At 68.8% G+C, this 53,025-nt stretch carries 62 protein-coding genes (2 of these 62 running past the window's edge); 29 read left to right on the top strand and 33 right to left on the bottom strand.

The window, feature by feature from the left end; translation table 11 throughout:
• The 3 genes in view from EZ313_RS08780 to lplT are tightly spaced (each overlapping or abutting the next) and all read right to left on the bottom strand, a layout consistent with a single transcriptional unit that may run on beyond the window.
• On the bottom strand, positions 1-217 hold the start of the coding sequence (locus EZ313_RS08780; protein ID WP_135262786.1) for a glutathione peroxidase. Its footprint begins 269 nt before the window's first position; 217 of the gene's 486 nt are visible here — the first part of the coding sequence; the start codon lies at positions 215-217; its stop codon lies off the left edge, out of view.
• Positions 214-1,122 (bottom strand): DMT family transporter, encoded by a 909-nt coding sequence (locus EZ313_RS08775; protein WP_205960347.1) that lies wholly within the window; start codon positions 1,120-1,122, stop codon positions 214-216. The genes EZ313_RS08780 and EZ313_RS08775 overlap by 4 nt, the downstream gene beginning before the upstream one ends.
• A complete protein-coding gene (lplT, locus tag EZ313_RS08770) occupies positions 1,115-2,398 on the bottom strand; it encodes a lysophospholipid transporter LplT (protein WP_135262785.1) in 1,284 nt (427 codons plus the stop codon). The genes EZ313_RS08775 and lplT overlap by 8 nt, the downstream gene beginning before the upstream one ends.
• A gap of 131 nt (positions 2,399-2,529) precedes the next feature.
• On the opposite strand from lplT, the gene alr reads away from it, so the two are divergent.
• Entirely contained in the window at positions 2,530-3,624 is a 1,095-nt protein-coding gene (alr, locus tag EZ313_RS08765) for an alanine racemase (RefSeq protein ID WP_135262784.1), read from the top strand.
• A gap of 1 nt (position 3,625) precedes the next feature.
• On the opposite strand, the gene EZ313_RS08760 is transcribed toward alr, so the two are convergent.
• From EZ313_RS08760 to hpaR, 11 genes are all read right to left on the bottom strand, one after another.
• Positions 3,626-4,546 carry a DMT family transporter gene (locus EZ313_RS08760; protein ID WP_135262783.1) on the bottom strand — a complete coding sequence of 307 codons (921 nt, stop codon included), beginning with the start codon at positions 4,544-4,546 and terminating at the stop codon, positions 3,626-3,628.
• 8 nt (positions 4,547-4,554) lie between these two features.
• On the bottom strand, positions 4,555-4,989 hold the full coding sequence (locus tag EZ313_RS08755) for a type II toxin-antitoxin system VapC family toxin (RefSeq protein WP_167772548.1): 435 nt from the start codon (positions 4,987-4,989) through the stop codon (positions 4,555-4,557).
• Positions 4,986-5,342, bottom strand: a complete 357-nt coding sequence (locus EZ313_RS23265) for a FitA-like ribbon-helix-helix domain-containing protein (protein ID WP_167772547.1) — start codon at positions 5,340-5,342, stop codon at positions 4,986-4,988. Before EZ313_RS23265 ends, EZ313_RS08755 begins: the two co-directional genes overlap by 4 nt.
• A 57-nt stretch (positions 5,343-5,399) precedes the next feature.
• Positions 5,400-6,374, bottom strand: coding sequence for a 2-dehydropantoate 2-reductase (locus EZ313_RS08750; RefSeq protein WP_135262781.1), 975 nt, complete (start codon positions 6,372-6,374; stop codon positions 5,400-5,402).
• Between the two features lie 6 nt (positions 6,375-6,380).
• Entirely contained in the window at positions 6,381-7,160 is a 780-nt protein-coding gene (locus tag EZ313_RS08745; RefSeq protein WP_135262780.1) for a class II aldolase/adducin family protein, read from the bottom strand.
• Between the two features lie 13 nt (positions 7,161-7,173).
• Positions 7,174-7,989 carry an aldolase/citrate lyase family protein gene (locus EZ313_RS08740; protein ID WP_135262779.1) on the bottom strand — a complete coding sequence of 272 codons (816 nt, stop codon included), beginning with the start codon at positions 7,987-7,989 and terminating at the stop codon, positions 7,174-7,176.
• A 26-nt stretch (positions 7,990-8,015) separates the two neighbouring features.
• Positions 8,016-8,816, bottom strand: coding sequence for a 2-oxo-hept-4-ene-1,7-dioate hydratase (gene hpaH / locus EZ313_RS08735; RefSeq protein ID WP_135262778.1), 801 nt, complete (start codon positions 8,814-8,816; stop codon positions 8,016-8,018).
• Between the two features lie 2 nt (positions 8,817-8,818).
• A complete protein-coding gene (locus tag EZ313_RS08730; protein WP_135262777.1) occupies positions 8,819-9,226 on the bottom strand; it encodes a 5-carboxymethyl-2-hydroxymuconate Delta-isomerase in 408 nt (135 codons plus the stop codon).
• Positions 9,227-9,235: 9 nt separating this feature from the next.
• Complete coding sequence (gene hpaD, locus EZ313_RS08725) at positions 9,236-10,099, bottom strand: 3,4-dihydroxyphenylacetate 2,3-dioxygenase (protein ID WP_135262776.1); 864 nt, start codon at positions 10,097-10,099, stop codon at positions 9,236-9,238.
• A 133-nt stretch (positions 10,100-10,232) separates the two neighbouring features.
• Positions 10,233-11,690 carry a 5-carboxymethyl-2-hydroxymuconate semialdehyde dehydrogenase gene (gene hpaE, locus EZ313_RS08720; RefSeq protein ID WP_135262775.1) on the bottom strand — a complete coding sequence of 486 codons (1,458 nt, stop codon included), beginning with the start codon at positions 11,688-11,690 and terminating at the stop codon, positions 10,233-10,235.
• Between the two features lie 101 nt (positions 11,691-11,791).
• Complete coding sequence (gene hpaR / locus EZ313_RS08715) at positions 11,792-12,292, bottom strand: homoprotocatechuate degradation operon regulator HpaR (RefSeq protein ID WP_240788568.1); 501 nt, start codon at positions 12,290-12,292, stop codon at positions 11,792-11,794.
• Positions 12,293-12,431: 139 nt separating this feature from the next.
• Here hpaR and radA point away from each other — a divergent pair, with 139 nt between their 5' ends.
• Genes radA through waaF form a run of 5 tightly spaced genes read left to right on the top strand, consistent with a single transcriptional unit; the run spans position 12,432 to position 16,466 of the window.
• On the top strand, positions 12,432-13,808 hold the full coding sequence (radA, locus tag EZ313_RS08710) for a DNA repair protein RadA (RefSeq protein ID WP_135262774.1): 1,377 nt from the start codon (positions 12,432-12,434) through the stop codon (positions 13,806-13,808).
• Positions 13,809-13,833: 25 nt separating this feature from the next.
• Entirely contained in the window at positions 13,834-14,256 is a 423-nt protein-coding gene (locus EZ313_RS08705; protein ID WP_135262773.1) for a glycerate kinase, read from the top strand.
• Between the two features lie 36 nt (positions 14,257-14,292).
• The gene (locus EZ313_RS08700; protein ID WP_135262772.1) at positions 14,293-15,228 is read left to right on the top strand and encodes a branched-chain amino acid transaminase; all 936 of its coding nucleotides are present in this window, start codon (positions 14,293-14,295) and stop codon (positions 15,226-15,228) included.
• 4 nt (positions 15,229-15,232) lie between these two features.
• On the top strand, positions 15,233-15,454 hold the full coding sequence (locus tag EZ313_RS08695; protein WP_135262771.1) for a zinc-finger domain-containing protein: 222 nt from the start codon (positions 15,233-15,235) through the stop codon (positions 15,452-15,454).
• A 7-nt stretch (positions 15,455-15,461) separates the two neighbouring features.
• Positions 15,462-16,466 carry a lipopolysaccharide heptosyltransferase II gene (gene waaF, locus EZ313_RS08690; RefSeq protein WP_135262770.1) on the top strand — a complete coding sequence of 335 codons (1,005 nt, stop codon included), beginning with the start codon at positions 15,462-15,464 and terminating at the stop codon, positions 16,464-16,466.
• Here waaF and EZ313_RS08685 read toward each other — a convergent pair.
• Positions 16,442-17,305 carry a LysR family transcriptional regulator gene (locus EZ313_RS08685; protein WP_135262769.1) on the bottom strand — a complete coding sequence of 288 codons (864 nt, stop codon included), beginning with the start codon at positions 17,303-17,305 and terminating at the stop codon, positions 16,442-16,444. The two genes, waaF and EZ313_RS08685, sit on opposite strands and share 25 nt — an antisense overlap.
• A gap of 68 nt (positions 17,306-17,373) precedes the next feature.
• On the opposite strand from EZ313_RS08685, the gene EZ313_RS08680 reads away from it, so the two are divergent.
• Complete coding sequence (locus tag EZ313_RS08680) at positions 17,374-18,582, top strand: YbfB/YjiJ family MFS transporter (protein WP_135262768.1); 1,209 nt, start codon at positions 17,374-17,376, stop codon at positions 18,580-18,582.
• Positions 18,572-19,192, top strand: a complete 621-nt coding sequence (locus EZ313_RS08675) for a carboxymuconolactone decarboxylase family protein (protein ID WP_135262767.1) — start codon at positions 18,572-18,574, stop codon at positions 19,190-19,192. Before EZ313_RS08680 ends, EZ313_RS08675 begins: the two co-directional genes overlap by 11 nt.
• Here the strand turns inward: EZ313_RS08675 and EZ313_RS08670 are convergent.
• The 3 genes from EZ313_RS08670 to EZ313_RS08660 all read right to left on the bottom strand — a co-directional run bounded on the left by EZ313_RS08670 (position 19,189) and on the right by EZ313_RS08660 (position 22,659).
• Entirely contained in the window at positions 19,189-20,379 is a 1,191-nt protein-coding gene (locus EZ313_RS08670) for a sensor histidine kinase (protein WP_135262766.1), read from the bottom strand. The genes EZ313_RS08675 and EZ313_RS08670 overlap by 4 nt on opposite strands.
• A 9-nt stretch (positions 20,380-20,388) precedes the next feature.
• A complete protein-coding gene (locus EZ313_RS08665; protein ID WP_135262765.1) occupies positions 20,389-21,102 on the bottom strand; it encodes a response regulator in 714 nt (237 codons plus the stop codon).
• Between the two features lie 186 nt (positions 21,103-21,288).
• Positions 21,289-22,659, bottom strand: coding sequence for an AmpG family muropeptide MFS transporter (locus EZ313_RS08660; RefSeq protein WP_135262764.1), 1,371 nt, complete (start codon positions 22,657-22,659; stop codon positions 21,289-21,291).
• Between the two features lie 31 nt (positions 22,660-22,690).
• Between EZ313_RS08660 and EZ313_RS08655 the strand changes: the two genes are divergently transcribed.
• Positions 22,691-23,560: a M48 family metallopeptidase gene (locus EZ313_RS08655; protein WP_135262763.1), complete on the top strand. Its 870-nt coding sequence runs from the start codon at positions 22,691-22,693 to the stop codon at positions 23,558-23,560.
• Between the two features lie 6 nt (positions 23,561-23,566).
• Here EZ313_RS08655 and EZ313_RS08650 read toward each other — a convergent pair whose 3' ends face one another.
• Positions 23,567-24,451, bottom strand: coding sequence for a DMT family transporter (locus tag EZ313_RS08650; RefSeq protein WP_135262762.1), 885 nt, complete (start codon positions 24,449-24,451; stop codon positions 23,567-23,569).
• A 34-nt stretch (positions 24,452-24,485) separates the two neighbouring features.
• On the opposite strand from EZ313_RS08650, the gene pyrF reads away from it, so the two are divergent.
• On the top strand, positions 24,486-25,310 hold the full coding sequence (gene pyrF / locus EZ313_RS08645; protein WP_135262761.1) for an orotidine-5'-phosphate decarboxylase: 825 nt from the start codon (positions 24,486-24,488) through the stop codon (positions 25,308-25,310).
• A gap of 29 nt (positions 25,311-25,339) precedes the next feature.
• Here the strand turns inward: pyrF and EZ313_RS08640 are convergent, their stop codons facing one another.
• On the bottom strand, positions 25,340-25,558 hold the full coding sequence (locus tag EZ313_RS08640; protein ID WP_135262760.1) for a DUF3606 domain-containing protein: 219 nt from the start codon (positions 25,556-25,558) through the stop codon (positions 25,340-25,342).
• 104 nt (positions 25,559-25,662) lie between these two features.
• Complete coding sequence (locus EZ313_RS08635; RefSeq protein WP_135262759.1) at positions 25,663-26,007, bottom strand: winged helix-turn-helix transcriptional regulator; 345 nt, start codon at positions 26,005-26,007, stop codon at positions 25,663-25,665.
• A 62-nt stretch (positions 26,008-26,069) separates the two neighbouring features.
• On the opposite strand from EZ313_RS08635, the gene EZ313_RS08630 reads away from it, so the two are divergent.
• Both EZ313_RS08630 and EZ313_RS08625 read left to right on the top strand, forming a co-directional pair.
• Positions 26,070-26,651 carry a carboxymuconolactone decarboxylase family protein gene (locus tag EZ313_RS08630; RefSeq protein ID WP_135262758.1) on the top strand — a complete coding sequence of 194 codons (582 nt, stop codon included), beginning with the start codon at positions 26,070-26,072 and terminating at the stop codon, positions 26,649-26,651.
• Between the two features lie 102 nt (positions 26,652-26,753).
• On the top strand, positions 26,754-27,875 hold the full coding sequence (locus EZ313_RS08625) for a lactonase family protein (protein WP_135262757.1): 1,122 nt from the start codon (positions 26,754-26,756) through the stop codon (positions 27,873-27,875).
• 99 nt (positions 27,876-27,974) lie between these two features.
• On the opposite strand, the gene uvrA is transcribed toward EZ313_RS08625, so the two are convergent.
• Positions 27,975-30,878, bottom strand: a complete 2,904-nt coding sequence (gene uvrA / locus EZ313_RS08620; protein ID WP_240788567.1) for an excinuclease ABC subunit UvrA — start codon at positions 30,876-30,878, stop codon at positions 27,975-27,977.
• Between the two features lie 178 nt (positions 30,879-31,056).
• Between uvrA and EZ313_RS08615 the strand changes: the two genes are divergently transcribed.
• The gene (locus EZ313_RS08615) at positions 31,057-32,271 is read left to right on the top strand and encodes an MFS transporter (protein WP_135263618.1); all 1,215 of its coding nucleotides are present in this window, start codon (positions 31,057-31,059) and stop codon (positions 32,269-32,271) included.
• A gap of 37 nt (positions 32,272-32,308) precedes the next feature.
• Positions 32,309-32,806, top strand: coding sequence for a single-stranded DNA-binding protein (gene ssb, locus EZ313_RS08610; RefSeq protein WP_135262756.1), 498 nt, complete (start codon positions 32,309-32,311; stop codon positions 32,804-32,806).
• A gap of 16 nt (positions 32,807-32,822) precedes the next feature.
• Here the strand turns inward: ssb and EZ313_RS08605 are convergent, their stop codons facing one another.
• The 3 genes from EZ313_RS08605 to mnmA form a co-directional block, all read right to left on the bottom strand.
• Positions 32,823-33,521, bottom strand: coding sequence for an RES family NAD+ phosphorylase (locus EZ313_RS08605; RefSeq protein WP_135262755.1), 699 nt, complete (start codon positions 33,519-33,521; stop codon positions 32,823-32,825).
• Complete coding sequence (locus EZ313_RS08600; RefSeq protein ID WP_135262754.1) at positions 33,521-33,901, bottom strand: MbcA/ParS/Xre antitoxin family protein; 381 nt, start codon at positions 33,899-33,901, stop codon at positions 33,521-33,523. The genes EZ313_RS08605 and EZ313_RS08600 overlap by 1 nt, the downstream gene beginning before the upstream one ends.
• A gap of 71 nt (positions 33,902-33,972) precedes the next feature.
• Positions 33,973-35,088, bottom strand: a complete 1,116-nt coding sequence (mnmA, locus tag EZ313_RS08595; RefSeq protein WP_135262753.1) for a tRNA 2-thiouridine(34) synthase MnmA — start codon at positions 35,086-35,088, stop codon at positions 33,973-33,975.
• Positions 35,089-35,152: 64 nt separating this feature from the next.
• Between mnmA and EZ313_RS08590 the strand changes: the two genes are divergently transcribed.
• Positions 35,153-35,908, top strand: a complete 756-nt coding sequence (locus EZ313_RS08590) for an SDR family NAD(P)-dependent oxidoreductase (RefSeq protein WP_135262752.1) — start codon at positions 35,153-35,155, stop codon at positions 35,906-35,908.
• A gap of 35 nt (positions 35,909-35,943) precedes the next feature.
• The gene (locus tag EZ313_RS08585; protein WP_135262751.1) at positions 35,944-36,936 is read left to right on the top strand and encodes a Bug family tripartite tricarboxylate transporter substrate binding protein; all 993 of its coding nucleotides are present in this window, start codon (positions 35,944-35,946) and stop codon (positions 36,934-36,936) included.
• A gap of 19 nt (positions 36,937-36,955) precedes the next feature.
• Here the strand turns inward: EZ313_RS08585 and EZ313_RS08580 are convergent, their stop codons facing one another.
• A complete protein-coding gene (locus tag EZ313_RS08580; RefSeq protein WP_135262750.1) occupies positions 36,956-37,438 on the bottom strand; it encodes an NUDIX hydrolase in 483 nt (160 codons plus the stop codon).
• A gap of 70 nt (positions 37,439-37,508) precedes the next feature.
• Between EZ313_RS08580 and EZ313_RS08575 the strand changes: the two genes are divergently transcribed.
• On the top strand, positions 37,509-38,057 hold the full coding sequence (locus tag EZ313_RS08575; RefSeq protein ID WP_135262749.1) for a diguanylate cyclase: 549 nt from the start codon (positions 37,509-37,511) through the stop codon (positions 38,055-38,057).
• Between the two features lie 5 nt (positions 38,058-38,062).
• Here EZ313_RS08575 and EZ313_RS08570 read toward each other — a convergent pair whose 3' ends face one another.
• Together EZ313_RS08570 and EZ313_RS08565 are read right to left on the bottom strand one after the other, a co-directional pair.
• A complete protein-coding gene (locus tag EZ313_RS08570; protein WP_135262748.1) occupies positions 38,063-38,785 on the bottom strand; it encodes a hypothetical protein in 723 nt (240 codons plus the stop codon).
• A gap of 80 nt (positions 38,786-38,865) precedes the next feature.
• Positions 38,866-39,975, bottom strand: a complete 1,110-nt coding sequence (locus tag EZ313_RS08565; RefSeq protein WP_240788566.1) for a metallophosphoesterase — start codon at positions 39,973-39,975, stop codon at positions 38,866-38,868.
• 121 nt (positions 39,976-40,096) lie between these two features.
• Between EZ313_RS08565 and EZ313_RS08560 the strand changes: the two genes are divergently transcribed.
• Genes EZ313_RS08560 through EZ313_RS08540 form a run of 5 tightly spaced genes read left to right on the top strand, consistent with a single transcriptional unit; the run spans position 40,097 to position 45,433 of the window.
• Complete coding sequence (locus tag EZ313_RS08560; RefSeq protein ID WP_135262746.1) at positions 40,097-41,215, top strand: Re/Si-specific NAD(P)(+) transhydrogenase subunit alpha; 1,119 nt, start codon at positions 40,097-40,099, stop codon at positions 41,213-41,215.
• The gene (locus tag EZ313_RS08555; RefSeq protein ID WP_135262745.1) at positions 41,215-41,535 is read left to right on the top strand and encodes an NAD(P) transhydrogenase subunit alpha part 2; all 321 of its coding nucleotides are present in this window, start codon (positions 41,215-41,217) and stop codon (positions 41,533-41,535) included. Before EZ313_RS08560 ends, EZ313_RS08555 begins: the two co-directional genes overlap by 1 nt.
• Complete coding sequence (locus EZ313_RS08550; protein WP_135262744.1) at positions 41,532-42,956, top strand: NAD(P)(+) transhydrogenase (Re/Si-specific) subunit beta; 1,425 nt, start codon at positions 41,532-41,534, stop codon at positions 42,954-42,956. Before EZ313_RS08555 ends, EZ313_RS08550 begins: the two co-directional genes overlap by 4 nt.
• A 39-nt stretch (positions 42,957-42,995) precedes the next feature.
• On the top strand, positions 42,996-44,687 hold the full coding sequence (locus EZ313_RS08545; RefSeq protein ID WP_135262743.1) for a long-chain-fatty-acid--CoA ligase: 1,692 nt from the start codon (positions 42,996-42,998) through the stop codon (positions 44,685-44,687).
• 53 nt (positions 44,688-44,740) lie between these two features.
• Positions 44,741-45,433, top strand: a complete 693-nt coding sequence (locus EZ313_RS08540) for a 5'-methylthioadenosine/adenosylhomocysteine nucleosidase (RefSeq protein ID WP_135262742.1) — start codon at positions 44,741-44,743, stop codon at positions 45,431-45,433.
• Positions 45,434-45,437: 4 nt separating this feature from the next.
• Here the strand turns inward: EZ313_RS08540 and EZ313_RS08535 are convergent, their stop codons facing one another.
• From EZ313_RS08535 to EZ313_RS08520, 4 genes are all read right to left on the bottom strand, one after another.
• On the bottom strand, positions 45,438-46,007 hold the full coding sequence (locus tag EZ313_RS08535; RefSeq protein WP_135262741.1) for a hypothetical protein: 570 nt from the start codon (positions 46,005-46,007) through the stop codon (positions 45,438-45,440).
• A gap of 18 nt (positions 46,008-46,025) precedes the next feature.
• Entirely contained in the window at positions 46,026-47,012 is a 987-nt protein-coding gene (gene corA / locus EZ313_RS08530) for a magnesium/cobalt transporter CorA (protein ID WP_135262740.1), read from the bottom strand.
• Between the two features lie 130 nt (positions 47,013-47,142).
• Positions 47,143-48,342 (bottom strand): patatin-like phospholipase family protein, encoded by a 1,200-nt coding sequence (locus EZ313_RS08525; RefSeq protein ID WP_135262739.1) that lies wholly within the window; start codon positions 48,340-48,342, stop codon positions 47,143-47,145.
• Between the two features lie 39 nt (positions 48,343-48,381).
• Complete coding sequence (locus EZ313_RS08520; RefSeq protein ID WP_135262738.1) at positions 48,382-48,990, bottom strand: cysteine hydrolase family protein; 609 nt, start codon at positions 48,988-48,990, stop codon at positions 48,382-48,384.
• A 180-nt stretch (positions 48,991-49,170) separates the two neighbouring features.
• Here EZ313_RS08520 and EZ313_RS08515 point away from each other — a divergent pair, with 180 nt between their 5' ends.
• The 5 genes from EZ313_RS08515 to hprK all read left to right on the top strand — a co-directional run bounded on the left by EZ313_RS08515 (position 49,171) and on the right by hprK (position 51,702).
• Positions 49,171-49,362, top strand: a complete 192-nt coding sequence (locus EZ313_RS08515) for a hypothetical protein (protein ID WP_135262737.1) — start codon at positions 49,171-49,173, stop codon at positions 49,360-49,362.
• Between the two features lie 30 nt (positions 49,363-49,392).
• Entirely contained in the window at positions 49,393-49,569 is a 177-nt protein-coding gene (locus EZ313_RS23260; RefSeq protein WP_167772546.1) for a hypothetical protein, read from the top strand.
• A 249-nt stretch (positions 49,570-49,818) separates the two neighbouring features.
• A complete protein-coding gene (gene hpf / locus EZ313_RS08510; RefSeq protein WP_135262736.1) occupies positions 49,819-50,148 on the top strand; it encodes a ribosome hibernation-promoting factor, HPF/YfiA family in 330 nt (109 codons plus the stop codon).
• 129 nt (positions 50,149-50,277) lie between these two features.
• A complete protein-coding gene (locus EZ313_RS08505; RefSeq protein ID WP_135262735.1) occupies positions 50,278-50,745 on the top strand; it encodes a PTS sugar transporter subunit IIA in 468 nt (155 codons plus the stop codon).
• A 6-nt stretch (positions 50,746-50,751) separates the two neighbouring features.
• Positions 50,752-51,702 (top strand): HPr(Ser) kinase/phosphatase, encoded by a 951-nt coding sequence (gene hprK / locus EZ313_RS08500; protein WP_135262734.1) that lies wholly within the window; start codon positions 50,752-50,754, stop codon positions 51,700-51,702.
• Positions 51,703-51,724: 22 nt separating this feature from the next.
• On the opposite strand, the gene fur is transcribed toward hprK, so the two are convergent.
• On the bottom strand, positions 51,725-52,165 hold the full coding sequence (fur, locus tag EZ313_RS08495) for a ferric iron uptake transcriptional regulator (protein ID WP_135262733.1): 441 nt from the start codon (positions 52,163-52,165) through the stop codon (positions 51,725-51,727).
• A 71-nt stretch (positions 52,166-52,236) separates the two neighbouring features.
• Between fur and EZ313_RS08490 the strand changes: the two genes are divergently transcribed.
• Positions 52,237-52,803 (top strand): outer membrane protein assembly factor BamE, encoded by a 567-nt coding sequence (locus EZ313_RS08490; protein WP_135262732.1) that lies wholly within the window; start codon positions 52,237-52,239, stop codon positions 52,801-52,803.
• 5 nt (positions 52,804-52,808) lie between these two features.
• Positions 52,809-53,025, top strand: the 5' end (the start) of a protein-coding gene (dapB, locus tag EZ313_RS08485) for a 4-hydroxy-tetrahydrodipicolinate reductase (RefSeq protein ID WP_135262731.1). It continues 611 nt past the right edge of the window; 217 of the gene's 828 nt are visible here — the first part of the coding sequence; its start codon is at positions 52,809-52,811; its stop codon lies beyond the right edge, outside the window.

Raw genomic sequence — 53,025 nt, 5'->3', positions numbered from 1 at the left:
CGGGGTCCTGTGAGCCGAACTGGTTGCAGGGGAATCCCAGCACGGCCAGTCCGCGCTCGCCATAGCGCTGGTGCAATTCCTGCAGGCCGGCGAACTGCGGCGTGAAGCCGCAGGCGCTGGCGGTGTTCACGATCAGGAGCACCTTGCCCTTGAACTGGTCCAGCGGCACGGTCCGGCCGTCGATGGAGGTCGCCTGGAAGTCGTACGCGGTGGTCATGCGCGCGATTGTGCGGCGGCTTTGACCGGCTCGCCAGGCGACGCCAGCGCCGACCACGCCGCGGCCAGCACCACCAGCGCGCCGCCGGTCCACACCCTCGGCGCCAGCTCGGCCGCGCCGGCGGCCACCGAGCTCACGCTGGCGAACAGCACCTCCGACAGCATCACGAGGGCGGTGGTCTGCGCCGCCAACCGCGTCGCGCCGTACTGCAGCGCCGCGTTGCCCGCCAGGAACCCGAGGCTGAGCACCAGCCCCAGGAGCAGCGCGCCCGCAGGAAGCGCCGCGGGCGGCGCGATCACGCCGTGCGCCATTCCCGCCAGCGCGGCGCCCGCCGCGGCCAACGCGCCGCCGCTGAACATCGCGCCGACACGCGTGACAGCGGGCGCCTGCAGCAGCCGCCGCAGCAGGATGTTGGTCAGCGCGAAGCTGAAACCGCCCAGGAGTGCGAGGACGTCGGCGTGGCTCTCGGGCAGCGGCCAAGGCGCGCCGGGCGCCTTCAGGATCACGGCCAGGCCGGTCATCGCGATCACCAGCCGCAGCAGGGAAGCCGCCGTCGGACGTTCACCGAGCAGGGGCCACGCCAGCAGGGTGCTCCAGGCCGGCATGAGGTAGAACAGCAGCACCACCCGGACCACGTCGCCCACCGTCACGGCCCAGTTGAAGCCGACGTTGGTCAGGCCCGCCGCGAGCATCAGGAGATACAGCTGGGGCTGTCCCGCGAATCCGCGCCACGCCTGCGGGCGCCACGCGAGCAGTGCGGCCAGCGAGAAGAGGTAGACGCCGGCGGTGGCCCACAGTGGATGCAGGCCGTGCGCCTGCAACTCGCGGAACGGCCACCATGACACGCCCCACACGAAGGCGTTGAAGACCAGGGCGAGCGCGGGCAGCGCCCGGCCGTCAGCCATGCGACTTGTCCTGCCGCGCGATGTGGAGGAGGTGGTCGAGCTCTTCGCGGTGGCGCACCGTGTTGTACGCGTGCCAGCGCTGGATCAGCCACATGGTGCCGGCGACCACGATGCCGAACGCCGTGATCGCGCCGAAGGCGGAAAGGCCCAGGCCGGCCGAGAGGCTGTAGAACGCGCCCAGGCCCAGGATGCAGGCCTGCTCGTTGAAGTTCTGCACGGCGATCGAGCGGCCCGCGCCCATCAGGTTGTGGCCGCGGTGCTGCAGCAGCGCGTTCATCGGCACCACCAGGAAGCCGCCCAGCCCGCCCAGCAGGATCAGGAAAGGCGCGGCCACCCACACGTTGCTGATGAAATTCATCAGGATCACGAGCACGCCCATCGCGATGCCCAGCGGCATCACGCTGGTCGCCATGTCCAGGCGCATGCGCACCGAGGCCACGATGGCCCCGACCGCGGTGCCCAGCGCCACCACGCCGCTCAGGGACGATGCCTGCGTGGTGCTGTAGCCCAGGGCGGCGGCGCTCCACGCCAGGATGATGTAGCGCAGGTTGCCCGACACGCCCCAGAACAGCGTCGTGGTCGCCAGCGAGATCTGCCCCAGCTTGTCGCGCCAGAGGCGCGAATTGCACGACCAGAAATCCGGGACCAGCTCCAGCGTGTTCTTCGGGAGCGGCCGCATCTCCACGCCGGTGAGCGGGATGCGCAGGTTGAACCAGGCGGCGATGGCGTAGACGAAGATCAGCAGGAAGATCGCCGCCTCGGGCGCGGTGTCGATGCCGGTGTCGATCACCGGGAACTCCAGCGCCAGCATCTTGCTGGCGATCGCCTGCCCGACCAGCTGGCCGCCCAGCAGGATGCCCAGGATGATGGAAGCGATGGTCAGGCCCTCGATCCAGCCGTTGGCCTTGACCAGCTGCGACGCGGGGAGGAGCTCGGTGAGGATGCCGTACTTGGCGGGCGAATACGCCGCGGCGCCGAGTCCGACGATGGCGTAGGCGAGAAGGGGGTGGCTGCCGAACAGCATCATCAGGCAGCCCACGACCTTGATCGCGTTGCTGATGAACATCACGCGGCCCTTGGGTTGCGCGTCGGCGAAGGCGCCCACGAAGGGGGCGAGGATCACGTAGAAGAGCGCGAACATCGGCACCAGCGCCGCTCGCTGCCACTCCGCCGCGCCGGACGTGCGGAGCAGCTCCACGGCCGCCACGAACAGCGCGTTGTCCGCCAGCGACGAGAAGAACTGCGCCGCCATGATGGTGTAGAAGCCGCGCTTCATGGCGTCGGCTTCTGGGGCCGCATCAACTGGCGCGATGCGTGTGGATTAACAGCTGTCTCCAAAGCGTCGGGGGTTATATCACGCGCAGTAATGACAAAATCTTCAATCCACCTCAGCCGAGCCATTCCGGAATGCCCCGTCCGATCCAGGCCACGATCCACACCGAAGCGCTGCGCCACAACCTCGCCCGCATGCGCCGCGCCGCCCCCGACGCGAGAGTCTGGGCGGTGGTCAAGGCCGATGCCTATGGCCACGGCATCGAGCGCGCCTACGAAGGCCTGCGCGGCGCCGACGGCTTCGCGCTGCTCGACCTGCAGGAAGCCGAACGGGTCCGCGCGCTCGGCTGGCGCGGGCCCATCCTGCTGCTCGAAGGCGCGTTCGAGCCGCGCGACCTGGAGCTGTGCTCGCGCCTGGGCCTGTGGCACGCGGTGCACTGCACCGAGCAGATCGACTGGCTGGCCGCCCACAAGACGCAGCAGCCGCACCGGGTGTTCCTGAAGATGAACTCCGGCATGAACCGGCTGGGCTTCGCGCCGGGCGCCTTTCGCGCGGCCTGGACGCGCCTCGATGCGCTGCCGCAGGTCGACGAGATCTCGCTGATGACGCACTTCAGCGACGCCGACGGCGACCGCGGCATCGCCCACCAGGTGCGCGCCTTCGCGGAGGCGACGCGCGACCTTCCCGGCGAGCGCTCGCTGGCCAACAGCGCGGCCACGCTGCGCCATGCGCAGGACGCGGGCGTGCGGGGCGACTGGGTGCGGCCCGGCATCGCCGTCTACGGCAGCGCGCCGGACCATCCCGAACACGACATCGCGCACTGGGACCTGCAGCCGACGATGACGCTGGCCAGCCGCCTGATCGGCGTCCAGCAGCTGCAGCCCGGCGACACGGTCGGCTATGGCTCCAGCTTCCAGGCCGACGCGCCGCTTCGCATCGGCATCGTCGCCTGCGGCTACGCGGACGGCTACCCGCGCCATTGCACGACGGGGACCCCGCTGCTGGTGGACGGCGTGCGCACGCGCATGGTCGGGCGAGTGAGCATGGACATGATCACCGTGGACCTGTCGCCGGTGCCGAATGCGCGCATCGGCAGCGAGGTCACGCTGTGGGGCCGCGCAAGCAGCGGCGCGGTGCTGCCGATCGACGACGTGGCGCGTGCCGGCTCGACGCTGGGGTATGAGCTGATGTGCGCGGTAGCCCCACGGGTGGCGAAGGCGCTCGATTAGTTCAGCGCTTGCGCATGCCCAGCGCCATCACGGCGCCCACGACGATGAGCGCGCCGACGACCTGCACCGGCGCGATCGCCTGGTCCAGGATCAACCAGCCGAGCACCAGCGCGAACACCGGCTCCACGTTCATGATGGCCGAATTGCCCACCACACCCAGGCGTGGCAGCACGGTAAACATGATGGTGAACGCCGTCCCATAGAGGAACGTCAGCGCCAGCAGGCCGCCCCAGCCCGCGGCGGCCTGCGGCAGGTGAAAGCCGCCCTGCACGACCACGGCGGCGAGCGCCACGAACGCGGCCAGGCCCATGGTGGTGGCGGTGCGCACCCGGCCGTCGACGTCGCCTGCCTCGTGCTGCGTGAGCACCAGGGCCAGCCCGAAGGTGGCCGCGGCCGCGAGCGCGAAAGCGACGCCGGCGCCAATGCGGCGCCACTGGTCCGCGGCGCCCAGGCCGGACGCGGCGCCCAGCACGTCCAGCGCGAGCCCCAAGCCGAGGAGGATCACCGGCATGGCGATCAGCAGGGCCTTTTCGGGCTTGTGCCGGTAGACGATGCCGGACCACACCGCGGTCCAGATCGGATAGGTGTTGAACGCCAGCAGCGCCAGCGCCACCGGCAGCCGCGCGACCGACGAATACAGGCACAGGCTCTGAATGCCCACCAGCAGCCCGATGACCGGCAAGTAGCGCTTGTGGCGCGCGCTGAAGCTCACCCGCACGCGCTGCGAGGCCAGGAGGGCCACGATCACCAGCGCAGTCACGGTGCTGCGGAACACGACCGCCGTCGCGACGTCCGCGCCGTGGTTGAAAGCGATCCTGGCGGCGATGTGGTTGGCGCCCATCATCAGTGCGATCAGCAGCAGCGTGGAGAACGCCGCGCCGGAAAGGGCCCGGGTGGGCGTCGTCCTGGAGGGAGTGGACAAGGAAGGACTCAGGCGAGGCTGGCCAGGTGCGCCCGCGCGGCCGCGGCGAGCTGGTCGTCGAAGGTCGCCAGCGGGCACCTCAGGTCGGCGGCCAGCCACAGGTAGGCGGCGTCGTAGGCGGAGAGCCGGTATTGCTGCGCGAGCGCGGCGACCGCGTCCTCCTCGATGCGGTGGAGTTCGACCGCCATCGACGCCGCATGACGCAGCCCGTCGGTGGCGAGATCGGCCAGGCCGTGGCGCAGCTTCTTCACGGCGACGCTGGTGATTTCGAACTGCAGCAGATAAGGCGCATGCAGCTGGCGACCCGCGATCTGCGCATCGGCGGTGCCGCGCCAGGGCTCGTTGAACACGGTGCCGGCGATCACGCTGCAGTCCACCACCAGCGGGGGTCGCAGCAGGTACTGCGCCGGCGGCTCGGCGATGTGCAGGCGCGCCGGGCTCACCGGCTGTCCCGTTCCTGCCGGAGGATGTCGGCGCCCAGGGGTTGGTCGTGCACCGGCTCGGGGTACTTGCGGCGCAACTCGGCGACCACCTGTTCCGGCGTTTTCCAGCCCTGGCGGACGATGGGCCAGCCGCGCTTGTCGTAGCCGACGATGCGCGGGCGCGCGCGGTCGATCTCTTCGGTCGCAACCCCTTCCGCGACCATGCCTGCGGCGGGCGGGAGGGGGCCGCCGCCGATGGCCTGTTCCACGATGGACATCAGCTCGCCCTGGAGGGAACGGTGGTTGCGCAAGGCGCGCTGGCGCAGCGCTTCAGCCCAGGGTTCGGGAACGTCCTTGATCGAGAGAGTGGGCACGGCAGGCTCCGGGATGGAACTGAGTTGGTTCCATTTTGGAGCCACTCCGTAGCCGAGTCAATAAAGGCCGCGCACGCGCGCGTGCAGCCGCGACAGGCCGAGCAGCACGTCGGTGTAGGGCGTCGGCACGCCGGTGAGTTCACCGAGTTCCCTGACGACCGTCACGAGTGCGTCGATCTCCACCGGCTTGCCGGCTTCGACGTCCTGCAGCATCGACGTCTTGAACGCGCCCAGCCGGCGCGTGACTTGGTGCCGGTCCTCCGGCGACTGGTCGATCGGGATGCCGATCCGCGCGCCGATCTCGCGCGCTTCCAGCATCACGCTGGAAATGAAGCCGCGCACCAGGTCGTCGTTGAGGATCAGATCGGTGGTGGCGCCGGTGAAAGCGCTGACCGGATTGACCGTCATGTTCCCCCACAGCTTGTACCAGGCGTCCTTCTGGATCTGCTCGGAGATGACGACTTCGTGGCCGCCTTTCTCCAGCAGCGCGGCCAGTTCGCGCACGCGCGCCGTCTTCTCGCCCGAGGGTTCGCCCACGATCAGTTTGTTGCCGAAGTGGTGCTGCACCAGGCCGGGCGACTTGACCAGGCAGCTGGCATGGACGACGCAGCCGACGATGTGGCGGGGCGGGATGGCCGCGGCGATCACGCCCTCCGGATCCACCGCCTTCAAGCGCGTGCCGGCGAAGCGGCCGCCGAAGCCTTCGAAGAACCACCAGGGCACGCCGTTCATCGCGGTCAGCACGACGGTTCTCGGTCCGAGCAGCGGGCCGATGGCCAGCGCCACGTCGGGCATGGACGGCGCCTTGACGGCGACCACCACCAGGTCCTGCTCGCCGAGTTCGGCGGGCGTGGCGCTGGCTCGCGCGGGGACCGCGTCGACCTTGCCGTTCTCCTCCAGCCGCAGGCCATGCAACTGCACCGCCTCCAGCGTCGCGCCGCGCGCGACCACGCTCACTTCACAACCGGCGCGCGCGAGCTTGACGCCGATCCAGCCGCCGATGGCGCCGGCGCCGTAGATGCAAACCTTCATGCGGGATCAGTGCTTGTAGGAGGGATCGATGCGGTCGATGCGCCGCACCAGCGCGTCGAACACGTCCTGCCCGGCGCCGAACTTCTGGTCCCACTGGAAAGAGTCGGCCACGGTCTGCGCCGCGACCTTCTCCGGCACGGGGATGGCAGGCCCGAGCGCGGCCTGCGCCACCTGCACGTCGCAGGCGCGCTGCAGGGTCCACAGGCGCACGAACGCGAGCGGCAGCGTGCGGCCCCAGGCCAGCAGGCCATGGTTGCGCAGGATCACCGCCGGCTTGTCGCCGATGTTCTTCAGCAGCCGCGGCGCCTCGTCCGAATGGATCGTGATGCCTTCGAAATCGTGGTACGCCACCAGGCCGTGGAGCTGGGCCGAATAGAAGTTGTTCTGCGCCAGGCCGCCTTGCGTGCACGCCACCGCCAGGCCGGAGGTGGTGTGCGTGTGCATCACGCAGTGCGCGTCGGGGATGCCCTCGTGGATCGCCGAATGCACGGTAAAGCCCGCGGGGTTCACCGGCCACGGGTTGTCGTCGAGCTTGCGGCCCTGCACGTCGATCTTCAGCAGGTTGCTCGCCGTCACCTCGCTGTAGTGCAGCCCGAACGGGTTGATCAGGAAATGCTTCTCGCCGCCGGTGACGCTGTCCGGCAGCCGCACCGTGATGTGGTTGTAGATCATCTCCGTCCAGCCGAGCAGGTCGAACACGCGGTAGCAGGCGGCCAGCTGCACGCGGGCCTGCCACTCGTCGGGGTGCATGGCCGGCGGCGCCGCCGGCTGGAGGATGGCGTTCATGGTCGTTCCGTCTTCAGTAGGGGCTGGCGCCCTTGGCGGCGGGCGCGGGCGCCGTGCCCTTGAACTTGGCCGCCAGTGCGGAAGTGGACTTGGCCAGGATGTTGTTGTCCAGGCCCACCGCAACGAACAGCGCGCCCAGTTCCAGGTAGCGGCGCGCCAGCGCTTCGTCCGGCGTCACGATGCCGGCGGCCTTGCCCGCGCGGTTGATCCGCCCGATGGAGTTCTCGATCGCGGCCTGCACGTCGGGATGCGCCGCATTGCCCACGTGACCCATCGAGGCGGACAGGTCCGCGGGCCCGAGGAAGATGCCGTCCACGCCGTCGATCGCGGCGATCGCGTCCAGGTTGTCCAGCGCCTGCTGGGTCTCGGCCTGCACCAGCAGGCAGACCTGCGCATTCGCTTCCTTCGCGTAGTTGGGATAGCGGCCCCAGCGCGAGGCGCGCGCGCCGCCCATGCCGCGCACGCCCTGCGGCGGGTAGCGCATGCTGCGCACGATCTCGCGCGCCTGCTCCGGCGTGTCGACCATCGGCACCAGCAGCGTCTGGATGCCCAGGTCCAGGTACTGCTTGATCAGCATCTGGCCGACGTTGCCGTGCCCCAGCGGGATGCGGGCGATGGCATGCGTGTCGGGATACGCGGCGATCGCCTGCGCCTGCAGCAGCACGCTGTTCAGGTCGTTGGGCGAGTGCTCGCCGTCGATCAGCAGCCAGTCGAAGCCCGCCCCGGCGCAGATCTCCGCCGAATACGAACTGGCCAGGCCTTGCCACAGGCCGATCTGCGCGCGGCGCTCGGCCAGGGCCTTCTTGAAGCGATTGACGGGCGTCTGCATGGCGGGCTTCCTCTTGTTGCTTCTCTTCAGGTGAACTGGAACTCGAAGCGGCCGAGCGGGCCGTAGTCGGCATCGAAACGGTCGCCTTTCTTGGCGGCGACGGGTCGCGTGAAGGAGCCCGCCAGCACCACTTGGCCGGGCTGCAGGGCTTCGCCCCAGGGCGCCAGCTTCATCGCCAGCCAGGCTACGCCGATGGCGGGATGGCCCTGCACGCCGGCCGCGAGACCCGTTTCCTCGACCACGCCGTTCTGGCGCAGGATGGCGCCGCACCAGGGCAGGTCGACGTCGCGCGGCTTCACACGCTTGCCCGCCATCACGATGCCGGCGTTGGCGGCGTTGTCGCTGATCGTGTCCTGCACCTTGCGCATCACCTTCGTATGGCGGTCGAACTGCTCGATGCGCGAGTCGATGATCTCGATGGCCGGCGTCACGTACTCGGTCGCGTCCAGCACGTCGTCCACGGTGATGCGGTCGCCTTCCAGCTTGCGCTTGAGCACGAAGGCCAGTTCCACCTCGACACGCGGCGCGATGAAGCGCTGCGTGGGAATCTCGCCCGGCTCGAAGAACATGTCGTCCAGCAGCGTGCCGAAGTCGGGCTCGTTGATCTGGCTGGCCTGCTGCATCGCGCGCGAGGTCAGGCCGATCTTGTGGCCGCGCACCTGCCGCCCTTGCGCGAGCTTGAGCTTCATCCAGGCGCGCGAGACGGAGTAGCCGTCCTCGATGGTCATGCCGGGAAAGCGCTTGGAGAAGTGCTCCACCTGCACGCGTGTCTTCTCGCTCTGGTGCAGTTCGGCGGCGAGCTTGTCGATCAGGTCCTTCTCGAGCATGGTCAGGTCTTGTTGAAGTGGGGGTGCAGCGTGCTGTGCTTGCCGTCGTACACCTGTCCTGGGCTTTCGTCGACCTGGACCGTGAGGCCGATCAGGCGTTGTGCGAACAGCGGCGCAAGGTGCGCCTTGGCGCGCTCGAGCACGGTATCGCCGGCGAGCTTCTTCACCGCGTCGCTGCGGCCGCTGGCCATGCGCAGGTTCATGTAGATGAAGGCGTAATCGCCCTGGCCGTCGGCCACCGCGTAGTGCGCGGCCGGGTAGGCCAGCACTCGCGTGCCGCCGGTCGGGAACACCTGCTTGCCGGCTTCGTCCCTGACGCCCAGCATGCCGTCGGCCAGCGTGCGGCACAGCGCGCCCATGTCGGTTTCGTCCTCGATGTTGGGCGTGTAGAGGATGACCAGGTGCGGCATGGCTTTGCCTCAGGCCGCGAGCGGCGTGACGGGGAAGATGGCGTTGATCTGGCCGGTGCCGGAGCTGCCGAAGTAGGGCGTGATCACCTCGACGGGGGCCTCATAGCGGTCCCAGCCCAGCAGGCCCAGCAGCATCGCCGTGTCGTGCATGTCGCCTTCGCCCCAGCACTTGTCGGCGTACATGGGCAGCATGCCGACGAACGTCTTCCAGTCGCCGGCCTTCCAGAGCTCCACCACCCGGTGGTCCACCTGTTCGAGGAAGGGGTCGTACACCTTGTGCATGAACTCCGGCGCGCGGCCGTTGTCGGCGAAGTGGTGCGACAGCGAACCGCTGGCGAACACCGCCACCGTGCCGTCGTACTTCTCCTCGATGGCGCGCCGCACGGCCAGCCCGAACCGGGCCGACTCGTTCAGGTCGTGCCAGTCGCACCAGCCGCTGACGCTGATCACCTTGTAGTGCTGGTCGCCGTTCATGTAGCGCATGGGCACCAGCGTGCCGTATTCCAGCTCGAGCGTGGTGTCCGAATGCGCGCGGCTCTTCACGTCCATGCTGTTGGCCATGTCGGCGATCAGGTGCCCCAGCTGCGGGTTGCCTGGGTACGCGTACGGCATGTTCTTGATGAAGTGGGGCAACTCGTTGCTGGTGTAGACGCCCTCGAACTTCGGCCCGCAGTTGATGTGGTACTCGCTGTTGACCTGCCAGTGCACGTCGAACACCACGATGGTGTCCACGCCCAGCGCGCGGCAGCGGCGGTCGATCTCCTTGTGGCCGTTGATGGCGGCATCGCGGCAACCGAAGTTCGGCCCCGGAAACTCCGACAGGTACATCGACGGAACGTGCGTGATCTTGGCGGCGAGGGCTAATTTGCCCATGACGACTCCTTCAAGGCGGGCTTCCGAACGCAGAAAGCGCAGAAAGAACGCGGAAAACTCAGAGAAAAACCGCCTGAGGAATTTCGCGCTTTCTGCGATCTTTCCGCGTTTTCTGCGTACGGCTGTTCTTGCATCAAGCGCCCCAATGCGGGATGTGATGCGACCCCAGCGACACCGCGATGTTCTTCGGCTCCAGGAACACCTCGTAGCTCCAGGTCCCGCCTTCGCGGCCGATGCCAGACGCCTTGCTGCCGCCGAAGGGCTGGCGCAGGTCGCGCACGTTCTGGCTGTTGACGAAGCACATCCCCGCCTCGACCGCGGCGGCCACGCGGTGCGCGCGGCCGATGTTCTCGGTCCACACGTAGCTGGAAAGGCCGTACTGGATGTCGTTGGCGATGCGGATCGCGTCGGCCTCGTCCTTGAACGGGATCAGGCAGGCCACGGGGCCGAAGATCTCGTCCTGCGCGATCTTCATCCGGTTGTCCACGTCGGCGAACACGGTGGGCGCGACGTAGTTGCCCTTCTTCACGCGGTCGGGCACCAGCGGCGCGTCCAGGCCGCCGCAGAGCAACGAGGCGCCTTCCTTCGGTCCCATCTCGATGTAGCTGCGAACCTTGGCCAGGTGGGCCTGCGAGATCATCGGGCCGACGATCGTCTTCTCATCCAGCGGGTCACCGACGGTGATGCGCCTGGCGCGCTCGACGAACTTCTGCACGAAGTCCGCGTAGATGCTCTGCTGCACCAGGATGCGGCTGCCGGCGGTGCAGCGCTCGCCGTTGTTGGAGAAGATCATGAACACCGCGGCATCGAGCGCGCGGCCCATGTCGGCATCGTCGAAGATCACGAAGGGCGATTTGCCGCCCAGCTCCATGCTGAACTTCTTCAGCCCCGCTTCCTTGACGATGCGGTTGCCCGTCGCGGTGGAGCCGGTGAACGAGACCGCCCGAACGTCGGGATGACGCACCAGCGGCTCGCCGGCCTGCTTGCCGTAGCCGTGCACGAGGTTGAGCACGCCCGGCGGGATGCCCGCTTCGAGCGCAAGTTCGCCCAGGCGCGCGGCCGTCAGCGGCGACAGCTCGCTCATCTTCAGCACCGCGGTGTTGCCGAAGGCCAGGCAGGGCGCGACCTTCCAGGTGGCCGTCATGAACGGCACGTTCCAGGGCGAGACCAGCGCGCAGACGCCGACCGGATGGAACAGCGTGTAGTTCAGGTGCGACTCGGTCGGGTACGTGTGGCCGTCCACCCGCACGCACATCTCGGCGAAGTAATAGAAATTGTCGGCGGCGCGCGGCACCAGCGCCTTGCCCGTCTGGCCGATCACCTGGCCGGTGTCGTTGGTTTCGGTGCGCGAGAGCTCCGGCACGTTGGCGGCGATGAGGTCGCCGAGCTTGCGGATCAGCCTGGCGCGTTGCGGCGCCGGCATCGCGGCCCACGCCGGGAATGCGGCCTTCGCAGCAGCGACAGCGGCGTTGACTTCCGCTTCGCCGCCGCTGGCGACTTCGGCCAGCACTTCCTGGGTGGCGGGGTTGACGGTTTCGAAGTAGTCGCGGCCGGCGACCCGCTTGCCGTCGATCAGGTGGTCGATCTTCATGGTGCCTCTTTACTGCAAGGTGTTGACGAGAGCGCCGATGCGCTCGATCCCGCTGCGCAAGTCCAGCAGCGTGCCGTAATCGGTTCCGAGCGTCGAGTAGCTCATGCGGCCGCCTCTTCCCCGCGGGCCGGGCGGTTGGGTGTCGGCCCGCTGATGCGGCAGCCGCCGGAGCCCGGCTGCTCCAGTTCGATCAGTTCATCCAGCAGGCGGTACAGCTGCTGGAGCTTGTTCTTGCCCAGCGTCTTTTCCATCCACTGGTAGTGGGCCTCGACCGTCTGGGACAGCCGCTCCACCAGCTTGCGGCCTTTCGGCGTGGCCTCGACCACGGTGCGGCGCTGGTCCGCGGGATCGCGCTCGCGGCGAATGAGGCCGTCGCGCTCCATGCGCGCGAGCACGCCCGTGAGGCTGGGCCCGAGGATGTAGGCCTCGCGCGCCACCCGGCCCGTTTCCACCGTTCCATGCTCGCCCAGCACGCGCAGCACCCGCCATTGCTGGTCCGACAGGCCGTGCTCACGCAGGCGGGGGCGGTTATGCGCCATCACGGCTTCGCGCGCCTGCAGCAGCAGGCGCGGGAGATTGCGGTGGGCGAAAGCGGTGCTCATCGGACGATTAGTTAACATGTTAAATGAATGCCGGGCCCGGGCACAAGGGACACCCCTTACGCCATGAGGGCGGGCCTGGCTGATCCATGTTCCCGCCGCTGCGCGGGAAAGCTGCTGCAGGGCTGGCCTACACTGCCGCGTGGCCAAAGACAGAACGACCTACAGCTGCACTGAGTGCGGCGGGACCACGCCGAAGTGGCAGGGCAAGTGCCCGCAGTGCGGCGCCTGGAACACCTTGATCGAAACCGTCGCCGAAACGCCGGCCGCGCAGCGCCATCGCTTCGCCTCGCTGGCGCCCACCGCGGGGGTCGCGGTGCTCGCCGACATCGAGGCCAGCGAGGTGGCGCGCACGCCCACAGGCATTGGCGAGCTCGACCGGGTGCTGGGCGGCGGCATCGTCGAAGGCGGTGTGGTGCTGATCGGCGGCGACCCCGGCATCGGCAAGTCCACGTTGCTGCTGCAGGCGATGGACGCGCTGCAGCACGCGGGCGTGGGCTGCCTCTACGTCACCGGGGAGGAGTCCGGCGCGCAGGTGGCGCTGCGCTCGAGGCGCCTGGGCCTGGACAACTCGCAGGTGCAGGTACTGGCCGAGATCCAGCTGGAGAAGATCCTGGGGACGCTCGCAGGCACCAAGCCCGCAGTGGCCGTCATCGACTCGATCCAGACCGTCTATTCCGACCAGCTCACTTCGGCGCCGGGCTCGGTGGCCCAGGTGCGTGAATGCGCCGCGCACCTGACGCGCGCGGCCAAGGCTTCCGGCACCTGCATCGTCCTGGTCGGGCACGTGACGAAGGAAGGCGCCCTGGCCGGTCCGCGCGTGCTGGAGCACATGGTGGACACCGTGCTCTATTTCGAGGGCGACACGCATTCCAGCTTCCGCCTGGTGCGCGCGATCAAGAACCGCTTCGGCGCCGTGAACGAGATCGGCGTGTTCGCGATGACGGAAAAGGGCCTCAAGGGCGTCGCCAACCCGAGCGCGATCTTCCTCTCGCAGCACGCCGAGCCCGTGCCCGGCAGCTGCGTGCTCGTCACGCTGGAAGGCACGCGGCCGATGCTGGTCGAAGTGCAGGCGCTGGTGGACACCGGCGGCCCCAGCCCGCGGCGGCTGTCTGTGGGCCTGGAACGCGATCGCCTCGCCATGCTGCTGGCCGTGCTGCATCGCCATGCGGGTGTCGCCTGCCTGGACCAGGACGTGTTCGTCAACGCGGTCGGTGGCGTGCGCATCACCGAACCGGCGGCGGACCTCGCGGTGATGCTGTCCATCACCTCGTCGTTGCGGGGCCGGCCGCTGCCCAAGGGCTTCATCGCCTTCGGCGAAGTGGGCCTGGCAGGCGAAGTGCGGCCGGCGCCGCGCGGGCAGGAGCGGCTGCGCGAGGCGGCCAAGCTCGGCTTTTCGGTCGCGGTGGTTCCGAAGGCCAACGCGCCGAAGAAGGGCAGCCGCGAGATCGAGGGCCTCACGATCCATGCGGTGGACCGCATCGAGGAAGCGATGGACGTCGTGCGCGGGCTGGACTGACCAGCGGCGGCGCGACAATCCGCGGATGAACTGGCAACGGATCTTCTTTCCCGTCGCGGGCGTGGCGATGGTCGCCCTGGCCTGGCGCAGCTGGGGCTGGCCGGGCGTGGCGCTGGTGGCGGGCGGCATCGTGATGTGGATGCTGCTGCACTTCAACCAGCTCACGCGGGTCCTGCGGCGCGCGGCCGACCAGCCGATCGGCTACGTGGGCAGCGCGGTGATGCTCCACTCGAAGCTGCGCACCAACCTCACGCTGCTGCACGTGGTCGGACTGTCGCGCTCGCTCGGCGAGCAGCTCTCGCCCAGGGACCAGCAGCCCGAAGTGTTCCGCTGGACGGACGGATCCGGCTCGCACGTCACCTGCGAGTTCGTGAACGGCCGGCTGTCGAAATGGACGCTGGAGCGCCCGTCCGCCGAGCCGCCCGCGCCGGCGCAGGCGCCTCAGTAAAATCGCCTGTTTGCTTCCCACCCTCAAGGACGAGAGATGACTGCACAGCCCTCGATGGCCGACCGCGACGGCAAGATCTGGATGGACGGCGAGCTGGTGGACTGGCGCGACGCGAAGATCCACGTGCTGACCCACACGCTGCACTACGGCTGCGGAGCGTTCGAGGGCGTCCGCGCGTACAACACGGCGGGCGGCACCGCCATCTTCCGGCTGCAGGAGCACACCGAGCGCCTGTTCAACAGCGCCAAGATCCTGCGCATGGCCATCCCGTTCAGCAAGGAGCAGGTCAACGAGGCGCAGAAGCAGGTCGTGCGCGCCAACAAGCTGGAGAGCTGCTACCTGCGCCCGCTCACCTGGATCGGCTCGCAGAAGCTGGGCGTGAGCCCCAAGGGCAACAAGATCCACCTGATGGTGGCGGCCTGGGCCTGGGGCGCCTACCTGGGCGAGGAAGGCCTGAAGAAGGGCATCCGCGTCAAGACGTCGAGCTACACGCGCCACCACGTCAACATCACGATGACGCAGGCCAAGGCGGTCTCCAACTACAGCAACTCCATCCTGGCCAACATGGAAGCGCTGGACGACGGCTATGACGAGGCGCTGCTGCTGGACAGCTCCGGCTTCGTGAGCGAAGGCGCGGGCGAGAACGTGTTCGTGGTCAAGGACGGCGTGGTCTACACGCCGGACCTGTCGGCCGGCGCGCTCAACGGCATCACGCGCAACACCGTGCTCCACATCTGCAAGGACCTGGGCATCGAGCTGGTCCAGAAGCGCATCACCCGCGACGAGATCTACATCGCCGACGAGGCCTTCTTCACCGGCACGGCCGCCGAAGTCACGCCCATCCGCGAGCTGGACCGGGTGGAGATCGGCGCCGGCTCGCGCGGCCCGGTCACCGAAAAGATCCAGAACGCGTTCTTCGACATCGTGAACGGCCGCAATCCCAAGTACGCCCACTGGCTGACCAAGGTCTGAGCCGATGGACGCCCCCGCGAAAAAGCAGACGGTCGTCGAACTGCGCGCCAGCGACCTGAACGGCAACGGCGGCGTGTTCTGCCCGAGCCCGGTGGCCGGCATGAAGCTGTGGAACACGCATCCCCGCATCTTCCTGGACGTGGCGCGCACGGGCGAGGCGCGCTGTGCGTACTGCGGCACGATCTACAAGCTCAAGGAAGGCGAGCACGTCGGCCGCGGCCACTGAAGCGGCCGTGAGCCGGTCGCTGGTCATCGCCCCGCAATGGATCGGCGATGCGGTGATGACGCAGCCGCTGCTGCGCCGCCTGCATGCGCGCGGTGAGCGGCTGACCGTCGGCGCCGTGCCCTGGGTGGCGCCGGTGTATCGCGCCATGCCGCAGGTCGAGCAGGTCCTCGAGTTCCCCTTCCAGCACGGCGGATTGCAATGGGGCGCCCGCCGCCGCCTCGGGCGTGAGCTGCACGGGCGCTTCGACACCGCCTACGTGCTGCCCAATTCGCTCAAGAGCGCGTTGCTGCCGTTCCTGGCCAGCATCCCGCGGCGCGTGGGCTACCTTGGCGAGGCGCGCGTGGGCTTGCTCACGCACCGCCTGAAGAACCCGCAGGACAAGCCGCCGATGGTGGCGTTCTATTCTGCCTTGAGCGGAGAGCGCGAAGGGCTGGAGCAGGACAGGCCGGTGCTTCGGCTGGACGCGCGTGAGATCGATGCGGCGCTCGCGGCGCAAGGCCTGCGGCGCGGCGGCTACCTGGTGTTCGCGCCGGGCGCCGAGTACGGATCGTCCAAGCGCTGGCCGGTCGAGCATTACGCGGCCCTGGCTGCGTCGTTGCAGCAGCCGGTGTTGCTGCTCGGGTCCGGCAAGGACACTCCCGTCTGCGAGGCCATTGCCGCGGCCGCGCCGAACTGCCGCAACCTCGCCGGCCACACGTCGCTCGCGCAAGCCTTCGCGCTGATCGCGGCCGCGCGCGCGGTGGTCAGCAACGACTCCGGCCTGATGCACGTCGCGGCCGCCTTTGGTGTGCCGCAGGTCGCCTTGTTCGGCTCCTCGAGTCCGCTCCACACGCCACCGCTCAACGACGCGGCGCGCGTGGTCTGGTTGAAGGACGACCCGGGCTACCAGCCGCCGCTGGACTGCGCGCCCTGCTTCGCGCGCGAGTGTCCCCTGGGCCACCACCGCTGCCTGCGCGACGTACGACCCGAGCGCGTCGCCGGCCTGGTTCAGGGCGCCGTCAGCAGCGCCTGAAGACGCAGCAGCGCCGTCGACGCGGCGCCGTTCCACACCAGGTGCGTCCGGTTGCGACGCACGCGCGCGGGCAACCCGTGCTGCCGCACGTCACCCGCCGAGCGCAACGCGAGCAGCAGCGATCGCGGCACGACCGCGAATCCGGTGCCCGCGGCCACGCAGGCGATCATGGCCTGGTACGAAGCGAACTCGAGCGTGCGCGCCGGCATCACCGCCGATGCGCCGAGCCACTCCTCCAGCCGCTTGCGGTACGAGCATCCGTTCGCGAAAGCGATCAGCGTCCGGCCTTCCAGATCGGCTGCGCGCCGGACCGCCGGCACGTCCTTGCCGGTGATCAGCACCAGCTCTTCATCGAACACCTTCATCGTCGAAAGGCCCGGCGCGGTGAAGGGCTCGGACACGAACGCCGCTTCCAGCTCGAAATTCGTGACCCGCTGCACCAAGGCGCCAGTGGTGCCGGTGGCCAGTTCCACCACGACGCCCGGATGAAGGCGATGGTATTTCGAGAGCAGCGGCCCGAGGCGGCTGCCGGCCGTGCTCTCCAGCGAACCGATGCGCAGCGCGCCCATGGGTTTGCCGGTTCGCAATTCGCCTTCGGCCTCGTCGGCCAGGCGGAACAGGCGCTGCGCGTACGAGAGCAGCAACTCGCCCTCGGGCGACAGCACGATGGAGCGGCCCTGGCGCCGGAAGAGAGCAAGCCCGAGCCTTTGCTCCAGCTGCTTGATCCGTGTGGTGACGTTGGACTGCACCCGCCCCAGTTTTCCGGCGGCGCGGATGATGCCGCCCTCCTGCGCGACGGTGCGGAAGATCTCCAGCGAGTCCAGGTCGAGTGTTCTCATGGCAAGAACGATCCTTCTCGAAAATTCATTTGTGCGGGTCCGGCCATTCTGGGTGTAATGGGCCCGCCATGGCAAACCCGCAAGCCCCGCATCGCGAGCCGCCGGCCTGGGCCGCCGGTCTGGCGGGGCTGTTGTCGCTGGCCGTCGCGATGGGCATCGGCCGCTTCGCGTTCACGCCGATGCTGCCGCTCATGCTCCAGGCCGGCCAGCTCGACGTGGCGGGCGGCGGCTGGGTGGCCGCGGCCAACTACGCGGGCTACCTGATCGGCGCGCTGACGGCTGCTCGCACCGGTTGGACTGCGCCGCGGCTCGCGGCCACGGCCCTGCTCGGCACCGCTGCGCTCACCGCCGCGATGGCCCTGCAAGGTCCGCTGATGTGGTGGGCGGCGCTGCGGCTGCTCGCCGGCATTGCAAGCGCGTGGGCCTTCGTGGCGACCGCCATCTGGTGCTTGTCGGCGCTCGCGCGGGCCGGTTCACCGTCCTGGAGCAGTGCGGTGTACGCCGGCGTGGGCGGCGGCATCGCGCTGGCGGGGCTTCACTGCCTCGCGGGCGCGGCGGCAGGCGTGGGCCCCGTCGCGCTCTGGCTGCAGCTGGGCGCGCTCGCGCTGGTGCTCTCGATCCCGGTTCTCGGGGTGCTCGCCCGCTTGCCGCGGGCACAAGCCGCCAGCACCGCCGCGTCCAGGCGCGCGGCGATGCCGCGGGGCAGCGCGGGCCTGGTCGTCTGCTACGCAGTCCTCGGTTTCGGCTACATCCTGCCGGCCACCTTCCTGCCGGTGCTCGCCCGCGAGGTGGTGGAGGACCCGCGGATCTTCGGGCTCGCTTGGCCGCTGTTCGGCGCCACGGCGGCTGTCTCCACGCTGGTCGCGGCAAGACTGCTGCGCCGTGCCTCGCGCGTGCAGGTCTGGGCCGCATCGCACCTGTTGATGGGCCTGGGCGTCCTGCTGCCCAGCCTGTGGCGAAACGGCTGGACGATCGCGCTGTCCGCGCTGCTGGTGGGCGGCACCTTCATGGTCGTGACGCTGGCGGGTGTGCAGGAGATCCGCGCGCGGGCCCAGGGCGATGCCACCGCGCTGGTCGGCCGCATGACGGCCGCCTTCGCGCTGGGCCAGATCGCGGGTCCGGTGCTGTCGTCGCTGCTGCTGCGTGCCTCGCCCGGGCACGGCCTGTCGCTGTCCTTGCAGGCCGGCGCGCTGACCCTGTTCGCCAGCGCGATCTGGCTCTGGCGCGCGTCCGCGGCTTCATCCACCCGTTTGCAGGAGACCTCCCATGCCCGATAGCCCACCTGTCCCCGAAGCACTTCGCCAGGGCTCGGCCCAGCCGTGGCGCGAGCGGATGCCCTTGCCGCCGATGGAATCCATGACGCCGCAGCAACGCGCGGCCGCGCAGGCGCTGATCGATGGGCCGCGCAAGGGCGTGTTCGGCCCCTTCCTTCCGCTCATGCGCAGCCCCGTGCTGCTGGAGCGCGTCGGCAAGGTCGGCGAGTACCTGCGCTTCGAGAGCGCGCTGGAGGCGCGCGTCCGCGAGCTGGTCACCTGCGCCGCGGCGCGCCATGTGGGCAATCAGTTCGAGTGGCACGTGCATGCGCCGCTCGCGGTCAAGGCGGGCGTGGACGCGGGCGCGATCGACGTGCTGCGGCAGGGCGCGCGGCCCACGTCCGGCCTGAAGGAAGACGAAGCCCTGGCGCTGGACTTCGCGATGGAACTGCTCCGCACGAACGGCAGCAGCGAACCGACCTACGAGCGTGCCGTGCGCGGCTTCGGTGAGCAGGGCGTGGTGGAGCTCACCACGCTGGTCGGCTACTTCGTCATGGTGAACTGGCTGATGAACGTGGCCCACACGCCCGCCCAAGCCAGCGCCGGCGACGCGCTGACGCCTTTCCCGCTCTAGAGCGGCAGCCGCAGCACGAAGCAGGCGCCGCCGCCGTCGCGTGCCTCGCAATGCACCGTGCCGTGGTGGCGCGACGCGATCGAGCGCACCAGGGCGAGGCCCAGGCCCACGCCGCCTTCGCGCTCGCTGGCGCCGGGCAGGCGGTAGAACGGCTCGAAGATGCGTTCGCACTGCTCCGGCGGCACGCCCGGGCCGCGGTCGCTGACGCGCAGCACGGCGTGCTTGCCCTCGCGCCGAACGTCGACCTCGGCCGGGCCTTCGGCGTAGCGGCGGGCGTTCTCCAGCAGGTTGCGGATGGCGCGGCGCAGCAGCTTGGCCACGCCGTTCACCGTCAGGTTGTCGGTGCCCGGAAGCGCTGACAGCTCGGCGCCGGCGCGCGCGCATTCCTCGGCCGCCAGGCCGGTCAGGTCCACCGGTTCGAAGGTGCCGATATCGGTTTCGCGCGCGTCCAGGCGGCTGGCCAGCAGGATCTCGTCGACCAGCTGGTCCAGTTCACCGATGTTGCGCAGCAGTTCCTGCCTTTGAACCGGCGTGGGCGCGCCGTCGAGCAGTTCGAGCGCCATGCGGATGCGGGCCAGCGGGGAGCGCAGCTCGTGCGACGCGTTCGCCAGCAGCGACTTGTGGCTTTTCAGAAGCGTCTCGACGCGCTCCGCGGCATGGTTGAAGCGCCGCGCCAGGAAGGCCACCTCGTCGCTGCCGCTCTCGTCGACACGCGCGGCCAGGTCGCCGCGGCCCCAGCGTTCCACGCCGGCGCGCAGGTTTTCGAGCCGCAGCGTGAGCCGCCGGATGATCGGGTAGCTGCCGACCACCATCGCCAGCGCCACGATTCCGAGCAGCCAGAACAGCCCGGTCGGGCCGCGAGGCAGGTAGGGCCGCATGCCCGCCGGCCCTTCGCCGGGACGCCGCTGGCGGGGCGGCATCTGCACGGTCAGCTTGCGGCCGTCCTTCAGCGTCACGTCCACCTCGAAGCCCTGGCCGGGCCCGCGGTTGGTCCTCGAGACGGGGCCCTGGCCGAGCACCTGCCCGGCATCGTCGCGGATGATGATCTCGCGCACCGACTGCGCCTGCTCCGAGCGCACCTGGTCGCGGTACAGCTCCCACAGGGCGCCGAACGCGAGCGTGAGCAGGGCGACGGCGACGATCACCGCCAGCCAGATGCGCAGGTAGAGCGGGAAACGCAGCGTCACGGCAGGCGCTCAGTCCTGCTGCTTGGCGAACACGTAGCCGACGCCGCGCACCGTGAGGATGCGCTTGGGATTCTTCACGTCGGCCTCGATCGCCGCGCGGATGCGGCCCATGTGCACGTCGATGGAGCGGTCGAAGGCCTCCAGCTCGCGGCCGCGCACTGCTTCCATGATCTGGTCGCGCGTGAGCACGCGACCGGCCCGCTCGGCCAACGCCACCAACAGGTCGAACTGGTAGGAGGTGAGCTCGCGCAGCTCGCCGCCCACGGTGACCGTGCGCGCGTCGCGATCGATCTCCAGCGAGCCAAAACGCATGCGCTTGGCGCTCGGCGGCGTGGCTTCGCCGCGGCGGCGCAGGATGGCACGGATGCGGGCGAGCAGCTCGCGCGGCTCGAAGGGCTTGGGCAGGTAGTCGTCGGCGCCGATCTCCAGGCCTACGATGCGGTCCATCGGGTCGCCCTTGGCCGTGAGCATCAGCACCGGAACGCGGCCGGTCTCGCCGGGCATGGCGCGGATGCGGCGGCAGACCTCCAGGCCGTCCAGGTCCGGCAGCATCAGGTCCAGCACCACCAGGTCGGGCAGCTGGCCGTTGGGCGGCTCCTGCAGCAGCTCGAGGCCGGCCTTGGCGTCGACCGCCTTGGTCACGCCAAAACCCGAGCGCTCGAGGTATTCGCCGACCATCTGGGCCAGCCGCGCGTCGTCTTCGATCATCAGGAGTTGCTGCATGGGGCAATGTTAGTCACGGGGACCGTGGCTGTGGCCCAGCATCTCCAGTACGGGGAAAGCGGGCTTTTCGCGGCGGTAAAGTTAGGTAAATGGGCGTAGCCACTTTCGACCCGCGGGACCTGGTGCAGGTGCTCGCGTCGATGCCGAAGGCCGCGCGCCGGGTGCTCGCATCCCAGTGAACGCGCTCTAGAGGATCGCTTCTGCGCGCGCGGGCGTCGCAGGCGCCTGGCGCGCGGCTCCGTGCATGCGCGACGCGAACCACACGAGCAGCAACACCGGCACGCCCAGGCAGGCCGTGGCGGTGAAGAAGTTGCCGTAGCCGAAACCCTCGACGAACTTGCCCGAGAAGCCCGCCAGCCACTTGGGCAGCAGCAGCATCATCGAGCTGAAGAGCGCGTATTGCGTGGCCGAGTAGTTCACGTTCGTCAGGCTGGAGAGGTAGGCAATGAAGGCCGCCGAAGCGATGCCCGAGGACAGGTTGTCGGCCGAGATCACCAGCATCAGCGCCGGCACGTCGTGCCCGCGGGAGTTGAGCCAGGCGAACAGCAGGTTGCTGGCGGCGCTGAGCACGGCGCCGAGCATCATCACGCGCATCACGCCCAGCCGCACCGCGAGCAGGCCTCCGATGAAGGTGCCCAGCAGCGTCATGATCACGCCATAGACCTTGGTGATGTTGGCCACCTCGATCTTGGTGAAGCCCATGTCGGCGTAGAACGGATTGGCCATGATGCCCATCACCACGTCGCTGATGCGGTAGACGGCGATGAGGGACAGCACCAGCACGGCCTGCGAGCCGTAGCGGCGCAGGAATTCGGCGAAAGGCTCCACGAGCGTTTCGCGCAGCCACTGTGCGGCGTCGCGCGCGGGCGGCAGCTCTCGCCGCAGCGGCTCGGGCGAAAACAGCACGGTGAGGATGCCCACCGCCATCGATCCGGCCATCACCAGGTAGGCGAAGCGCCAGGCCTCGTGCTGGTAGACGACGCCGCCGGGGACCTCGGCGCGCGCCGCGATCCAGAACACGCCCGCGCCGGCCCAGATCATGGCGAGGCGATAACCGGTCTGGTACGCGGCGGCCAGCGCGCCCTGGCGATTCACGTCGGCCGACTCGATGCGGAAGGCGTCCAGCGCGATGTCCTGCGTGGCCGACGCGAACGCGACGCCGAGAGCGCACAAGGCCACCAGGGTGCGATCGACGCGCGGATCGAACCACGCCATTCCCGCCAGGCCCGCGACGATGCCCAGCTGCGCCAGCAGCAGCCAGCTGCGCCTTCGCCCCAGCGCGCGCGTCAGGAAAGGCAGTGGGACGCGGTCCACCAGCGGCGCCCAGGCCCACTTGAATGCGTAGGCGAGGCCCACCCAGGAGAGATAGCCGATGGTGGCGAGGTCGACGCCCGCTTCGCGCAGCCGGAAGCTCAGCGTGCCCAGCACCAGCAGCAGCGGCAGCCCGGCTGAAAAGCCCAGCGCGAGCACGCGCAGGGTGGCGGGCTCCGTGTAGACCTTCAGGCTGTCGAACCAACCGGGGGGCGTCTGAGGCTGGGTGGGGCTTTTGTCTGACATCTGCTCGGCCGATTGTTTTTATTATTGCCTCATGTGCCAGATGTGCTACGCCAAAGCCTCCGCCTGGATGCCACGCCGTGGATTCCTGGCGCTGGCGGGTGCGGCTGGTGCCGCGGCCGCAACACCGGCGCTGGCGCAAGTCGACGTCGGACCTGCTTCGCGGGCGCGCGGCCTCGTGCCGGCCGAGGAAATCGAAGCCGCATCGCAGCAGCAGTACGCCGAGATGATGGCCAAGGCGCGCCAGCAGGGCGCGCTGGCGCCGGACAACCATCCGCAGCTGCAGCGCATCCGCTACATCGCCTCGCGCCTCATCCCGCACAGCCTGCGCTGGAACGACCGCGCCAAGAGCTGGCGCTGGGAAGTGAACCTGCTGGGCAGCAAGCAGATCAACGCGTTCTGCATGCCGGGAGGCAAGATCGCCATCTTCACCGGCATCCTGGACCAGCTGCAGCTCACCGACGATGAAGCGGCGAATGTGATGGGCCACGAGATCGCGCATGCGGTCCGCGAACACGCCCGTGCCCGCATCGCCAAGCAGGCGGGCACCGGCGCGCTGCTGTCCCTGGGCGCGCAGCTGTTCGGCCTGGGCCAGCTCGGCGACGTGGCGGCAAACATCGGCACGCAGCTGCTGACGCTGCGCTTCTCGCGCGAGGACGAGATCGAATCCGACCTGATCGGCCTGGAGATGGCTGCACGTGCGGCCTACGTGCCGGATGCGTCGGTCTCGCTGTGGGAAAAGATGGGCAAGGCGTCCGGCGGCAACCAGGGTCCGGCTTTCCTGTCCACGCACCCCACCGGCCCGGACCGCCTGCAGCGCCTGCGCGAGAACGTGCCGAAGGTGCGCGGCTTGTACCAGCAGGCCGTGGCCGTGGCGCCGCCGGTCAAGGCGCAGGTGCGGTGACGGCGTTCAGGCCTGCGCAGCGCGGGCGGGCCACAGCACCGACGCGATCGCCACCACCATGAGCGCCATGGCGGCCCAGTCCTGCCAGTGCAGTGACTCCTTCAGCCAGAGCGCGCCGGAGAACACGCCCACGATGGGGATGAACATCACGCTGAGCGTCGAAGCGATCGGCGGCAGGCTGCGCGCCAGGTAGAGCCAGACGGCTTGCGCGAAGCCGAAGATCAGCACGGCGTTGAAGACGATCGCGCCGGTCGCGTCCGGCGGAGGCCAGGCCCAGCGCGAGCGCTCGAACAACGACAGCACCGCCATCACCACCGCGGTCAGCACCGTCATCCAGAACGACAGCGTGAGGGTCGGCCGATCGATGGTCGTGCGCCGCAGCAGCTGCGTTCCCAGCGCCCAAACGGCGGCCGCGAAGAGCGCCAGCATCACGCCCGCGGGTCTTCCGGCCAATTGCGTGAACTCGTGCCAGAGCAGCAGGGTCACGCCCAAGCCCGCCGCGCCCACGCCCAACCAGCCGCGGCCCGTGAGCGGGGCGGAGAAGAAGAGGGCGCCCAGCAACGCCGAGAAGATCGGCATCGTGTAGCCCAGGATGGCCGCCCGCCCGCTGGAGAGCGTGCTCAGCGCGAGGATGATGCAGGCGTTCCAGACGAACATGTTGGTGGCCGCCAGCCCGGTCAGTTGCGCCCAGTCGCGCCGCGCGATCGTGAACGGCACCTTCATCGCGACCAGCACCAGGGCCAGCACCGGCAGCCCGAGCCAGAGCGAGAGCGCGCGGAACGTGAGCGGCGGATAGCCCGTCACGCCCACCTTCATCACCGGCCAGTTCACGCCCCACACCACGGTCAGGAGCACCAGGAGGACGAGTTGCTGCCGGCTGAGTCTGTGCATCGGGCGATTGTGGGTCATCCCTACAATCGCCCGCATGAAGTTCCTGGAGATGCTGCGCGCCGCGCAGGAGCGAAACGGCTCGATGCTGTGCGTGGGGCTGGACCCCGAGCCGAGGCGCTTCCCGGCGGCCCTGCGGGGCGATGCGACGCGCATCGGCGAGTTCTGCGCACGCATCGTGGATGCCACCGCGGACCTGGTGATCGCGTACAAGCCGCAGATCGCGTACTTCGCGGCGCATCGGGCGGAGGATCAGCTGGAGCGGCTGATCGCGCACATCCGCAAAGTGGCGCCGCATGTGCCGGTGATCCTGGATGCCAAGCGAGGCGACATCGGCGCGACGGCGGAGCAGTACGCGATCGAAGCGTTCGAGCGGTATGGCGCGGATGCGGTGACGTTGTCGCCGTTCATGGGCTTCGATTCGGTGGAGCCTTACCTGAAGCACGAAGGAAAGGGTGCGTTCCTGCTCTGTCGCACTTCCAACCCGGGTGGGGATGACCTGCAGAACCAGCGGCTCGCATCGATTGAGGGATCGCCGCTGCTGTACGAGCATGTGGCGCGGCTGGCGCAGGGGCCGTGGAACCTGAACGGGCAACTCGGGCTGGTGGTGGGCGCGACATATCCCAACGAGATCGAGCGCGTGCGCGCGATCGCGCCGACGCTGCCGCTGCTGATCCCGGGCGTGGGTGCTCAGGGCGGCGATGCGGTCGCGACCGTGCGCGCCGGTTGGCGGCCCGATGCGCCGATCGTGGTCAATTCCTCGCGGGCGATCCTGTACGCGTCGAGCGGCGATGACTACGCGCAGGCGGCGCGGCGGGAGGCAGAGAAGACGCGGGCGCTGCTCGCTTCGGCGCGACCCTGACCGGCTCGCGGGGTTGCGGGGGTTTCAGTTCAGCTGTCGCCGACCTCGTCCATGCGATCGGAGTTGGTGGTGCTGTGAACGCCGTGCAGGTGCATCTCCACGTCACTGGCCTGATTGCCCACCGCCTTGACTGCTTCATGAAGCTGCGCTTCGGAGCAGTCCAGCTTGCGCGCCCACTCCTTGCAGGCCTGCGGGTCGTTGATGTCGATCTGATCCGGCTCCTCGCCGCGCCGCTTTCCGGTGTCCATCGCTGCTCCTGGTTCCTGCTAGTGAGGCAACCGTAGCGCGTGCTGCACCCCGACGATGTAGGCGCGGGTCGCATGCGCAGCGCACGAGTGAACGGTTCAGTCGTCTAGGTGCGCTGCCGAGCCTTCGCGACTGCGCGGGCCCACGGCTGCGCCCAGTCGAGCAGAGGCTGGAACGCGATCATCAGGGCTCGGCCGTGCGGCGAAAGGCCGTAGCCCTGGCGGGCGTCGTGCTCCACGAGCAAGGCCTCGCGCAATTCCGTCAGCCGCTGGTTCAGCACCGAAGCGGACAGCTCGCCGCAGGCGACCTGCAGCTGGCGGAAGTTCATCGGCTCGCTGCGGAGCTCCCAGAGGATGCGCAGCGTCCATCGGCGATTGAACAGCTCCAGGGCCGAGTTGATGGCGTCCTTGGCCGAGGGCCGGGCCGCGTGTCGCGCGGGCGTCTTGTCCATGCTTTCATTTTAGAAGCGCGCGGCTAGACTGGCTGCTTCGGATTCAGAAGCAAGGAGCACCCATGCCTTCCACGCCCCGCATCGCCCCAGCGGCGCAGCCGCTCTCTGCCGAACTCGCTGCCGCGATGGAGCGGCTGCTGCCGCCGGGGACCACGCCGCCGCAGCTGTTTCTCACCGTGGCGCGCAACGAGGGCCTGTTCCGCTTCCTGGTCGACAGCGGCCTGCTCGGCCCGGCCGGACTGCTCGATGGCCGGCGCCTGCCCCGTGCCCTGCGCGAGGCCGTGATCCTGCGCACCTGCGTCGCGACCGGGAACGACTACGAGTTCAACCTGCACGTGCAGACGATCTCGGAACGCATGGGACTGAACTGGGTGCAAATCGAGGACGTTCGGCGAGAACAGCCGGAACCGGCTCTGTGGTCGCGCGAGCAGCGCGCGGCGATGGAGCTGGTGGATGCGCTGGTGCCCCGATTGCAGGTGAGCGACGCCACATTCGCGGCCTGCCGCGAGCACCTGGACGAGGTCACGATGATCGAGATTACGCAACTGGCGGGGATGTATGTGGCTGTGGCGATGCAGGTGGCGCTGGCGCGTCCAGCGCTTGATCACTACCGCTATCCGGAGCCGGTGCTGGTGCGCGCCTGACCGCGTCGCTTCTTGTCAGCCAGCGCCGCACAGTGGCGGTCGTCACTTCACGGTCAGCGGCATCCGAAAGAGAGTCATGCGCTCTTTGAAAGGACGCATGACATGCAACGTCGTTCCCTGATTCGATCTCTCCCACCATTGGCCCTGCTGGCCGGGAGTGGTGTTCTTCTGGCGGGTTGCGGCGGTGGAGGGGGAGGGGGATCACCAGCGCCTGCGCCTGTGCCGCCCTCCCCTCCCGCGCCAACTGTTCGTACGTTCGCCTACGTTGCGAATTACGAGTCTGCCGACGTTTCGATCTATCAGGTTGAAGCCGATGGCACGTTGAGCCCCGGCGAGACAGCGGTGGCCGGTGCCGGAGCCGCTTCGATTGCGATTCATCCGTCCGCCCGTTTTGCCTATGTTGCCAACTCCGAGGAGGACAATGTCTCGACGTACACGGTGGATGCCGTGTCGGGCATGCTGAAGCCGGGAACTCCGTTTGCGGCCGGGCATCGGACTAGCAAGATTCGCATCCATCCATCCGGACGCTTCGCTTATGTCATATCGGCTGATGACAACACGTTCCAGGTCTGTTCGATTGCTTCGGATACGGGAGCGCTGGAAGGAATAGAGACCGTGCTTGTGGGAGCAGGAGGCCGTGCAAACGATATCGCGCTGGACGTTTCCGGCCGGGCTTTGTACGTGGCGAGGTCGGACAATCGCATCTCGTGTTATGAGGTCGAAGACACAGGCAACCTGGGAGCTCCAACCACTGTGAATGCGGGCTTCGCGCCGCAGGCTCTCGCCATTGCGCCGTCGGGGCACTTTCTCTACACCGCGAACGCCGATGGAACAGTTTCTAGACACGCAATCGATGCAGTAACACGCGAACCGGGCCCCCCAGTCTTTGAAGCGGACTTCGACTCCTCTTGGTCTATTGCCATTGACCCCTTGGGACGATTTGCCTTTGTCGCTACGTTGGACTTGGAGGGGTACGGCGTGTGGGCCTTCACCATTGACCCCGGCACTGGTGCACTCGGTTCCCCCATCCGTACGGACAGCCCCGATGGAATCTTGTCGATGGCAGTCACTCCGTCGGGTCGGTTCGTTTATGCAACGAACGAGGCGGGCACTGTATCTACGTTCGAGGTCAACGAAGACACGGGCGCGCTTGCCTTGATGGCGGGGTCAACCGCGGCAGGTACCAGCCCCGGCGGAATCAGTATTGTCAACGTGGCTGAGTGAGCCTTAGGCGTCTCCGCGAAAAGAGGCCCGACAAACCGGGCCTCTTTTGTTGTGGAGATCAGGTCGGCAGCGCTTTCCCCTCGGGTGCTCGCGTCCGCCTCAAAGCAGCCGCTTGAGATACCGCCCCGTATGACTCCCCGCATTCCCCGCAATCGCCTCCGGCGTCCCTGCCCCCACCACCGTCCCGCCCCCAGCCCCACCCTCGGGCCCCATATCCACCACCCAATCCGCCGTCTTGATCACATCCAGGTTGTGCTCGATCACGACGATCGTGTTCCCCGCATCGCGCAGCTGGTGCAGCACCTTCAGCAGCAGGTCGATGTCCGCGAAATGCAACCCAGTCGTCGGCTCGTCCAGGATGTAGAGCGTCCGCCCCGTATCCCGCTTCGACAGCTCCAGCGCCAGCTTCACCCGCTGCGCCTCGCCGCCTGACAGCGTCGTCGCCGCCTGCCCCAGCTTGATGTACGACAGCCCCACATCCAGCAGCGTCTGCAACTTGCGCGCGATCGCCGGCACCGGCTTCAAGAATTCGTACGCGTCCTCCACCGTGAGGTCCAGGATCTGCGCGATGTTCCGGCCCTTCCACTGCACCTCCAGCGTCTCGCGGTTGTAGCGGGCGCCCCGGCACACGTCGCATGGCACGTAGACGTCGGGAAGGAAGTGCATCTCCACCTTGACCATCCCGTCGCCCTGGCACGCTTCGCAGCGCCCGCCGGCCACGTTGAAGGAGAAGCGCCCCGGCCCATACCCGCGCTCCTTGGCCGTCGACGTTTCGGCCATCAGCTCGCGGATCGGCGTGAACAGTCCGGTGTAGGTGGCTGGGTTGCTTCGCGGCGTGCGGCCGATCGGCGACTGGTCGACGTTGATCACCTTGTCGAAGTGCTCGATGCCGTCGATCTCCTCGTGCGGCGCAGGCTCCTCGTGCGCGCGGTAGAGCGTGCGCGCGACGGCGGCGTAGAGCGTGTCGTTGACCAGCGTCGACTTGCCCGAGCCGGATACGCCCGTCACGCAGGTGAGCAGCCCGACCGGGAATTCGACCGTGACATCCTTGAGGTTGTTGCCGCGCGCACCCACGATGCGCAGCCGCTGCAGCTCGCCGGGCTTGCCGCCTTCCAGCGGCAGCCAGGCGTTGCGCTTCTTCGGCAGGGGAATGCTCAGCGTGCCGGCCATGTAGCGGCCGGTGAGCGATTTCTCGCTGGCCTGCACGTCGTCCGGCGTGCCCTGAGCCATGACCTGGCCGCCGTGGATGCCGGCACCGGGCCCCATGTCCACCACGTGGTCGGCGGCGCGGATCATGTCCTCGTCGTGCTCGACCACCAGCACGCTGTTGCCGATGTCGCGCAGGTGCTTGAGCGTGCCGATCAGCCGGTCGTTGTCGCGCTGGTGCAGGCCGATGCTGGGCTCGTCCAGCACGTACATCACGCCCGTCAGGCCGGAGCCGATCTGGCTCGCGAGCCGAATACGCTGCGCCTCGCCGCCGGAGAGCGTCTCGGCGCTGCGCTCCAGGCTCAGGTAGTTCAGCCCGACGTCGTTCAGGAACCTGAGCCGGTTCGAGATCTCGCGCACGACCTTGGACGCGATTTCCCCCTTGGCGCCGCGCAGTTGCAGCCCTTCGAAGTACGCCAGCGCTTCACGCAGCGTGACTCGGCTGACGTCGTAGATCGTGCGGGCCTGCCCGTCTTCGCCCACGCGCACATGCCGCGCTTCGGTGCGCAGCCGCGTGCCGGCGCAAACAGGGCAGGGCTGCAGGCTGCGGTAGCGGGCCAGCTCCTCGCGCACCGTGGCCGAGTCGGTCTCGCGATAGCGCCTCACCATGTTCGGAATCACACCCTCCCACGCATGTTTCCTCGTGACTTTCTTTCCGGCGAAGGTGCCCGATTCCATCACGTAGTTGAATCGGATCTCTTCCTCGCCGGAGCCCTGCAGCACCGCCTTCTGCACGGCCGCCTCGAGGTTCTCGAACGGCTCGTCCACGCTGAAGCGGTAGTGCTTCGCCAGGCTCTCGACCATGCTGAAGTAGTACGGGTTGCGCCGGTCCCAGCCCTTGATCGCTCCCGACGCCAGGGACAGCGAGGGAAACGCGACGACGCGCTGCGGGTCGAAGAACTCCATGCTCCCGAGCCCGTCGCACTCGGGGCAGGCACCCACGGGCGAGTTGAACGAGAACAGCCGCGGCTCCAGCTCGGCGATCGAGTAGTGGCAGATCGGGCAGGCGAACTTGGCGTTGAACAGGTGCTCCTTGCCGCTGTCCATCTCGAGCGCGATGGCGCGGCCCTCGGCCAGCCGCAGCGCGGCCTCGAAGCTCTCGGCCAGGCGCTGCTGCACCTCCGGCCGCACCTTCAGCCGGTCGATCACCACGTCGATGTCGTGCTTCTCGGTCTTCTTCAGCTTGGGCAGGTTCTCGGCTTCGAACGGCTTGCCATTGATTCGGAAGCGCACGTAGCCCTGCGCCTGCATGTGCGCAAACACGTCCTCGAATTCGCCCTTGCGTTCGCGCGCGATCGGCGCCAGCACCATCAGCCGCGTGTCGGCCGGCAGTGCGAGCACCGTGTCGACCATCTGTGACACCGTCTGCGACGACAGCGGGATGTCGTGGTTGGGGCAATAGGGCGTCCCGGCGCGCGCGAACAGCAGGCGCAGGTAATCGTGGATCTCGGTCACGGTGCCCACGGTCGAGCGCGGGTTGTGGCTGGTGGCCTTCTGCTCGATGGCGATCGCCGGTGACAGGCCCTCGATCAGGTCCACCTCGGGCTTGTCCATCAGCTGCAGGAATTGCCGGGCATACGCCGACAGGCTCTCGACGTAGCGCCGCTGGCCTTCGGCGTACATCGTGTCGAACGCCAGCGACGACTTGCCCGAGCCCGACAGGCCGGTGATCACCACCAGCTGGTTGCGCGGCAGGTCCAGGTCGATGTTCTTGAGGTTGTGCGTGCGCGCCCCGCGGATCGAGATCCGCTGGTCCTGCAGCGATCGGGCCAGGTACTTGCCTTCGGACGTGTTCAACGGCTGGGCTGTGTCGAGGGAAACCGACCATGATAGACGGATGGCCCCGCGGCGCGCCACGGCCGGCACCGCCCATGCCTGACAATGCGGGGCTCGCCGGCACCGCGCCCGGCCCGTTTTGGCCGCCCCGGCCCGATTCCGTTTCGTGACATCCACCTCGCAACCCGACCGGCACCGCATGACGCCGCTGGAGCGCCGCGCCAGCGGCTCGCTCTCGCTGGTGTTCGCCGCCCGCATGCTCGGCCTTTTCCTGGTGCTGCCCGTGTTCGCGCTCGAGGCGGCGCGCTATCCCGGCGGCCAGGACGCGGCGCTCGTGGGCCTCGCGATGGGCATCTACGGCCTGACCCAGGGCTTGCTGCAGATCCCGTTCGGCATGGCGTCGGACCGGTTCGGCCGCAAGCGCGTGATCCTCATCGGTTTGGCCGTGTTCGCGGGCGGCAGCTTCGTGGCGGCGGTGGCGGACAACCTGCTGTGGCTGATCGTCGGGCGATCGCTGCAGGGCGCCGGCGCGGTGTCGGCCGCGGTCACCGCCTTGCTGGCCGACCAGACGCGCGACGAGGTCCGCACCAAGGCGATGGCGATGGTGGGCGCGAGCATCGGGCTGATGTTCGCGCTGTCCCTCGTGGCCGCCCCCGTGCTTGCCGGAGTAGGTGGACTGCCGATCCTGTTCGCCATCACCGGCGTCCTGGCGATGGCCTGCATGGGCATCGTCACCTGGTGGACGCCGCCGGAACCGGCCGAGCACAAGGCGGACGCCAGGCCGCGAGGCGGACTCCGCGAAGTGCTGCGCCATCCGGGGCTGCTGCGCCTGGACGTCGGCGTCTTCGTGCTGCATGCCGTGCAGCTGGCGATGTGGGTGGCGATTCCCGCCCTGCTGGTGCAGGCGGGGCTGGAAAAGGATCGGCACTGGACGGTCTACCTGCCGACGGTGCTGGGCTCGTTCGCCGTGATGGGGCTGACGCTGTTCCCGCTGGAGCGTCGCGGCTACCTGCGCGCGGTGTTCCTGGCCTCGATCGGTCTGGTGGGGGTCGTGCAGGTGGCGCTGGCGCTGGTGGCCGACCGGCCCTCGATTGCGGCGCTGGCCGCGGTGCTGTTCGTCTTCTTCTGCGGCTTCAACGTGCTCGAGGCCAGCCAGCCCAGCATGGCTTCGCGCGTCGCACCGCCGCATGCCCGCGGCGCCGCGCTGGGCGTCTACAACACCCTCCAATCGCTGGGCTTCTTTGCCGGCGGAGCGGTCGGCGGCTGGCTCACCAAGCACGTTGGGGCGCAGGGGCTGTTCGCGGTCTGTGCCGGATTGACGTTCCTCTGGCTCGTGATCGCCTGGCCCATGGCCGCCCCGGGCCGCTCGCCCTCGCCGGAGGAAGTCCTGGCCGACGAGGCCCAGGCCACATAAGCCACAATTCCCGCAATCCCCTAGGAGGAAGCACCTCATGGCATCGGTAAACAAAGTCATCCTCGTCGGCAACCTCGGCAAGGATCCCGAGATGCGCACGTTCCCGAGCGGCGGCCGCGTCTGCAACGTCACCATCGCCACGTCCGAGCGCTGGAAGGACAAGCAGACCGGCGAGATGAAGGAAGCCACCGAGTGGCACCGGGTCGTCTTCAACGACCGCCTGGCCGAGATCGCGGGCGAGTACCTGCGCAAGGGCTCGCAGGTCTACGTCGAGGGGAGCCTGCGCACCCGCAAGTGGACTGACCAGCAGGGCGTTGAGAAATTCACGACCGAGATCCGCGCCGACGAGATGAAGATGCTCGGCAAGCGCGAGGGCATGGGCGGCGGTGCCCCGGGTGGCGACGACGAGGGCGGCGGCTACGAACGCCGCGCCCCGGCGCCCCGTGCGGCCGCACCCGCGCCCGCTGGCCAGCGCCCGGCCGCGAGCAAGCCGTCGTCGGGCTTCGACGACATGGACGACGACATCCCCTTCTGAGTTTCCTGCCGGCCGCTCAGGCCGGCATCGCGAACTCGATGCTCTCCCGCTCGTGGGAGAGCATCACCAGGTTCCGGGTCGTCTTGCACACCCAGGTCTGCTGCAGGTTCGGACGCGGCAGGCTCAGGGCCGCAGGGTCGAACACCACCTGGCACAGGCCGCCTTCCCGGCGCGCGGACTCGTAGCGGATCCCTTGCACCGCCTCGGGCAGGCTGCGCGCCCGGGCGGCCAGCGCGTGGCAATGCGAGTAGTCGTCGCCATGCCGCCACCGCTCCCGGTGCGCGTTCCAGGGGGGCTGTGTGATGTCCAGCTCGATGCCGCTGAAGCGGGCCTGGAAGAAGGTGTGCTCGGTGACGAGCTGCTCGCCGCGCAGTCCGTCCGAATCCATGAAGAACTTCCAGCGCCAGTGCGCGATCTCGGCCGCGACGGTCAGGCACTCGTCGGCCCCGTACCAGGCTCCGGCTTCCTCGGGGCGGCGAAAGCGCGAGGGCCATTCGGCGACGTAGCGGAATGGCGTGAACAGCAGGTAGTGCGCGGCCGCGGCGCGAGGCGGCAGCCTGGGCTTGCTGGCATCGAGCAGCTGCTCCAGCAGTTCCTGCTCCTGCAGGGTGTCGGCCAGTCGCATCGTCGCCACGCGGTGCTGGGCTTCCACGCCGCGCCACAGGTCGCGCCGCTCGCCCCGGACGAAGGCGAACCAGCCCTCGTCCCAGAGCATCAGATCAGGGCGCGCGCGCCGTCCAGGTAGCGGACGACGCGGACCAGGCCTTCGACGCGCTGGATCGCGTCCTTCGGGGCCTCGTTGAACGCGCGGTTCTGGCTGCTCATCCAGAGCTGCCGGTGCCGGTCGCTGTTGCCCACCAGCGCGTCCAGCGAGCGGTACACCCGGACCAGCAGCGTGGCCAGCTCGGCCGGTTTGGTGCCGATCTCCAGCTGGCGCTGGCCGGCGGCCATGCGGGAGACCTGCGATTCGCTCACGCCCACGGTGCGGGCGAAGGCAGCGTTGCTCAGGCCCAGGAGCTGCGCGGCGCGCAGGGCCGCCTTGGTGAGCACGGCCGCGGCGGCGGCGCTCTCGGCGGCGGTTGCTGTTCCAGCCATGGACACCTCCTGTGAAGCTGCCTGCAGCAACTATATCCAGCTTATCTTTCTAAGGCAAGGCCCTACGCGATTCAGGCGGACGGCTGGGCTGAGGCGATGACGCCTCCGCCGAGGCACAGCTCGGCGTCGTACAGCACAGCCGACTGCCCCGGCGTCACGGCCCACTGCGGCTGGTCGAAGGCGAGCTGGAACGCGCCGTTGGCGCCCGCCGCGAGCCGGCAGGGCGCGTCGGCCTGGCGGTAGCGGGTTTTCGAGCCGTAATCGCCCGCCGGGGGCGCTTCCCCGGCGATCCAGCTCGCGTCGCCGGCCTGAAGCGCCAGCGACTGCAGCCAGGGGTGGTCGTGTCCCTGCACCACCCACAGCGTGTTGCTCTCCACGTCCTTGCGCGCCACGAACCAGGGCGCGTGCTCGCCGCCACCCTTGCGCGCGCCGCGGGCCTTGATCCCGCCGATGCCCAGGCCTTGACGCTGACCGAGCGTGTAGAAGGACAGTCCCTGGTGCTGCCCGATCACCCGGCCGCGCTCGTCCTTGATCGGCCCCGGCTCCTTGGAGATGTAGCGGTTGAGGAACTCGCGGAACGGCCGCTCGCCGATGAAGCAGATGCCGGTCGAGTCCTTCTTGCGCGCATTCGGCAAGCCGATCTCCGCCGCGATCCGGCGCACCTCGGTCTTGCGCAGCTCGCCCACGGGGAACAGCGACTTTCCCAGCTGCGCTTGCGTCAGCCGGTGCAGGAAGTAGCTCTGGTCCTTGGTCTCGTCCAGGCCCTTCAGAAGCTCGAAGCGGCCGTCGTTCTCGCGCACCCGGGCGTAGTGGCCGGTCGCGATCTTCTCGGCGCCCAGCCGCATCGCGTGGTCGAGGAACGCCTTGAACTTGATCTCGGCGTTGCACAGCACGTCGGGGTTGGGCGTGCGGCCCGCCTGGTATTCGCGCAGGAACTCGGCGAAGACGCGGTCACGGTACTCGGCGGCGAAGTTGACGTGCTCGAGCTCGATGCCAATGACGTCGGCGACCGCCGCGGCGTCCAGGAAGTCCTGGCGCGAGGAGCAGTACTCGTCGTCATCATCGTCTTCCCAGTTCTTCATGAAGATGGCGATGACGTCCCAGCCCTGCCGCTTGAGCAGCCAGGCGCTGACGGCGGAGTCCACACCCCCGCTCAAGCCCACGACGACGCGCTTGCCCTTCCCCATGTGTGCGATTATCCCGGGCCCTTCTTCTCCCCATGGCGTCCGGGCCCACCGGGCGCGGCCCCCCATGGACCTGAAACTCGAAGACAAAACCGCGCTGGTGACCGGCGCGAGCGCGGGCATCGGCCGCGCGATCGCGGTGTCGCTGGCCGCCGAAGGCGTGAGGGTGGCGATCGCCGCCCGCCGCACCGACCAGCTGGAAGCGCTCGCGAAAGAGATCGTGGCGGCAGGCGGCAAACCGCCGGTGGTGCTCGGCTGCGATCTCTACGAGGAGGAAGCGTCGCGCAAGCTCGCCGCCTCGGCGCAGCAGGCGCTGGGCCGCGTCGACATCCTGGTGAACAACGCGGGCGGCTCGCGCAGCTTCAAGGACCTGCACGTGAGCGAAGAGGCCTGGCAGGAAGCCATGACGCTGAACTTCCATCGCCCGCGGCAACTGGCCGATGCGCTGATCGACGGCATGATCGCCAGCGGCTGGGGCCGCATCATCAACATCACCGGCAAGAGCGAGCCCGAGCACATCAATGGCGCGTTCTGCGCGAAGGCCGGCATCCATAGCTGGGCGAAGGGCTTGTCGCGCATGGTCGGCAAGCACGGGGTCACCGTGAACTGCATTCCACCGGGCCGCATCCACTCCGAGCAGATCTATCGCAACTACACGCCGGAGTACCGCGAGTGGCAGTCGGAGCACGAGATCCCCGTCGGCCGCTACGGCGAGCCGGAGGAACTCGCCGACCTCGTCACCTTCCTCGCGTCGCCGCGCGCCGGCTACATCACCGGCGCCGTGATCCCGGTCGATGGGGGTTTGCGCAGATACCAATTCTGAGCAGCGCCGCTTACCCTTCGCGGCAGGAGAAGCCCATGCCGCAACAACGATCGTTCTCACTCCGGCGCCGCACCTTCGTGGCCGGCGCCGCCGCTGCGCTCGCCGCGCCCAGCCTGCGCGCGCAGGCGTCCTGGCCGAGCAAGCCGGTCCGCTTCCTGGTGCCCTTCGCTCCGGGCGGCACCTCGGAGATCGTCGCGCGTTCGGTCGCGGCCGAACTGAGCAAGCAGCTGGGCCAGAACGTCTTCGTGGAGAACAAGCCCGGCGGCGCCGGCGTGGTGGCGATGGTCGAGGCGCAGAAGGCTCCGCCCGACGGCCACACCATCATCCTGGGCCACGTCGGCACGCTGGCGGTCAATCCGTACATGCTGGCCAACCAGCCGTACGACGTGAACAAGGACTTCGTCCCGGTCACGCTGCTGGCGAAGGTGCCCAACGTGTTCGTCATCCACCCGGAGGTGCCCGCGCAGAACTTCCGCGAGTTCGTCGCCTTCGTGAAGAAGAACCCGGGGCGCCTGAGCTACGGCTCGGCCGGCAACGCCAGCGCGGGGCATCTGGCGATGGAGTACCTGAAGCTGGTGACCGGGATGTTCATCACCCACATCCCGTACCGCGGCACCGGCCCGCAGCTCACCGACCTGCTGGCCGGCCGCACGCAGGCTTCTTCAGCGGGCATGCCGGCGCTCGGCGCGCATATCCGCAGCGGCAAGCTGCGCGCGATCGCGGTGGGCACGCAGCAGCGCATCGCGGCCATGCCCGACGTGCCGACGGTGCAGGAGATGGGCTACCGGGATTTCGAGACGTCGCAGTGGTACGGCATCCTGGCGCCGGCCGGAACGCCGCCTGACATCGTTCGGCGTCTGCAGGAAGAGTCCTTCAGGGCGCTGCGCTCGAACGCGGTGACGGAGCGATTCGCGACCGACAGCGCGGTGGGCGGCGGCGGCCCGCCCAGCGAGTTCGCGGCGTTCATCGCCCGCGAGCAGAAGATCTGGAGCGATATCGTCAAGCGCGCCCAGATCAAGGCCGACTGAGCCGGGCCGCGGCAACCGGTCAGCGTGTGGTGAACACGCTGTCGTCCGTCGTGATCACCGACAGCGGGTGGCGCACCCCCGCCAGGTAGTCTTCCACGCAGCGCAGCAGCAAGGGGCTGCGATGCCGCGCGGCGCTGGCGCGGATCTCCTGCGGCGTGAGCCACAGCGCCCGCACGATGCCGGTGTCCAGCGAACGACCCGGCTCGCGCTCGCCGAGCCGGCCGCAGAACGCGAAACGCAGGTAGGTGAAGTCCTCGCCCGTCGCGGCCCGCTTGGCCCGCGACAGGTAGACGCCCACCAGCGCTGTCGGCTCGAACCGGTACGCCGTCTCTTCCAGCGTCTCGCGCGCGCAGGCCTGCGCGGGCGATTCGCCCGGGTCGAGATGCCCGGCGGGGTTGTTGAGCTTCAGACCCTCGCTGGTCTCTTCCTCCACCAGCAGGAAGCGCCCTTCGCGCTCGATGATCGCGGCGACGGTGACGCTTGGCTTCCAACGCATGTCCATCGGCGGATTATTGGGGAGCCGCCGAGCTCCGTGGGGCCCGCGCGGCCGAGCGGCCGGACACAATCGGGCCATGCCCGACGCTGCGGCGCTCCTCCTGGTCTTCGTCGTGTTTCCCTTGTGGGTGTTGTCGGGGCTCGCCGACTGGGCCTGCCACCGCGCAACTCGCATCGACGCCACCAGCGGGCTCAAGGAAAACCTGGCGCACTGGGTGCTCTTCGCGCAGGCCGGCGTGGCCGTCGTGGCGATGGCGCTGCTGCAGGTCAACGCGGCCGTGCTGCTGGTCGTGGCGGCGGCCTTCGTGCTTCACGAACTGACGGTGTGGATCGAGCTGCGCTACACCGTGCCTCGCCGGCAGGTGCGGCCCTTCGAGCAGATGGTGCACAGCTTCCAGGAGTTGATGCTGCTGGTGACGCTGCTGCTGCTGGCCGTGCTCGCGTGGGACCAGGCGGTGGCACTCGCCGGCTCCGGCCCCCAGCTGCCGGACCTGTCGCTGCGATGGAAGGCGCAGCCCCTTCCACCGGCGCTGCTGCTCGCGGGCGCCGGGGCGGTGCTGCTCTTCAACGTGCTGCCGCTGGCGCAGGAGACGGGGGCCTGCCTGCGCGCGCGGCGGCGCGGTTGAACGCTTCAGGCGTCGTACTCGTCCGAGCCCTGGACCCAGATGAACGACTGCACGTCGATCATGTCGCGCGCCTTGAAGCCGGGCCGCCGGTCGAGGTCGCGCCGGATGATGGCGCCGAACGTGAGCAGGCCCTGGTAGACGGACCAGGACGGCTCCGAGTGGTAGCCGAAGTCGAAGCCGTAGGCACGCGCGGCCTTGCGGGTCACGCGCGGCTTGAGGAACAGGTGCTTGTCCGGGCGGGCGATGAAGCCGAACACCGTCACCACCGGCCAGGTGAGCACGCGCGCCTGCCGCTGCGGCAGGTCGGCGACGGCCTGGACCCAGTCCTCGAACTTGCGTTGCGGCGAGCCGCGGCCGTACAGGAAGGCATAAAGCTCGTGCGCGAAAAGGCGCGCCCCGGCGGGCGATTTCAGCGCGTCGCGCAGCGCCATCTTCTCGAACGAGAACAAAAGGTTCGTTCGCGACTCGATCCGGATGGCGGCATCGGCGATCTGGCGGAACTCGCCGCGGGCCAGGAGCTTGCGGAATTCGGCGGGTCCCAGTTCGGCCTGCCACTCGAGGTGCGCGCGTTCCTTGTACGCGCGCTCGGCGATCAGGTACGTGTCGTCCAGGAATCCGTCGGGGTAATAGAGCTCGAACTTGCGGCGTGCACGCGCCGCGCCGAGGTAGCAGACGCCGTTGGCGCGGGCGCCCGTGAGGGGGGATGAGAGGAATGCTGGGCGTGGCATTCGGGCAGTTTTTGGTTCCGGCCGAACTCATCCGTGTGGGACACCACCTTGCGTCCTTGTAGGACCGCTGCCAGCCCAGCTTACGCGGCCACCAGCCTCAACCGTGTGATCTCGGACGGGGCGGCCACCCGCTTGGGCGGACCCCAGTAACCTGTTCCGCGGCTGACGTAGACCCAGAGCCCCCCGAGCCGGTGCAGCCCGGCCGTGAAGGGCTGCTGGAAGCGCACGAAAAAGATCCAGGGGAAGAACTGGCCTCCGTGCGTGTGGCCGGAAATCTGCAGGTCGAACCCGGCCTTTTCGGCCGCTGTCGCGCTGCGCGGCTGATGGGCCAGCAGGATGCGCGCGCCCGCATCGGCCGGCGCGCCTTCCAGCGCCGCGGCGGGATCGCTCTGGTGCGTGGGATCGAAGTGGTGGGCCATGAAATCGGTGACGCCGGCGAGCACCAGCGCCGTGTCCTCTCGCCGGATCACCACGTGCTCGTTGAGCAGCACGCGGATGCCCAGCCGCCGCACCTCGGCCAGCCACGGCCCGGCACCCGCGTAGTACTCGTGGTTGCCCGTGACGAAGAAGCTGCCGTGCCGAGCGCGCAGTCCGGCCAGCGGCGCCACGTGCGGCCCGAGTTCCGGCACCGGCCCGTCGACGATGTCGCCGGTGATCGCCACCGCGTCGGCCTCGAGCTGGTTGACGCGGTCGACGATGCGCTGGATGTAGCTCGCCCGGATCGTCGGTCCGACGTGCAGGTCGCTGATCTGGGCGATGGTGAAGCCTTGCAGCGCCGGCGGTAGTCCGGTGATCGGGATGTCGACGTTCTTCACCCGCGCCGTGCGCCGCGTGTTGAGCAGCCCGATCACGCTCAGGCCGAGGGCCAGCAGCGGGACCCATCGCGCCGAGGTCTGCGGCAACGCCGGGCTGCCCGCGTCGGCCAGGAACGCGGCGAACAGCAGCACGTCGCGGCCGAGCGTGAGCACGAACATGGACGAGAACAGGCCGAGCGCGAACAGGCCCGCGGTGGCGAGCTGATCCGCGCGCGGAGGCCGCGCGAACCGGCGGGCCTGCAGGCCCATCGGGATGAGCAGGGCCGACGCGAACAGCCAGGCGCCTAATGCGAAGGCGCCCCACGCGGGCAGCGCAGGCAGCAGGCGCAGGCCGATGAAGGCATGGACGAGGAAGGAGAGGACGAAGAGGGCCACGGGCGAATGCCTGGTGCGCCGTGCAGATGGAGGCGGGTGCGTACGATCCCAGGATGCGCCTCGGAGTTCATGTAAGCTCGAAGTAACTCTTACAACCCCACCAACAAGCGAGGAGACCGCCATGCACATTGGCGTGCCCGCCGAAACGACGGCGGGCGAAACCCGCGTCGCCGTCACCCCCGAGACGGCCAAGAAACTGAAGGCGCAGGGACACACGGTGCGGGTGGCCTCCGGGGCCGGTCTCGCCGCCAGCGCAACCGACGAGGCCTACGTCGCCGCCGGTGCCGAGATCACCGACCAGGCCGGCGCACTGGGCTGCGAACTGGTCCTGAAGGTTCGCGCTCCACAGGAAAACGACCTCGGGGCTATGCGCTCGGGCACCACGCTGGTGGGCATGCTCAATCCCTTCGACGCTGCCGGCCTGCAGCGCCTGGCGGCGGCCGGGCTCACCTCGTTCGCGCTCGAAGCGGCGCCGCGCACGACGCGCGCGCAGAGCATGGACGTGCTGTCCTCGCAGGCCAACATCGCCGGCTACAAGGCCGTGATGATCGCGGCCGACAAGTACCAGCGCTTCTTCCCGATGCTGATGACCGCGGCGGGCACGGTGAAGGCCGCGCGCGTCGTCGTGCTCGGCGTGGGCGTGGCGGGCCTGCAGGCGATCGCCACGGCCAAGCGTCTGGGCGCGGTGATCGAGGCGTCCGACGTGCGGCCGTCGGTGAAGGAGCAAGTGGAATCTCTGGGCGCGAAGTTCATCGACGTGCCCTACGAGACCCAGGAAGAAAAGGAAGCGGCCGAAGGCGTGGGCGGCTACGCGCGGCCGATGCCGCAGAGCTGGCTGGACCGGCAGAAGGCGGAAGTCGCCAAGCGCGTCGCCCAGGCCGACGTGGTGATCACCACCGCGCTAATCCCTGGGCGGCCGGCCCCTGTGCTGGTGAGCGAGGACATGGTGCGCTCCATGAAGCCGGGCTCGGTGATCGTCGATCTCGCGGCGGCGCAGGGCGGCAACTGCCCGCTGACCGAACCCGGGCGCACCGTGTCAAAGCATGGCGTCACGCTCGTGGGCGAGACCAACCTGGCGGCGCTCGTGGCGGCCGACGCTTCCTCGCTCTACGCCCGCAACGTGCTGGACTTCCTCAAGCTCATCCTGACCAAGGAAGGCGGCATGAACATCGACCTGGAAGACGACATCGTGGCCGCCTGCCTCATGACGCAGAACGGCGAAGTGAAGAGGAAGACCTGATCATGGAAGTCAGCCACACCATCATCAACCTCATCATCTTCGTGCTGGCGATCTATGTCGGCTACCACGTCGTGTGGACGGTCACGCCGGCGCTGCACACGCCGCTGATGGCGGTGACCAATGCAATCTCGGCCATCGTGATCGTCGGCGCCATGCTGGCCGCGGCGCTGACCGAAGGCTGGCTGGGCAAGTCGATGGGTGTCCTCGCGGTGGCCTTGGCCGCCGTCAACATCTTCGGCGGCTTCCTGGTCACGCGCCGGATGCTGGAGATGTTCAAGAAGAAAGAGCGCAAGGCGCCCGCCGCGGGAGACAAGCCATGAGCATGAACGTCGTCACGCTGCTCTACCTGGTGGCGTCGGTCTGCTTCATCCAGGCGCTCAAGGGCCTGTCCCATCCCACGACCTCGATCCGCGGCAACGTGTTCGGGATGGCCGGCATGGCCATCGCGATGTTCACGACCGCCGCCTTGATCGTCGAACTGTCGGAGCGGGATGTGCAGGGCATGGGCTGGGTGCTGTTCGGGCTGCTGGTGGGCGGCGGCTATGGCGCCTGGCGCGCCCGCACGGTCGAGATGACCAAGATGCCCGAACTGGTGGCCTTCTTCCACAGCATGATCGGCCTGGCCGCGGTGTTCATCGCGGTGGCTGCGGTCGCCGAACCCAGCGCGTTCGGCATAGCGCCCAAGGACCAGCCCATCCCGGCCGGCAACCGGCTGGAACTGTTCCTGGGGGCGGCCATCGGCGCCATCACCTTCAGCGGCTCGGTGATCGCGTTCGGAAAACTCTCGGGCACCTACAAGTTCCGCCTCTTCAAGGGCGCGCCGGTGGTGTTCCCCGGCCAGCACATGCTCAACCTCGCGCTCGGCCTGCTGACCATCGGGCTCGGCCTGGTGTTCATGTTCACCGAGAACTGGCCGGCGTTCTTCGCGATGCTCGCCCTGTCCTTCGTGCTGGGCGTGCTGATCATCATCCCGATCGGCGGGGCCGACATGCCGGTGGTGGTGTCGATGCTCAATTCCTATTCGGGCTGGGCGGCCGCGGGCATCGGCTTCTCGCTGAACAACAGCATGCTGATCATCGCCGGGTCCCTGGTGGGCAGCTCGGGCGCGATCCTGAGCTACATCATGTGCAAGGCGATGAACCGCTCGTTCTTCAACGTGATCCTGGGCGGATTCGGCGGCGAATCGGGCCAGGCGGCGGCGGGCGACGCGGTGCAACGCAGCGTCAAGAGCGGCAGCGCCGACGACGCGGCCTACATCCTGGGCAACGCCGAGACCGTGATCATCGTCCCCGGCTACGGGCTGGCGGTGGCGCGCGCGCAGCACGCCGTCAACGAGCTGGCCGAGAAGCTCACCCACAAGGGCGTGAACGTCAAATATGCGATCCATCCCGTGGCCGGCCGCATGCCGGGCCACATGAACGTGCTGCTGGCCGAGGCCGAGGTGCCGTATGACCAGGTGTTCGAGATGGAGGACATCAACGGCGAGTTCGGCCAGGCCGACGTGGCCATCATCCTGGGCGCCAACGACGTGGTGAACCCGGCCGCGCTGCAGAAGGGCACCCCGATCTACGGCATGCCGATCCTGGAGGCCTACAAGGCCAAGACGGTGATCGTCAACAAGCGCTCGATGGCCGCGGGTTACGCCGGCCTGGACAACGAGCTGTTCTACATGGACAAGACCATGATGGTTTTCGGCGATGCCAAGAAGGTCGTCGAGGACATGGCCAAGGCGATCGAGTAAGCGGCCCGACGAGGCAGACGAGGAGACAAAAGCATGGACATGAGCCCACCCCCCGACACCCAGCGGCCCTGGCTGAGCGCCTATCCGCCGGGCGTGCCTTCGGAGATCGACGCCTCGCAGTACCACTCGCTGGTGCAGTTGATGGAGGAGAGCTTCCGCAAGTTCGCGGACCGGCCGGCCTACAGCTTCATGGGCAAGGAGGTGAGCTACGGGCAGACCGACTCGATGAGCCAGGCGCTGGCCGCCTACCTGCAGAGCCTGGGACTGGCCAAGGGCGACCGGGTCGCGATCATGATGCCCAACGTGCCGCAGTACCCGGTGGCGGTGGCCGCCATCCTGCGCGCGGGGCTGGTCGTGGTGAACGTCAACCCGCTGTACACGCCGCGCGAGCTGGAGCACCAGCTCAAGGACTCGGGGTCCAAGGCCATCATCATCATCGAGAACTTCGCCAACACGCTGCAGCAGTGCATCGCTGCGACGCCGGTCAGGCACGTGGTGCTGGCCGCAATGGGCGACATGCTCGGCGCGCTCAAGGGCGGCCTCGTCAACTACGTGGTGCGCAAGGTCAAGAAGATGGTGCCGGCGTACAACCTGCCGGGCGCCGTGCGCTTCAACGACGCGGTGTCGCGCGGCAGCCGCGCGACGCTGCGGCCGGTGGAGATCAAGCCCGACGACGTCGCGGTGCTGCAGTACACCGGCGGCACCACGGGTGTATCCAAGGGCGCGGTGCTCCTGCACCGCAACGTCATCGCCAACGTGCTGCAGTCCGAGGCGTGGAACCAGCCGGTGATGGGCAAGGTCCCGGCGGGCGAGCAGCCCACGGGCGTCTGCGCGCTGCCGCTGTATCACATCTTCGCATTCACCGTGGGGATGATGCTGAGCATGCGCACCGGCGGGCGGCTGATCCTCATCCCGAACCCGCGTGACCTGCCGGCGGTGCTCAAGGAACTCTCGCGGCAGACGTTCCACAGTTTCCCGGCGGTGAACACGCTGTTCAACGGCCTGGCCAACCACCCGGACTTCGACAAGGTCAACTGGAAGAACCTGAAGATCTCGGTCGGCGGCGGCATGGCGGTGCAGGGCGCCGTCGCGCAGAAGTGGCTGCAGAAGACCGGCTGCCCGATCTGCGAGGGCTACGGCCTGTCGGAGACCTCGCCGTCGGCCAGCTGCAACCCGGTGACCAGCACCGAATACACCGGCACCATCGGCGTGCCGATCCCCTCGACGCTGATGAAGTGCATCGACGACGAGGGGAGGGACGTGCCCGTCGGGCAGCCGGGCGAGATCGCGATCAAGGGCCCGCAGGTGATGGCGGGCTACTGGCAGCGCCCCGACGAGACCGCGAAGGTCATGACGCCGGACGGCTTCTTCAAGAGCGGCGACATCGGCATCATGGACGAGCGCGGCTACTTCAAGATCGTCGACCGCAAGAAGGACATGGTGCTGGTCTCCGGCTTCAACGTGTACCCGAACGAGGTCGAGGATGTGGTGGCCAAGCTCGACGGTGTGCTCGAGTGCGGCGTGGTCGGCGTCGCGGACGAGAAGACTGGCGAGGCGGTCAAGCTGGTCGTGGTGAAGAAGGATCCCGGTCTCACCGAGGACAAGGTGCGCGAGTACTGCCGCGCCAATCTCACCGGCTACAAGCAGCCCAAGGTGGTGGAGTTCCGAACGGAGCTGCCCAAGACGCCGGTGGGCAAGATCCTGCGGCGGGAATTGCGCGACAAGAAGTGATGGAGCGGGCGTAGCGCGCCGTTTTCGCCGCAGAGGCGGGGCACAGCGTCTCCATGACAACCGCCATCGTCTCCGCGATGCATGAGGAACTGGCGGCCGTCCTGGACCTCATGCCGGACGAATCGCGCCGGCTGGCGGCGGGACGCGAGTTCTGGGTCGGGCACCTGCACGGGCGCGAAGTGGTGGCCGTGCTGTCGCGCATCGGGAAGGTGGCGGCGGCGACCACCGCCGCGGTTCTCATCGAGCGCTTCCAGGTCTCCGAGATCGTCTTCACCGGCGTGGCGGGCGGCCTCGGACCGGGCGTGTCGGTCGGGGACGTGGTGGTCGCCGAGTCCTTCCTGCAGCACGACCTCGACGCGTCCCCGATCTTTCCCCGCTACGAGGTGCCGCTGTACGGCGCGAGCCAGTTCCGCACCGATGCGGCATTGACGGCTCGACTCTCCGCGGCCGTTGCGCGAGCGCTTCCGCAGCAGCGGCTGCACCGGGGCCTGGTCGTCAGCGGCGACAGGTTCGTCTCGACCGACGCCGAATGCCGCGCGCTGCAGGCCGCGCTGCCGCAGGCGCTCGCGGTCGAGATGGAGGGCGCTGCGGTGGCCCAGGTGTGCCACGACTTCGGCGTGCCGTTCGCAGCGGTGCGCACGATTTCGGACCGGGCGGATGACGACGCCCATGTGGACTTCGCGCGGTTTGTCCGTGACGTTGCGAGCCGCCACAGTGCGGCGATCGTGCATGCGCTGCTGGCCTGATCGCTCAGCGGTCGAATTCCCGCATCACGCCGCCTTCCTGCCGGAACCGTTCCGCCGCCAACTGCCAGGCGCCGGCGCCGGGCGACCAGTCGACCGCGATCCCGCCTCGCGTTTCGTCCTGGTCGCGATGGACGAAGTCGCGCCCGAGGTTCGCGTGCAACCGGACGTTTTCCACCGCCGACCAGGTGAGCAGCGCGGCAGCGGTCGTTCCCTGGAAGCGAGGACGCGCATGTGCCCGCCAACGGGGACTGGCCGCGAAGCCGGCGCTCAGACTGGGGGTGAGTTCGGTGGCCCACTTCACCTGCAGCGAATGGCCGGCGCTGGTGGCGCCGGCCTGCCGCTGCCGGTCGGTGGCCGCGGCCAGTTCGACCGCGCCGATGCGGCATCCGGCGCCCAGGTGCAGCAAGTGCGCCGAGCCCGAAGGGCGTTCGTGCCAGCTCTCGAATTCGCATCGGCCTTCTTCCACCAGCAGGGCGTCGTCGACCGCATGGTGACCACCGGCCGCGTGCGCGAGGCTGCAGGCGATGGAAAGAATCGACGAGGCGGCGCCGCGCGGGCCAAAACGTGGACGCATGCGCGCGGCGCGGCTGGTTCAGCGCAGCCAGCCGCGCTTGCGGAAGTACCACATCGGCACGAGCGCGCTGGCGGCCATCAGCGCCAGGGCGAACGGATAGCCCCCGCGCCACTGCAGCTCCGGCATGAACTGGAAGTTCATGCCATAGAGGCTGGCCACCAGTGTCGGCGGCAGCAGCGCCACGCTGGCCACCGAGAAGATCTTGATGATCTTGTTCTGGTTGATGTTGATGAAGCCGACGGTGGCGTCCATCAGGAAGTTGATCTTGTCGAACAGGAACGCCGTGTGGTTGTCCAGCGATTCGATGTCGCGCAGGATCTGCCGCGCGTCCTCGAACTGTTCCTGCGACAGCAGGCGGCTGCGCATCATGAAGGACAGGGCGCGGCGCGTGTCCATCACGTTGCGGCGGATGCGGCCGTTCAGGTCTTCCTGGCGGGCGATGTCGCCCAGCACCTCGCCGGCCAGCGTGTCGGTCACCTCGCCGGCCAGCACCTGCTTGCTCACCTTCTCCAGCTCGTCGTAGATGCCTTCCAGCGCGTCGGCCGAATACTCGGCGTCGGCGTCGAACAGCTTGAGCAGCACGTCCTTCGGGTCCTCGATCAGGCCCGGCGCGCGGCGCGCGCGCAGCCGCAGCAGCCGGAACACGGGGACGTCCTCGTCGTGGATCGAGAACAGCACGCCCTTGCTGCGCAGCGTCTCGTTGGCCTGGTTCAGGATGAAGGCCACGCGCACCGAGCGCGGCTCCTCGTCGTCGGCGATCAGGAAGTCGCTGCGGATGTGCAGCTCGCCGTTGTCCTCTTCGTAGAAGCGCGCCGACTCCTCGATGTCCTCGTCCATCGCGTCCTCGGGGATGGACAGGCCGTAGTACTGCTTGACCCAGCGCTTCTCCTCGATGGTCGGCGATTCCAGGTCGACCCAGATCGGCTTGAAGCGGGACAGCTCCTCGAGCGAGTCGATCTCTTCCTGGAACAGTCGCCCGTTGGCGAGCGTGAAGATGTTGAGCATGGGGCTCACTCCGTGAGGGGGTGGGTGGGTCGGCGCGGGTGCAAGGCTTCCAACGCCGCTCACGGACGTTGAAAGCTACCGACTAGGGTGTGCTTCCAAGGAGCTCTCTCCGGTGCTGGGGAAGGCGCGATTATGCCGCGCGGGCCCCGGTGAAGGCGAGCAGTTCGGCCTTGCGGGCATAGGCATCCTGCTCACCGAGCGCCATCAGCGCCCGCACGAACGAAGGCTCGAAAAGAAGGTAGCTGGCCAGCCCGCCGCCGCCCTTGCGCGCCCCCAGTCCGCCGAGCGCGCGCCGCACCGACGCCGGCAGCAGGTGCGCGTGGTCCTGGGCGATGGCGTCGAGCGACTGCGACGGCTGCAGGGCGAGCACTTCCACGCTGCGATAGGGCAGCAGCGCCGCCACCTCGCGCGGCAGCTGCTGCAGCGTGCGGGTGACGCGCTGGGCCTGCTCCACGTCGGCCTGCAGCGTGTCGTGAAACACGCTGGCCATGGCGTGGCCGGCGATCGCGCCCAGGTTGGGAGCGCCCGCGGCGCCCGTGCCCGCCAGGCCGGCCCGCTCGGGCTGGCCGACGCCCACCACCAGGATGCGGTGCGCGCCCAGGTGCATCGCGGGCGACAGCGGCGAGACCTGCCGCATCGAGCCGTCGCCGAAGTACTCGCGGCGGCCGTCGACCCACAGCGGCGTGGCCGGGAACAGGAAGGGGATGGCGCTGGAGGCCATCAGGTGCTCGATGGTGAGCGGCTGGAACTCGGCGCGGCGCCCAGGGCGGCTCCAGGCTCCGTGCCGGTGGTCCTGCGCCGAGTGGCAGAACGTCCAGTGCACGCCGCTCGTGTAGCTGGAGGCGGTGACCGCCAGCGTTTCGATGGCGCCGGAGGCGAGCGACTGTTCGATGCCGGCGAGCGAGATCGCGCGGTGCAGCGTGTCGACCAGCGGCATGGTGTCCAGCACGGCGCCCGCGCGGCGCGCCTGGCCCCACAGCCGTACCGCCGTCACCAGCCGGCTGAAGCGCACCCACAGCGGAACGCTGAGGTCGTAGACGTCCTCGCTGCGCAGCCGCGACCAGAAGGCGGACAGCCGGTCGAACGCGTGCAGGCCCTCGCCGGCCGCGCTGGCCAGGTACGCCGCGTTGAGCGCGCCAGCCGACGTGCCCACCAGCACCTGGAAAGGGAAGGCGCCCGCCGGGCCGGCCTGCAGCCGCAGCATCGAGGCGAGCGCCTGCAGCACGCCCACCTGGTAGGCGGTGCGGGCGCCGCCGCCCATCAGCACCAGCGCCTGCACCGGCCGGCCGGGCCGCACCAAGCCCGATTCAATCGTCGTTCCAAGGCTCATCGCCGCTCCTCGCGGCGCATGGTAGAGCAGGGCGGGGGGCTACTTCGCCGCGGCTGCCTGGGGCGCCGGCTCGGTCGACGCGTGCACGTCGCACTTGAGCACCGAGGCCATGTAGTCGAGCGCGGTCTTCTTGGCCTTCTCGGTCTCGGCCGCCGTGCAGTCCGAGGGCACCCAGACCCGGTACTCGCGCAGGAAGGCGTCGGCGGCCGTCAGCTGCACGCACATGTCGGCGGCCAGCCCGCAGATCACGAGCTCGCTCGTGTCCATCTCGGCCAGCAGCAACTCGAGCGGCGAGGCGTAGAACGCGGAGTGGCGCGGCTTGAGGACCGTGAGGTCGTCCGCCTGCGGATAGAGCACGCGCGCGATCTCGCCCGGCTCGCCGGGCAGGCCCAGGCAGCCCGCGACCTGGCTGTGGAAATCCGACTGCCAGACGCCGAAGTTGTCGTTGGCGTAGATCGCCGTCACGCCTTCCTCGCGCAGGCGCTGCTTCAGCTCGGCGGTGGCGCGGGCCGCGGCCAGCGCCGGGGCGGCCAGCTTTTCGCCACCCGGGAAGTCGAAGGCGTTGATGAAGTCGACCAGCAGTAGTACGCGCTGACTCTTGGGCAGCCGGGTGGCGCGTGTGCCGGTGCCGCGGATCCGATGGGGCATGCGGCCATTCTGCGGGCGCTCGCGAGCCGGGCCTGACATCCGCCGAGATGCCTCGGCCGCAGGAGGATTCCTACAAAGCAGGGCCGACCTGTCCGACATACCCGATGAGGTCCGCCCCCTACATTGGGCTGTCCACTCGGGGCGGTGCCTCCTCTCCGGGTGTCCAAGGAGCAGTAACGAATGATCCAGCTTGCGAACGACCCGAATGCGAGCCGTACCAGGTGGCGGACAGGCGCCGCCGAGAAGCCCGCTGCGCAGGATTCGCGCCGCGGCCGCTCGGGACACGCCTGGCCATTTCTGAGCCCGCACGCACGCCGTCCTGCCGACCAGCAGAAAGACGTGAAGACCCATCGCAATGACAGCGGCAGCTGAAGGCCGCATCCCCCCACCGAGAGCCCACACATGCTGACCGAATCGAAGAACCCCAACAAGATTTCCGACACGCCGCGCGACAAGCCCCAGGGCGATCGAGTCGAACACGCGAACCTGGAGCGCCCGGGCGCGGCATCGCATCCGCGCATGCGTGCCGCCGCCGACTGGTCGCAGTACATGAAGCGTCCGGCCTGGCGCCTGCACTGAAAACCCGATGCGCGAACCCGCGCAAGCCGACCTCGCGCAAGCGGCCCCTCGTGGGCCGCTTTGCTTTTGTGCGCGCGCGTTGCAGCGCGTCCGTCCTCGCGCGAGGGTTTTAATTTGTGTGCGCCGCTGCGGCGGCGATTGCAATCGAATGAGGCGCGCGGCATAGTGGTCCGCAGGCAGTTCAACCTTTCTCTCGCCCGGCGGGTTCTCCGCCGGGACCTTCAACCGAGTGCACCCAGGAGGCTCTACATGAATTTGACGATCAGCGGTCACCACCTCGCAGTCACCCCCGCACTGAGAAGCTATGTGACGACCAAGCTCGATCGGATCACCCGCCACTTCGACCAGGTGGTGGACATCAAGGTTCTCCTCACGGTTGAGAAGCAGAAGGAGCCGGAACGAAGGCAGCGAGCCGAATGCCGCATCCACGTCAAGGGCAACGACATGTTCGCGGAGAGTTCTCACGAAGACCTGTACGCCGCGCTCGATGAGCTGGTGGACAAGCTCGACCGCCAGGTCGGCCGCCACAAGACGCGCCTGCAGGACCACCACCACCCGGCGCCCAAGCGGATCATGTAAAGACGCGGCTGTCTGCGCACCAGGGCCCTTCGGGGCCCTTGTTGCTGGCGCGCTTCAGGGGTGCCAAACGTGCCGCTGCGGCACCCCGTTGAGCCGGAAGGTGAGGTGCATAATCGCCCATCCCCGACCATGAACCGCCTCGCTGCCATCCTGCCCGCCGCCCAGGTCCTCGTGGGCGTCGACGCCACCAGCAAGAAGCGCGCGTTCGAAGAGGCCGGCCTGCTGTTCGAGAACCTGCACGGCCTGTCGCGCGCGCTGATCACCGACAGCCTGTTTGCCCGCGAAAGGCTGGGCTCCACCGGTCTCGGCCATGGCGTGGCCATCCCGCACGGTCGCATCAAAGGCCTGAAGGCGCCCATGGCGGCGCTGTTCCAGCTGGCCAACCCGATCGGCTTCGACGCGCCGGACGAGCAGCCAGTCAACCTGCTGATCTTCCTGCTGGTGCCCGAGGCGGCGACCCAGAAGCACCTGGAGATCCTCTCGGAAATCGCCGAGCTGCTGTCGGACGCGCCGCTGCGCGAGAAGATCAAGGCCAGCACCGACGCGGCCGAGCTGCACCGGCTGATCGCCACCTGGCAGTCCGCCCAGCCGGCCTAGCCGCGCGTGAAGCCCACCGTCGTCAGCGCCGACGTCCTGTTCGAGGACCACCGCGCGAAGCTGAAATGGGAGTGGGTCGCCGGGCTGGGCGCTTCCGAGCGCCGCTTCGACGAGGTCGCGGTGCGCGCCGCCCGTTCGGGCGCGGACCTGGTGGGTTACCTCAACTACATCCACCCGTACCGCGTCCAGATCCTGGGTGAGCGCGAAATCGCCTACCTCACCAACGCCACCGCCGACGACTGCGCGCGGCGCATCGCGCGCATCGTGACGCTGGAGCCGCCGGTGCTGGTGCTCACCGACGGGCAGACCGCGCCCGACGCGCTGCTGTCCATGTGCGAGCGCGCGCAGATCCCGATGTTCGCCACGGGCGAGCCTTCGGCCTTCGTCATCGACGTGATGCGGGCCTACCTGTCCAAGCACTTCGCCGAGCGCACCTCGATGCACGGCGTGTTCATGGACATCCTCGGCCTGGGCGTGCTCATCACCGGAGAAAGCGGGCTGGGCAAGAGCGAACTGGGCCTGGAACTCATCACGCGCGGCAACGGCCTGGTGGCGGACGACGCGGTCGACCTGTACCGCGTGAACCAGACCACGATCGAGGGCCGCTGCCCCGAGCTGCTGCAGAACCTGCTGGAGGTGCGCGGCATCGGCCTGCTGGACATCCGCGCGATCTTCGGCGAGACGGCGGTGCGGCGGAAGATGAGGCTGCGGCTCATCGTGCACCTGGTGCGCCGCGACACGATGGAGCGCGAGTACGAGCGCCTGCCCTACGAGCCGCTGGTGCAGGACGTGCTGGGCGTGCCCGTGCGCAAGGCGGTGATTCCCGTCGTGGCTGGCCGCAACATCGCCGTGCTGGTGGAAGCGGCGGTGCGCAACACCATCCTTCAGCTGCGCGGCGTTGACACCTACCAGGAGTTCGTCGAGCGGCACCGCCGCGCGATGGAGAAGGGCGGCTGAAGCTTCGCTTCAGCAGAGGGGGCTAGGGATGGCCCCGTTTCGGCCGGTGCGGGCACGCTTCCTTGGTGCAGTGCGCGTAGAGCGACAGCGCATGGTCCGCGATCGCGAACCCCTTGGCCTTGGCCACCGCGTGCTGGCGCTTCTCGATCTCGGCGTCGTAGAACTCCTCGACGCGGCCACAGTCGAGGCATACCATGTGGTCGTGGTGCGTTCCCTCGTTCAGTTCGTACACGGCCTTGCCGCTTTCGAAGTGGCTGCGCGTCAGGATGCCGGCCTGCTCGAACTGGGTGAGCACACGGTAGACGGTGGCCAGGCCGATGTCGGAGCGCTCTTCCAGCAGGACACGGAAGACGTCCTCGGCCGTCATGTGGCGCTGCGATCCTTTCTGGAACACGTCCAGGATCTTCAGCCGCGGCAGGGTCGCCTTCAGGCCGGTGTTCTTCAGTTCGTCGACGTTCGACATGAGGGTCTCGCGGAGAAGGCCACCGAAGGGCTGCCGCTACAATCTTCGCGATCATATCGCCTGCCTCGAAGATGCCCTCCACGTCCCCCCGCCTGCTGCGAACGAGCATCGTGCTCGCGCTGTGCGCGGCCGCGGCCGGCTGCGGCAGCATGGACGGCGTCAGCCGCCGCATCGCAAGCGCCGTCACGCCGTACAAGGTCGAGGTGGTGCAGGGCAACTTCGTGTCTCGCGAGCAGGTCGAGCAGCTCAAGCCGGGCATGTCGCGCCAGCAGGTGCGCGACCTGCTGGGCACGCCGCTGGTCACCAGCCTGTTCCACGACGACCGCTGGGACTACGTGTTCACGCTCAAGCGCGACGGCGTGCAGGAACAGCCCCGCCGATTGACGGTGTTCTTCAGCGGCGAGGCACTGCAGCGCTTCGAGGGCGACACCATGCCGTCCGAGTCCGAGTTCGTCGCCGCCATCGGCTCCAAGCCGCGCGAGGTGCGCCAGCCCGCGCTGCAGGCGAGCGAGGAGCAGTTGCAGCGCGCCACCGCGGCCACGCGCCCGGCTGCTTCGCCGCAAGCGCCCACGACCTCCGGTTCCGCGGCGCCGCCGCCGGCCACTTCCTACCCGCCGCTCGAAACGCCCGCGCGTTGATCCGCATGGCTTCCACTTCCGCGGGCGCTGCCCGGCACCAGGTCGCCGTCGCCGGCGCCACCGGCCGAATGGGCCAGATGCTGATCGAGGCGATCCGCTCCTCGGGCGACTGCCAGCTCGCGGGTGCGATGGACCTGGCTTCGAGCCCGGCGATCGGGAACGACGCGGCTGCATTCCTCGGTGTCGCCAGCGGCGTGCCTGTCGTGGCCGACGTGCGCGCCG

Origin of the sequence: Ramlibacter henchirensis (assembly GCF_004682015.1) — a bacterium.
Taxonomy (GTDB): Bacteria; Pseudomonadota; Gammaproteobacteria; order Burkholderiales; family Burkholderiaceae_C; genus Ramlibacter; species Ramlibacter henchirensis.
The sequence above is the reverse complement of the archived record's forward strand: the minus strand, read 5'-3'. Positions and strand labels throughout refer to the sequence as shown.

What these genes read in the sequence shown, in the direction of transcription:
- EZ313_RS08775 (WP_205960347.1), bottom strand. Translation starts at nt 1,122, where the DNA reads ATGGCTGACGGCCGGGCGCTGCCCGCGCTCGCCCTGGTCTTCAACGCC.
- lplT (WP_135262785.1), bottom strand. Translation starts at nt 2,398, where the DNA reads ATGAAGCGCGGCTTCTACACCATCATGGCGGCGCAGTTCTTCTCGTCG.
- alr (WP_135262784.1), top strand. Translation starts at nt 2,530, where the DNA reads ATGCCCCGTCCGATCCAGGCCACGATCCACACCGAAGCGCTGCGCCAC.
- EZ313_RS08750 (WP_135262781.1), bottom strand. Translation starts at nt 6,374, where the DNA reads ATGAAGGTTTGCATCTACGGCGCCGGCGCCATCGGCGGCTGGATCGGC.
- EZ313_RS08745 (WP_135262780.1), bottom strand. Translation starts at nt 7,160, where the DNA reads ATGAACGCCATCCTCCAGCCGGCGGCGCCGCCGGCCATGCACCCCGAC.
- EZ313_RS08740 (WP_135262779.1), bottom strand. Translation starts at nt 7,989, where the DNA reads ATGCAGACGCCCGTCAATCGCTTCAAGAAGGCCCTGGCCGAGCGCCGC.
- hpaH (WP_135262778.1), bottom strand. Translation starts at nt 8,816, where the DNA reads ATGCTCGAGAAGGACCTGATCGACAAGCTCGCCGCCGAACTGCACCAG.
- EZ313_RS08730 (WP_135262777.1), bottom strand. Translation starts at nt 9,226, where the DNA reads ATGCCGCACCTGGTCATCCTCTACACGCCCAACATCGAGGACGAAACC.
- hpaD (WP_135262776.1), bottom strand. Translation starts at nt 10,099, where the DNA reads ATGGGCAAATTAGCCCTCGCCGCCAAGATCACGCACGTTCCGTCGATG.
- hpaE (WP_135262775.1), bottom strand. Translation starts at nt 11,690, where the DNA reads ATGAAGATCGACCACCTGATCGACGGCAAGCGGGTCGCCGGCCGCGAC.
- hpaR (WP_240788568.1), bottom strand. Translation starts at nt 12,292, where the DNA reads ATGAGCACCGCTTTCGCCCACCGCAATCTCCCGCGCCTGCTGCTGCAG.
- EZ313_RS08705 (WP_135262773.1), top strand. Translation starts at nt 13,834, where the DNA reads ATGAACTGGCAACGGATCTTCTTTCCCGTCGCGGGCGTGGCGATGGTC.
- EZ313_RS08700 (WP_135262772.1), top strand. Translation starts at nt 14,293, where the DNA reads ATGACTGCACAGCCCTCGATGGCCGACCGCGACGGCAAGATCTGGATG.
- EZ313_RS08695 (WP_135262771.1), top strand. Translation starts at nt 15,233, where the DNA reads ATGGACGCCCCCGCGAAAAAGCAGACGGTCGTCGAACTGCGCGCCAGC.
- EZ313_RS08685 (WP_135262769.1), bottom strand. Translation starts at nt 17,305, where the DNA reads ATGAGAACACTCGACCTGGACTCGCTGGAGATCTTCCGCACCGTCGCG.
- EZ313_RS08680 (WP_135262768.1), top strand. Translation starts at nt 17,374, where the DNA reads ATGGCAAACCCGCAAGCCCCGCATCGCGAGCCGCCGGCCTGGGCCGCC.
- EZ313_RS08675 (WP_135262767.1), top strand. Translation starts at nt 18,572, where the DNA reads ATGCCCGATAGCCCACCTGTCCCCGAAGCACTTCGCCAGGGCTCGGCC.
- EZ313_RS08665 (WP_135262765.1), bottom strand. Translation starts at nt 21,102, where the DNA reads ATGCAGCAACTCCTGATGATCGAAGACGACGCGCGGCTGGCCCAGATG.
- EZ313_RS08660 (WP_135262764.1), bottom strand. Translation starts at nt 22,659, where the DNA reads ATGTCAGACAAAAGCCCCACCCAGCCTCAGACGCCCCCCGGTTGGTTC.
- EZ313_RS08655 (WP_135262763.1), top strand. Translation starts at nt 22,691, where the DNA reads ATGTGCCAGATGTGCTACGCCAAAGCCTCCGCCTGGATGCCACGCCGT.
- EZ313_RS08650 (WP_135262762.1), bottom strand. Translation starts at nt 24,451, where the DNA reads ATGCACAGACTCAGCCGGCAGCAACTCGTCCTCCTGGTGCTCCTGACC.
- pyrF (WP_135262761.1), top strand. Translation starts at nt 24,486, where the DNA reads ATGAAGTTCCTGGAGATGCTGCGCGCCGCGCAGGAGCGAAACGGCTCG.
- EZ313_RS08640 (WP_135262760.1), bottom strand. Translation starts at nt 25,558, where the DNA reads ATGGACACCGGAAAGCGGCGCGGCGAGGAGCCGGATCAGATCGACATC.
- EZ313_RS08635 (WP_135262759.1), bottom strand. Translation starts at nt 26,007, where the DNA reads ATGGACAAGACGCCCGCGCGACACGCGGCCCGGCCCTCGGCCAAGGAC.
- EZ313_RS08630 (WP_135262758.1), top strand. Translation starts at nt 26,070, where the DNA reads ATGCCTTCCACGCCCCGCATCGCCCCAGCGGCGCAGCCGCTCTCTGCC.
- EZ313_RS08625 (WP_135262757.1), top strand. Translation starts at nt 26,754, where the DNA reads ATGCAACGTCGTTCCCTGATTCGATCTCTCCCACCATTGGCCCTGCTG.
- EZ313_RS08615 (WP_135263618.1), top strand. Translation starts at nt 31,057, where the DNA reads ATGACGCCGCTGGAGCGCCGCGCCAGCGGCTCGCTCTCGCTGGTGTTC.
- ssb (WP_135262756.1), top strand. Translation starts at nt 32,309, where the DNA reads ATGGCATCGGTAAACAAAGTCATCCTCGTCGGCAACCTCGGCAAGGAT.
- EZ313_RS08605 (WP_135262755.1), bottom strand. Translation starts at nt 33,521, where the DNA reads ATGCTCTGGGACGAGGGCTGGTTCGCCTTCGTCCGGGGCGAGCGGCGC.
- EZ313_RS08600 (WP_135262754.1), bottom strand. Translation starts at nt 33,901, where the DNA reads ATGGCTGGAACAGCAACCGCCGCCGAGAGCGCCGCCGCCGCGGCCGTG.
- mnmA (WP_135262753.1), bottom strand. Translation starts at nt 35,088, where the DNA reads ATGGGGAAGGGCAAGCGCGTCGTCGTGGGCTTGAGCGGGGGTGTGGAC.
- EZ313_RS08590 (WP_135262752.1), top strand. Translation starts at nt 35,153, where the DNA reads ATGGACCTGAAACTCGAAGACAAAACCGCGCTGGTGACCGGCGCGAGC.
- EZ313_RS08585 (WP_135262751.1), top strand. Translation starts at nt 35,944, where the DNA reads ATGCCGCAACAACGATCGTTCTCACTCCGGCGCCGCACCTTCGTGGCC.
- EZ313_RS08580 (WP_135262750.1), bottom strand. Translation starts at nt 37,438, where the DNA reads ATGGACATGCGTTGGAAGCCAAGCGTCACCGTCGCCGCGATCATCGAG.
- EZ313_RS08575 (WP_135262749.1), top strand. Translation starts at nt 37,509, where the DNA reads ATGCCCGACGCTGCGGCGCTCCTCCTGGTCTTCGTCGTGTTTCCCTTG.
- EZ313_RS08570 (WP_135262748.1), bottom strand. Translation starts at nt 38,785, where the DNA reads ATGCCACGCCCAGCATTCCTCTCATCCCCCCTCACGGGCGCCCGCGCC.
- EZ313_RS08560 (WP_135262746.1), top strand. Translation starts at nt 40,097, where the DNA reads ATGCACATTGGCGTGCCCGCCGAAACGACGGCGGGCGAAACCCGCGTC.
- EZ313_RS08550 (WP_135262744.1), top strand. Translation starts at nt 41,532, where the DNA reads ATGAGCATGAACGTCGTCACGCTGCTCTACCTGGTGGCGTCGGTCTGC.
- EZ313_RS08545 (WP_135262743.1), top strand. Translation starts at nt 42,996, where the DNA reads ATGAGCCCACCCCCCGACACCCAGCGGCCCTGGCTGAGCGCCTATCCG.
- EZ313_RS08540 (WP_135262742.1), top strand. Translation starts at nt 44,741, where the DNA reads ATGACAACCGCCATCGTCTCCGCGATGCATGAGGAACTGGCGGCCGTC.
- EZ313_RS08535 (WP_135262741.1), bottom strand. Translation starts at nt 46,007, where the DNA reads ATGCGTCCACGTTTTGGCCCGCGCGGCGCCGCCTCGTCGATTCTTTCC.
- corA (WP_135262740.1), bottom strand. Translation starts at nt 47,012, where the DNA reads ATGCTCAACATCTTCACGCTCGCCAACGGGCGACTGTTCCAGGAAGAG.
- EZ313_RS08525 (WP_135262739.1), bottom strand. Translation starts at nt 48,342, where the DNA reads ATGAGCCTTGGAACGACGATTGAATCGGGCTTGGTGCGGCCCGGCCGG.
- EZ313_RS08520 (WP_135262738.1), bottom strand. Translation starts at nt 48,990, where the DNA reads ATGCCCCATCGGATCCGCGGCACCGGCACACGCGCCACCCGGCTGCCC.
- EZ313_RS08515 (WP_135262737.1), top strand. Translation starts at nt 49,171, where the DNA reads ATGATCCAGCTTGCGAACGACCCGAATGCGAGCCGTACCAGGTGGCGG.
- EZ313_RS23260 (WP_167772546.1), top strand. Translation starts at nt 49,393, where the DNA reads ATGCTGACCGAATCGAAGAACCCCAACAAGATTTCCGACACGCCGCGC.
- hpf (WP_135262736.1), top strand. Translation starts at nt 49,819, where the DNA reads ATGAATTTGACGATCAGCGGTCACCACCTCGCAGTCACCCCCGCACTG.
- EZ313_RS08505 (WP_135262735.1), top strand. Translation starts at nt 50,278, where the DNA reads ATGAACCGCCTCGCTGCCATCCTGCCCGCCGCCCAGGTCCTCGTGGGC.
- fur (WP_135262733.1), bottom strand. Translation starts at nt 52,165, where the DNA reads ATGTCGAACGTCGACGAACTGAAGAACACCGGCCTGAAGGCGACCCTG.
- EZ313_RS08490 (WP_135262732.1), top strand. Translation starts at nt 52,237, where the DNA reads ATGCCCTCCACGTCCCCCCGCCTGCTGCGAACGAGCATCGTGCTCGCG.